At 62.6% G+C, this 57,177-nt stretch carries 50 protein-coding genes (2 of these 50 cut by a window edge); 28 read left to right on the top strand and 22 right to left on the bottom strand.

Annotation, left to right across the window (positions count from 1 at the left end; all coding sequences use genetic code 11):
* From BCY88_RS14535 to BCY88_RS14560, 6 genes are all read right to left on the bottom strand, one after another.
* A protein-coding gene (locus BCY88_RS14535; protein WP_120344909.1) for an ATP-binding protein crosses the window boundary here: on the bottom strand, positions 1-645 show its 5' portion. It extends 990 nt beyond the left edge of the window; only the first 645 of its 1,635 coding nucleotides appear in the window; it begins with the start codon at positions 643-645; its stop codon lies off the left edge, out of view.
* Between the two features lie 224 nt (positions 646-869).
* Complete coding sequence (locus BCY88_RS14540) at positions 870-1,574, bottom strand: energy transducer TonB (RefSeq protein ID WP_259461393.1); 705 nt, start codon at positions 1,572-1,574, stop codon at positions 870-872.
* A gap of 22 nt (positions 1,575-1,596) precedes the next feature.
* Positions 1,597-1,995, bottom strand: a complete 399-nt coding sequence (locus BCY88_RS14545; RefSeq protein WP_120344911.1) for an ExbD/TolR family protein — start codon at positions 1,993-1,995, stop codon at positions 1,597-1,599.
* Positions 1,992-2,651: a MotA/TolQ/ExbB proton channel family protein gene (locus BCY88_RS14550; RefSeq protein ID WP_120344912.1), complete on the bottom strand. Its 660-nt coding sequence runs from the start codon at positions 2,649-2,651 to the stop codon at positions 1,992-1,994. Before BCY88_RS14550 ends, BCY88_RS14545 begins: the two co-directional genes overlap by 4 nt.
* A gap of 45 nt (positions 2,652-2,696) precedes the next feature.
* Complete coding sequence (locus BCY88_RS14555) at positions 2,697-5,042, bottom strand: TonB-dependent receptor (RefSeq protein WP_120344913.1); 2,346 nt, start codon at positions 5,040-5,042, stop codon at positions 2,697-2,699.
* Positions 5,043-5,314: 272 nt separating this feature from the next.
* A complete protein-coding gene (locus BCY88_RS14560) occupies positions 5,315-6,232 on the bottom strand; it encodes an NAD(P)/FAD-dependent oxidoreductase (protein ID WP_120344914.1) in 918 nt (305 codons plus the stop codon).
* Positions 6,233-6,410: 178 nt separating this feature from the next.
* On the opposite strand from BCY88_RS14560, the gene BCY88_RS14565 reads away from it, so the two are divergent.
* Complete coding sequence (locus BCY88_RS14565) at positions 6,411-6,896, top strand: Rrf2 family transcriptional regulator (RefSeq protein WP_120344915.1); 486 nt, start codon at positions 6,411-6,413, stop codon at positions 6,894-6,896.
* Here BCY88_RS14565 and BCY88_RS14570 read toward each other — a convergent pair.
* Complete coding sequence (locus BCY88_RS14570; RefSeq protein ID WP_120344916.1) at positions 6,874-7,746, bottom strand: LysR family transcriptional regulator; 873 nt, start codon at positions 7,744-7,746, stop codon at positions 6,874-6,876. The genes BCY88_RS14565 and BCY88_RS14570 overlap by 23 nt on opposite strands.
* 200 nt (positions 7,747-7,946) lie before the next feature.
* On the opposite strand from BCY88_RS14570, the gene BCY88_RS14575 reads away from it, so the two are divergent.
* The 5 genes from BCY88_RS14575 (at position 7,947) to BCY88_RS14595 (ending at position 13,846) form a co-directional block, all read left to right on the top strand.
* Positions 7,947-8,912, top strand: coding sequence for a sugar ABC transporter substrate-binding protein (locus BCY88_RS14575; RefSeq protein WP_120344917.1), 966 nt, complete (start codon positions 7,947-7,949; stop codon positions 8,910-8,912).
* Positions 8,913-8,985: 73 nt separating this feature from the next.
* Positions 8,986-10,623 (top strand): sugar ABC transporter ATP-binding protein, encoded by a 1,638-nt coding sequence (locus tag BCY88_RS14580; protein ID WP_120345026.1) that lies wholly within the window; start codon positions 8,986-8,988, stop codon positions 10,621-10,623.
* 6 nt (positions 10,624-10,629) lie between these two features.
* Positions 10,630-11,631 carry an ABC transporter permease gene (locus BCY88_RS14585; protein WP_120344918.1) on the top strand — a complete coding sequence of 334 codons (1,002 nt, stop codon included), beginning with the start codon at positions 10,630-10,632 and terminating at the stop codon, positions 11,629-11,631.
* A gap of 45 nt (positions 11,632-11,676) precedes the next feature.
* Entirely contained in the window at positions 11,677-12,609 is a 933-nt protein-coding gene (gene rbsK / locus BCY88_RS14590) for a ribokinase (RefSeq protein ID WP_120344919.1), read from the top strand.
* Positions 12,610-12,769: 160 nt separating this feature from the next.
* Positions 12,770-13,846 carry a nucleoside hydrolase gene (locus BCY88_RS14595; RefSeq protein WP_259461394.1) on the top strand — a complete coding sequence of 359 codons (1,077 nt, stop codon included), beginning with the start codon at positions 12,770-12,772 and terminating at the stop codon, positions 13,844-13,846.
* Positions 13,847-13,897: 51 nt separating this feature from the next.
* Here the strand turns inward: BCY88_RS14595 and BCY88_RS14600 are convergent, their stop codons facing one another.
* Positions 13,898-14,809: a LysR family transcriptional regulator gene (locus tag BCY88_RS14600; protein WP_120344921.1), complete on the bottom strand. Its 912-nt coding sequence runs from the start codon at positions 14,807-14,809 to the stop codon at positions 13,898-13,900.
* Positions 14,810-14,927: 118 nt separating this feature from the next.
* Between BCY88_RS14600 and gltP the strand changes: the two genes are divergently transcribed.
* The 8 genes from gltP (at position 14,928) to BCY88_RS14640 (ending at position 23,260) form a co-directional block, all read left to right on the top strand.
* Positions 14,928-16,253 carry a glutamate/aspartate:proton symporter GltP gene (gene gltP, locus BCY88_RS14605; protein ID WP_120344922.1) on the top strand — a complete coding sequence of 442 codons (1,326 nt, stop codon included), beginning with the start codon at positions 14,928-14,930 and terminating at the stop codon, positions 16,251-16,253.
* Positions 16,254-16,305: 52 nt separating this feature from the next.
* A complete protein-coding gene (locus tag BCY88_RS14610; RefSeq protein ID WP_120344923.1) occupies positions 16,306-17,580 on the top strand; it encodes an aminotransferase class V-fold PLP-dependent enzyme in 1,275 nt (424 codons plus the stop codon).
* A 299-nt stretch (positions 17,581-17,879) separates the two neighbouring features.
* Positions 17,880-18,083, top strand: a complete 204-nt coding sequence (locus BCY88_RS14615; RefSeq protein WP_120344924.1) for a hypothetical protein — start codon at positions 17,880-17,882, stop codon at positions 18,081-18,083.
* A 255-nt stretch (positions 18,084-18,338) separates the two neighbouring features.
* Entirely contained in the window at positions 18,339-18,812 is a 474-nt protein-coding gene (locus tag BCY88_RS14620; protein WP_120344925.1) for a VOC family protein, read from the top strand.
* Positions 18,813-19,170: 358 nt separating this feature from the next.
* The gene (locus tag BCY88_RS14625; RefSeq protein ID WP_120344926.1) at positions 19,171-20,415 is read left to right on the top strand and encodes a Crp/Fnr family transcriptional regulator; all 1,245 of its coding nucleotides are present in this window, start codon (positions 19,171-19,173) and stop codon (positions 20,413-20,415) included.
* A 71-nt stretch (positions 20,416-20,486) separates the two neighbouring features.
* Positions 20,487-21,260, top strand: coding sequence for a flagellar motor protein (locus tag BCY88_RS14630; protein ID WP_120344927.1), 774 nt, complete (start codon positions 20,487-20,489; stop codon positions 21,258-21,260).
* An 84-nt stretch (positions 21,261-21,344) separates the two neighbouring features.
* The gene (locus tag BCY88_RS14635) at positions 21,345-22,082 is read left to right on the top strand and encodes an OmpA family protein (protein ID WP_120344928.1); all 738 of its coding nucleotides are present in this window, start codon (positions 21,345-21,347) and stop codon (positions 22,080-22,082) included.
* A 221-nt stretch (positions 22,083-22,303) separates the two neighbouring features.
* Positions 22,304-23,260 (top strand): sterol desaturase family protein, encoded by a 957-nt coding sequence (locus BCY88_RS14640; protein ID WP_259461395.1) that lies wholly within the window; start codon positions 22,304-22,306, stop codon positions 23,258-23,260.
* A gap of 167 nt (positions 23,261-23,427) precedes the next feature.
* Here the strand turns inward: BCY88_RS14640 and BCY88_RS14650 are convergent, their stop codons facing one another.
* From BCY88_RS14650 to BCY88_RS14665, 4 genes are all read right to left on the bottom strand, one after another.
* Entirely contained in the window at positions 23,428-23,889 is a 462-nt protein-coding gene (locus tag BCY88_RS14650; RefSeq protein ID WP_120344931.1) for a copper chaperone PCu(A)C, read from the bottom strand.
* An 88-nt stretch (positions 23,890-23,977) separates the two neighbouring features.
* Positions 23,978-25,510: a PepSY-associated TM helix domain-containing protein gene (locus BCY88_RS14655; protein WP_120344932.1), complete on the bottom strand. Its 1,533-nt coding sequence runs from the start codon at positions 25,508-25,510 to the stop codon at positions 23,978-23,980.
* Positions 25,511-25,639: 129 nt separating this feature from the next.
* Positions 25,640-27,997, bottom strand: a complete 2,358-nt coding sequence (locus BCY88_RS14660) for a TonB-dependent receptor (RefSeq protein WP_120344933.1) — start codon at positions 27,995-27,997, stop codon at positions 25,640-25,642.
* 83 nt (positions 27,998-28,080) lie between these two features.
* A complete protein-coding gene (locus tag BCY88_RS14665) occupies positions 28,081-28,482 on the bottom strand; it encodes a DUF2946 domain-containing protein (protein ID WP_120345027.1) in 402 nt (133 codons plus the stop codon).
* A gap of 288 nt (positions 28,483-28,770) precedes the next feature.
* On the opposite strand from BCY88_RS14665, the gene BCY88_RS14670 reads away from it, so the two are divergent.
* A complete protein-coding gene (locus BCY88_RS14670; RefSeq protein WP_120344934.1) occupies positions 28,771-30,963 on the top strand; it encodes a tetratricopeptide repeat protein in 2,193 nt (730 codons plus the stop codon).
* Here the strand turns inward: BCY88_RS14670 and BCY88_RS14675 are convergent.
* Complete coding sequence (locus BCY88_RS14675; protein WP_120344935.1) at positions 30,956-31,912, bottom strand: LysR family transcriptional regulator; 957 nt, start codon at positions 31,910-31,912, stop codon at positions 30,956-30,958. The genes BCY88_RS14670 and BCY88_RS14675 overlap by 8 nt on opposite strands.
* A gap of 104 nt (positions 31,913-32,016) precedes the next feature.
* Between BCY88_RS14675 and BCY88_RS14680 the strand changes: the two genes are divergently transcribed.
* The 9 genes from BCY88_RS14680 to BCY88_RS14720 all read left to right on the top strand — a co-directional run bounded on the left by BCY88_RS14680 (position 32,017) and on the right by BCY88_RS14720 (position 39,910).
* Positions 32,017-33,132 carry an aryl-sulfate sulfotransferase gene (locus BCY88_RS14680; RefSeq protein WP_120344936.1) on the top strand — a complete coding sequence of 372 codons (1,116 nt, stop codon included), beginning with the start codon at positions 32,017-32,019 and terminating at the stop codon, positions 33,130-33,132.
* Positions 33,133-33,162: 30 nt separating this feature from the next.
* Positions 33,163-34,491 (top strand): uracil-xanthine permease family protein, encoded by a 1,329-nt coding sequence (locus BCY88_RS14685; RefSeq protein ID WP_120344937.1) that lies wholly within the window; start codon positions 33,163-33,165, stop codon positions 34,489-34,491.
* A gap of 83 nt (positions 34,492-34,574) precedes the next feature.
* Positions 34,575-35,681: a porin gene (locus BCY88_RS14690; protein ID WP_120344938.1), complete on the top strand. Its 1,107-nt coding sequence runs from the start codon at positions 34,575-34,577 to the stop codon at positions 35,679-35,681.
* 595 nt (positions 35,682-36,276) lie between these two features.
* The gene (locus BCY88_RS14695; protein WP_120344939.1) at positions 36,277-36,474 is read left to right on the top strand and encodes a hypothetical protein; all 198 of its coding nucleotides are present in this window, start codon (positions 36,277-36,279) and stop codon (positions 36,472-36,474) included.
* Positions 36,475-36,574: 100 nt separating this feature from the next.
* The gene (gene phaP / locus BCY88_RS14700; protein WP_120344940.1) at positions 36,575-37,141 is read left to right on the top strand and encodes a TIGR01841 family phasin; all 567 of its coding nucleotides are present in this window, start codon (positions 36,575-36,577) and stop codon (positions 37,139-37,141) included.
* A gap of 140 nt (positions 37,142-37,281) precedes the next feature.
* Entirely contained in the window at positions 37,282-38,025 is a 744-nt protein-coding gene (gene phbB / locus BCY88_RS14705) for an acetoacetyl-CoA reductase (protein WP_120344941.1), read from the top strand.
* Between the two features lie 28 nt (positions 38,026-38,053).
* Positions 38,054-38,242 (top strand): hypothetical protein, encoded by a 189-nt coding sequence (locus tag BCY88_RS14710; RefSeq protein ID WP_183081367.1) that lies wholly within the window; start codon positions 38,054-38,056, stop codon positions 38,240-38,242.
* Between the two features lie 119 nt (positions 38,243-38,361).
* On the top strand, positions 38,362-38,916 hold the full coding sequence (locus tag BCY88_RS14715; RefSeq protein WP_120344943.1) for a carboxymuconolactone decarboxylase family protein: 555 nt from the start codon (positions 38,362-38,364) through the stop codon (positions 38,914-38,916).
* Between the two features lie 136 nt (positions 38,917-39,052).
* On the top strand, positions 39,053-39,910 hold the full coding sequence (locus tag BCY88_RS14720) for a helix-turn-helix domain-containing protein (RefSeq protein ID WP_120344944.1): 858 nt from the start codon (positions 39,053-39,055) through the stop codon (positions 39,908-39,910).
* 6 nt (positions 39,911-39,916) lie between these two features.
* On the opposite strand, the gene BCY88_RS14725 is transcribed toward BCY88_RS14720, so the two are convergent.
* The 4 genes from BCY88_RS14725 to BCY88_RS14740 form a co-directional block, all read right to left on the bottom strand.
* The gene (locus tag BCY88_RS14725; protein ID WP_120344945.1) at positions 39,917-41,110 is read right to left on the bottom strand and encodes a porin; all 1,194 of its coding nucleotides are present in this window, start codon (positions 41,108-41,110) and stop codon (positions 39,917-39,919) included.
* Between the two features lie 180 nt (positions 41,111-41,290).
* Positions 41,291-42,664 carry a c-type cytochrome gene (locus tag BCY88_RS14730; protein ID WP_120344946.1) on the bottom strand — a complete coding sequence of 458 codons (1,374 nt, stop codon included), beginning with the start codon at positions 42,662-42,664 and terminating at the stop codon, positions 41,291-41,293.
* Positions 42,661-44,439 carry a GMC family oxidoreductase gene (locus BCY88_RS14735; RefSeq protein WP_120344947.1) on the bottom strand — a complete coding sequence of 593 codons (1,779 nt, stop codon included), beginning with the start codon at positions 44,437-44,439 and terminating at the stop codon, positions 42,661-42,663. Before BCY88_RS14735 ends, BCY88_RS14730 begins: the two co-directional genes overlap by 4 nt.
* Positions 44,439-45,170, bottom strand: a complete 732-nt coding sequence (locus BCY88_RS14740; protein WP_120344948.1) for a gluconate 2-dehydrogenase subunit 3 family protein — start codon at positions 45,168-45,170, stop codon at positions 44,439-44,441. The genes BCY88_RS14735 and BCY88_RS14740 overlap by 1 nt, the downstream gene beginning before the upstream one ends.
* Positions 45,171-45,553: 383 nt before the next feature.
* Here BCY88_RS14740 and BCY88_RS14745 point away from each other — a divergent pair, with 383 nt between their 5' ends.
* A complete protein-coding gene (locus tag BCY88_RS14745; protein WP_120344949.1) occupies positions 45,554-46,459 on the top strand; it encodes a LysR family transcriptional regulator in 906 nt (301 codons plus the stop codon).
* Positions 46,460-46,468: 9 nt separating this feature from the next.
* On the opposite strand, the gene BCY88_RS14750 is transcribed toward BCY88_RS14745, so the two are convergent.
* The 5 genes from BCY88_RS14750 to BCY88_RS14770 form a co-directional block, all read right to left on the bottom strand.
* A complete protein-coding gene (locus tag BCY88_RS14750) occupies positions 46,469-47,317 on the bottom strand; it encodes a heme ABC transporter ATP-binding protein (RefSeq protein ID WP_120344950.1) in 849 nt (282 codons plus the stop codon).
* A gap of 40 nt (positions 47,318-47,357) precedes the next feature.
* A complete protein-coding gene (locus BCY88_RS14755; RefSeq protein WP_120344951.1) occupies positions 47,358-48,446 on the bottom strand; it encodes a FecCD family ABC transporter permease in 1,089 nt (362 codons plus the stop codon).
* Positions 48,446-49,378 (bottom strand): heme/hemin ABC transporter substrate-binding protein, encoded by a 933-nt coding sequence (locus tag BCY88_RS14760; RefSeq protein ID WP_183081369.1) that lies wholly within the window; start codon positions 49,376-49,378, stop codon positions 48,446-48,448. The genes BCY88_RS14755 and BCY88_RS14760 overlap by 1 nt, the downstream gene beginning before the upstream one ends.
* A 32-nt stretch (positions 49,379-49,410) precedes the next feature.
* Positions 49,411-50,487: a hemin-degrading factor gene (locus tag BCY88_RS14765; RefSeq protein WP_120344952.1), complete on the bottom strand. Its 1,077-nt coding sequence runs from the start codon at positions 50,485-50,487 to the stop codon at positions 49,411-49,413.
* 64 nt (positions 50,488-50,551) lie between these two features.
* Positions 50,552-52,831 carry a TonB-dependent hemoglobin/transferrin/lactoferrin family receptor gene (locus BCY88_RS14770; protein ID WP_120345029.1) on the bottom strand — a complete coding sequence of 760 codons (2,280 nt, stop codon included), beginning with the start codon at positions 52,829-52,831 and terminating at the stop codon, positions 50,552-50,554.
* A gap of 372 nt (positions 52,832-53,203) precedes the next feature.
* On the opposite strand from BCY88_RS14770, the gene BCY88_RS14775 reads away from it, so the two are divergent.
* From BCY88_RS14775 to BCY88_RS14785, 3 genes are all read left to right on the top strand, one after another.
* Complete coding sequence (locus BCY88_RS14775; protein ID WP_120344953.1) at positions 53,204-55,162, top strand: aconitase family protein; 1,959 nt, start codon at positions 53,204-53,206, stop codon at positions 55,160-55,162.
* A 135-nt stretch (positions 55,163-55,297) separates the two neighbouring features.
* Positions 55,298-56,761 (top strand): MFS transporter, encoded by a 1,464-nt coding sequence (locus BCY88_RS14780; RefSeq protein WP_120344954.1) that lies wholly within the window; start codon positions 55,298-55,300, stop codon positions 56,759-56,761.
* A 147-nt stretch (positions 56,762-56,908) separates the two neighbouring features.
* Positions 56,909-57,177 carry the 5' portion of a DUF1697 domain-containing protein gene (locus tag BCY88_RS14785; protein ID WP_120344955.1) on the top strand. It continues 250 nt past the right edge of the window, so only the first 269 of its 519 coding nucleotides appear in the window; it begins with the start codon at positions 56,909-56,911; its stop codon lies beyond the right edge, outside the window.

A 57,177-nucleotide genomic window follows, 5' to 3' on the forward strand; every position in this document is an offset into this window, starting at 1 on the left:
GCAAGCTGAGCGCGATTGGAAGTTCCCTCCGAACGCTGGGCCATACTCGTTGTGTATATCGAAGATGACCAAGCGAGGTCGAGCATAGGAGCGGAGTACCGCTTGTGCTAACGCTGCGACGGTGTAGCTTTTGCCGGAGCCTGTTGTCCCGAGTACAGCTGCATGGCGGCCAAAAAACTTGTCTAAATCGAACCTGGCAACACCGCTACCGGTCCCTACTCGATGACCTGCCGGGAAAAGCCTCGCCGCTGACTTGCTATCAAGAGCGGAGTTGAGTAGCTCATCAAACACATCTCCTGAAATGAAGTAGGCTGCCGAGGAGACTGGTGGCAGATGATCAACGCCACGTCTAAAACCGTTATTGATTGTACCGACTACTGTCAATGCCACCTTCTTCACTTCTGTGGTGATCTTATGGCCGCGATTATCTGGATCGGTGCGGTCCACAAGCTCTTGCCACGCTCTTGTAACAACGCAAAGCACATCCCCATGATCACCACCGCAATTTATGAATGAACCGACTGTAATGTGCGTATCAGTGTCTCCAGACACGCGAACTTTCAATTTCGAGGCCTCGACGACTATCGCTGCGCCGTCCACAGATTCAACCAATCCAATTTTTAGCTCTTCGTCGCGAACTGACATTTCGTTTTCCCCGGTTTACTGGAATTTCTATTTTATTTAAATTCACTAATTTATTAGACAAAAGTCTAAAGAAACTCTCGAAACACCGTGCGGCTAATAGAGTGCGATTGACGCACGAACTACTGTAGCGCAATTTGTGTGAAAAAGAGAGGTTCCGACAGAAAGCTCGCGTGACGTAGCATTCACGCTGGCTATGCTGATTGAATACGGACGCTTTGAACGTATCAGCTCACGTTGAAATGCACACGGATATCCTGCCGGCTTTCGACCGGACGGCCTGCCTGCATCGCCGGAAAAAAACGCCATTTACGGAGCGTTTCAAGGAGTATCTGATTCAGCCGCGGACTGGGCGTCGGTTTGACGAGTTCTACATCGACCGATCCATCGACATGGATTGCGAAGCGGGCCGTTGCGACGGTTTGATAGGCCTGCTCGCGCAAATCGTCCGGAAGCTCCGGCAACGGTTGTGAAATAGAATGCGCCGCGGCGTCGCCGGAGGATTTGGCGGACGGCGTAGTGTTTTCGTCCGGCGACGCAGCCGTGTGCGCGGATGGCTCGGCGGACGGTTTCGACTCCTGCACTGCGGGCGCCGAGGGAGCTGGCGCCACGCTCTGCACCGGTCGCGCATCCGGTTTCGGTGGCACAGATGGCGGCGTGCGCGATTGCGTTGAGACGTGCGTGCGCGGATCGGTGGCTTGTCGTGGCGTTGCCGGTGCGAGTGGTGCGTGCGCCGCCGGAGCCGCGGAAGGCGTCTCAACCGGAGCTTTCGGCGGATCGAGTTCCATCATCCGCATCTCGATTGGCTTATCAGCTGCACGTGCGGACGGCGACGGACTCAACCAGTGCCCCAGTTGAACCAGAAATACGAACCATACGATCAGCGCGACCAGCACCGCCAGCGCGAAACGTACTGGCGGAGAATCGTCCACGGCAGCTGCAAAACGCATCCGGCTATTCACGATGCACGGCGATCAGAAACCGCGCGGCGCCGGCGCGGCGTGCGGCCAGCATCGCCTGAACCACCACGCCGTGGCCGGCTGCGTCGTCAGCGGCAATCACGACATTGCCGTTCGGCTGCAGCAGACGTTTTACCGTCGGCTCGATTTGATCGAGGTGAACTGGCTGATGGTTCACAAATATCGCATTGCTGCTGTCCACCGAAATCGTAAGCGGTTCATGGGCCGCCATCTGCTGGGCGCGGCCGGCCGGGAGATTGACCTTGACGGCGTCGAGCCGTTGCATGGCGAGCGAGGCGAGCATGAAGGTCGCCAGCAGAAAGAACATCACATCGATCATCGGAATGATTTCGATGCGACCGCGCCTCGCCGCGCGCGAGCGCTTGAACTTCAAGGCAGCGCTCCCGCGGGCGTATCGGCAAGACGGATTTCGCTAAGCCGTGCATTGGCGAACGACTCGAGTTCATCCATGAGCCGTTCGAGCCGGCGGGAGAAATAGTTGAACGCAAAGAGCGCGAACAAGGCGACCACCAGGCCGGTCGCGGTCGCCACCAGCGACTGTGCCACGCCGCCGGTCACGCCACCCGGATCGACGAGACCGTCGCCGCCGAACAGCTGGAACGAATGCATCATGCCGACGATGGTGCCCAGCAGTCCGAGCAGAGGCGCCGCTGTCACGATGGTCTCCAGCACCCAGAAACCCTTGCTCATGTCGCGTTCGATCTGCGAGGCAACCGATTGTGCCTTTGCCTCGCGCAGCCACAGCGGCACGGAAGGATCCGGCACCCACGGCGCGTTCATCCGTCTGAACGCATTCTGACTGGATGCATCCTTCAATCTGCCGGCCCAATCAAGCGCCGATCCGGACGCGACCATTGTGTGCGTGATTTCGTGCGCGTCGTGCAGCGTACCTGGCAAACGGCCAAAGCGCAGAAACACATAAGCCCGCTCGAGGGTAATCGCGACCGCCAGAATGGCGAGTACCGTCAGCGGATAAATGACCCATCCGCCGACGCGTACCGCCGCCAGAACGCTTGCCCAATCTTGCATGTTCTACCTCTTTAGCTCTTCGTCGCTCTTTGTAGCCTGACGGAATCAGAAATTTTTGGTGATGCCGGCATAGACCGCGAAGTGCGGGCCATATTGCGGTGCACCGACGCCGATACCCGATCCATCGCGCAACTCGTAGACGCGGTTGAACGCGTTGATCACAAGCAGGCGTGCATCGAATTTCCCGATCAGAGGCTGGTTAAAGTGCTGTATCACGCCGAGATTGACTTGCGCGTAGAGCGGCAGCTTGTCGGTGTTCGCAAAACCGCTGCGCAATCCGCTTCCCACCAGTCCATCGAAGGTGAAGGTCGTTTTGCCGAAATCGTAGGTTCCGCCGAACGATGCGGTAATGCGCTGGTCGTGATCCAGATAGACCCAGTGATTGTTGATATAGGCGAGTTCCGCCGGGTCGAAATTGAACTGCGCCGAATCGATCTGGGTTCCCTGTGCGCGGCTCCACGCGAGATTCACGTAGGCCGAAACATTGTCCTGCTTGTAGTTGGCCGTGAATTCGACCCCATACACGCGACCCTGCCGGTAGTTGAACGGCGTGAAGATCAGGGCGGAACCGAACTGCCCTTCGTCGAGCAGGTTGGTGGACTTCTTGTAGTAAGCGTCGAGCCCGACCGTCACGTTCGACCCGAGGCGCTGGGTCACGCCGAGATCGAAATAATGGCTGCGTTCGGGTTGAACCTGGCCGTTCTGGCTCGATGGACTCTGGTTGGTCGTGCCATTGAACCGGCTGATGGTCGAGCCGGACACCAGTTCGAACGCAGGCGGGGTGAAATAGCGCGCGTAGCCGGCATGGAGCGTCGTGGCCGGTGTGAGCGCATAGACGAGACCGACGCGCGGGCTTAGCTGGCTTGCGCTGACGTACTCATCCATCTTGTCGTAGCGAAGACCGTAGTTCAGCGTGAGCTTGTCGGTGAGTTTCCACTCGTCCTGCACGTAGGCGCTGTACAGATAACCGGTTTTGCTGCTGGAGTCCTGAATATTGAAGGGTTGATCGGAGAGCTGGTTGCCGCTGCTGTCCGTCGCGAACACGTTGACGCTGTCGTCGAACACCGCGTGTTCCTGCTGGACGAAGAGACCTGCCCGCACCGTATGCTTGTCGTTCAGCCGCCAGGTCGTGTCCACCTGCGCGCCGTTGGCCGAATTGCTGTGAAAATCCTGCGATGCCACGCCATTGAAGAGCAGATCGCCGACCGGATCAGGGTTGAATTGGGTTCGCGTGTAGCGCGTAAAGAGGGCGACCTGATAGTCGAGGGCGCCGCCATTGGTGCCCTGCAGCGCCACCACGGCGAAGTTGTTCAGTTCCGATTGCGTTTCGTTCAACTGGCTTGAGTTGAACGTGTTGTTGCCGTTGAGCGTGAAGTTGGTCGGCAAGCCGGGCGTATTGGGAATCTCGAACTGGTTGCTCGTCGTGCCGAACATCACGCTCACGCGTGTGAGCGGGTTGATGATGTAGGACATGTAGCCGAACGCGTTGCCCTGGCGGGTGTGGTCGTGAATCGCGTTGGCGCTGGAGGTGGGATTTTCGATCCCGAGGTTGTTCATGCCGACCGAGCCGCTGAAGTAGTAGCTGAACGGCCCCTGGCTGCCGAATACATCCGCGCTGGTCTTGATGGTCTGATGGCTGCCGCCGAACACGTCGATCGATCCACCGTTGCCTGCATCGCCCGACTTCGTGCGGATGTCCACCACGCCTGCGGTCCGGTAGCCGTACTGCGCCGGCAATGCACCGGTGAGCAGGTTGACCTGGTCGATGATGCGGGTGTCGAGCGACTGGCCGAAGCCGCTGATCGGCTCGGGAATGATGATGCCGTTGATGCGGTATTGCAGGTTCGCGTGGTCTCCGCGCACGTGCAACTGGCCATATGAGTCGCTTGCCACTCCGGGCGCCTGCAGCAGCACCTGGTTTAGCGGCGTGTCTTGCCCTGCGGGCAGAGCATTGATATCGGCCTGGCTGAAACGGTACACGCTGCTGCCGGTTTCCGGCAGCAGTCCGTTGCGGGCCCGATCCAGACGCTTGGCGTTCACCTGAACGTCGAGCGTCTCGCTTTGAGCGAGTTTGACGCTTACCGCACTTTGCTCGCCCGCAGTCGTGGTCGCGATGCTGCTGCCGCTGGCGAATCCCGGCGCCGTGACGACAATCGCATAGGTACCCGGGCTCACGTGCGCAATCGCGAAATGACCGTCGGCGTCCGTTTTTGCTTCGCTAATAGCGGCTCCGCTTGCATTCTGAACGCTGACGGTGGCGTTCCGGACGGGCTTGCCCGCTGTGTCGGTGACGGCGCCCGTCACGGAGGTTTCGTTGGGCGCGGCATGGACATGAGCCGAGATAGCGAACAGCAGCAAGGCTGCGTGAGAGACGCGCGTGCGGTTTTTCATCTTTCTTATTTAGGGTTGGTCACTGGGTGAATGCGTTTCCGTCTTGCCGACGTTCTTCCTGGCTGTCGTTCGTCGCGAGGAATGTTATATCATTACATTGGTAAACAAAAATGACAACCCGATGGAGGGCGCGGCGAGTGATTCGGAGGAGGGAGGAGGCGTGTTTGACGCGCGAGCGGCGGCCCGGGTCCGGGCCGCCTTGATGGGTGCTGCAGGTTTTGTGGGTTTTGCGGATCGCGCTGGTTTTGCGCCGGGTCGTGCCGTGACGGTGCCTACTTGCGCTGTGCCAGCGCGGGCACCAGCGAGTGATGCGCGCCGACGCCGGCTGCCACGCCGGCCGCCGAAGCAAAGGTCGCGTTGGTCATCATATTTGACGCGTCACCGGCGGCATAGACGCCTTCGACGGTCGTCTGCTTCCAGTCATCGACTCTGATGACGGGGCCGAGCGGAGCCTCATCGAATGCACACCCGAGTTGCTCCGCGAGCGGGCTGCTCATGTGCGTCCTGGGCGCGACGAACAAGGCGTCGATCGCGACAACGCGTCCATCGGCGAGTCTGAGCGCCTCGAGCTGCGGCGCCGGACCGAGCAGTTCGATGACCGGCGAGCGCTCGATGCGAACGTTGCGCGCGGCCAGATGGGCGAGTTGCTCCGCGTCGGGCTCGAACGTGTCCTGGGTGAAATACGTTGTCGGACCCCAGTCGGGAATGAGAAGCGCCTGATGGGCGGATAGCGGATGATTGGCCAGTACGCCGAGACGGCGATCCTGCACCTCGTACCCATGGCAATAAGGGCAGTGCAACACCGTCGCCCCCCACCGTTCCTGCAAGCCCGGTATGGCGGGCAGTTCGTCCCGCACGCCCGTCGCGAGAATGAGCCGGGAAGCAGATTCGGTCTGGCCGTCCGAAAGCGTGACGCAGAAGGTGTTCTCGTGCCGCCGGGCGGTGAGCGCCTCGCCTTTGACCCATTGAACCGTTGGATAAGCCGCGAGCTGGGAAGCGGCTTCGCGAATGATCTCCGCAGGCGGCTTGCCATCCTGGCCGAAGAAGCCGTGCGCGTGCGAGGTAAATCGATTGCGCGGCAATCCTGCGTCGATCACGAGAACTTTTCTTCTGGCGCGCGCAAGCTGCATGGCGGCCGACAAACCCGCGAAACTCCCGCCCACGACAATCACATCATGCTGGGTATGCATTTTCTTTCTCCTGTCCTGTATTGCGCCGGCGCCGACGCTGAAGAGTCACGGCCAAGCTGACGCCAGCCGTTTCATGGAACATCATAAGTTGCATGATAGGGCGATGCTATACTTAACGCAACTTCGAATGTTGCGTGAGTGGCTTCGTCCGCCACGCTTCCTGAACATGAGGCGATGAATGAGAACGGATAGCCGCCTGTCGCGGATGCTGCATGCCTTGATCCATATGGACCGGCATGACGGTCCGCTGACGTCTGAAGCGATCGCGCAGATGCTGCGCACGAACCCCGTCGTGGTGCGGCGAATGTTGGCCGGGCTACGAGATCAGGGTTATGTGCAGTCCGAGAAAGGGCACGGGGGCGGTTGGGTCGTGTCGAAAAATCTGGACGAACTCACGTTACTGGACGTTTATCGGGCAGTCGGCGAGCCGCCGATTTTCTCCGAACTCCTGACGGAAGATCACGCGGAATGCCTGGTTGAGCAAGCCGTCAATGCCCGTCTGTCAGAAACGGTGCGAGAAGCTGAAGCTGCGTTGCTGGCGCAGTTTGGCGAAATTTCGGTCGGGATGCTCGCGCGTGATTTCGACGCACGGTTTGCGCGCAGCCAGTCGCCGGATTCGACGCGCCGGCCCACGCGCCGCGCTAACGAAAAATCTCGGCGATGAGGTTGGCCACGGTCCGGATGCGCTCGCTATCGCGCAGGGCGGGATGCAGCACCATCCACACGTCCTGGTCGAGCGCCTTGATGTGCTTTTCGACACAGACGAGGTCGCTCGTGGTGTCGCCCGCGAGTTGAGCCAGCACGCCGAGCCCGGAGCCGCCCAGCACACCGTCGAACACACCCATGCCGTAGCTGCTGCGAAGCGAGGGCGCGGGCGCGCCAGGCAGGGTTTTCAGCCATTGGGTGGCGGGATGATCGGGCTGCCGGTCGTCATAGCCGACGAACGAGAGCTTGTCCCATTCCTTTCTCGCGATCGCCGCCTTGTGGCGCAGATAGTAGTCGCGCGAACCGTAAAGCCCGAAGCGGATCCTGCCGATGCGCCGCACATACAGATCGCCCTCGTCGGGGCATTCTGACCAGAGCGCGATGTCCGCTTCGCGACGCGCAAGGCTATACGGCCGTCGTGAAGTCAGCACTTCGATGGCGAGGCCGGGCAGCCGGTCCTGGAACGAGCCGAGCAGCTTAAGCAAAATGTAAGACGGCCATTCGACAGCGTTGATCCGCACCGTGCCGTGCGCCGCCGCACCGCCGGTCACGTCCGCTGCGCGTTCGATCTGGTGGGCGAGGTCTTCCATCTGCTCGGCCCAGGCCAGCACCCGCGCGCCGAAGGCCGTCACCGTGCAGCCCGACGGCACCCGGTCGATAAGCGGCTCGCCGAGCCGCCGCTCAAGCTCGGTCAGGCGGCGCGACAGGGTCGGCGCGCTCAGATCGCATGCCGCCGCGGCGGCGCGCATGGTTCCGCCGCGCGCGATCTCCACCAGAATCCGCAGGTCGTCCCAGTCTACGTGTTCCATTTTTGAAACGCTCGATTTTAAAATTGGCCATAGCATAACGTGGATCGCGAGGATAGCATTGGACCTGGCCGTACTCGTCCCAGCATCTGGCAAGGAAACCCGAGGTTTCGCCGGCAGCTGCGGCAAGTGTGGCGAACCTGTCCATCACGCGACTCAACGGCTATCAGTACGTAGACCGAACGAGCAAAAAGGAGACATTAATGATTCGTCATTTCCAACTGGCGCGCCGTCGCGCCATCGTAGCCAGTGCGGCTTTCCTCGCCGCATCGATTCTGCCGATGCCCGCAGCGTTCGCCCAGGCCGCTCACAAGCCGAAAGTCGCGCTGGTGATGAAGTCGTTGGCGAACGAGTTTTTCCTGACCATGGAAACCGGCGCGAAAAACTATCAGAAACAGAACCCCACGAAATTCGATCTCATCACGAACGGCATCAAGGACGAGACCGATACGGCTAACCAGATTCGCATCGTCGAGCAGATGATCGTCTCGAAGGTCGACGCACTCGTGATCGCACCGGCCGATTCCAAGGCGCTGGTGCCGGTTCTCAAGAAAGCGGTCGACGCGGGCATTATCGTGGTCAACATCGATAACCAGCTGGATCCGGGCGTGCTCAAATCGAAGGACCTGAACATTCCGTTCGTCGGCCCGGATAACGCGAAGGGCGCGCAGAAGGTAGGCGATTATCTGGCCAAGCACCTCAAGTCGGGCGACAACGTCGCCATTATTGAAGGCGTCTCGACCACCACCAACGCGCAGCAACGCACGGCCGGCTTCAAGCAGGCCATGGCGACGGGCGGCATGAAGGTCGTCTCGCTGCAATCGGGTGAGTGGGAAATCGACAAGGGTAACGCCGTGGCGAGCCAGATTCTGAATGCCAACCCGGACGTCAAGGCGCTGCTGTGCGGCAATGACAACATGGCAATCGGCGCGGTCTCGGCCGTGCGCGCGGCAGGCAAGGCAGGCAAGGTGCAGGTGGTGGGCTACGACGACATCGACGCAATCAAGCCGATGCTCGCCGACGGCCGCGTCCTTGCCACCGCCAATCAGTACGCCGCCAAGCAGGCCGTGTTCGGTATCGACACGGCGCTCAAGGCGCTCGCCGAACACAAGAAGCAGTCGGAATTGTCGGGCGTCGTCGAAACGCCTGTCGATCTGGTCACCAAATAAGACTGGCAAAACGCGTGGCCCGTATCGCATGACGGGCTGCGCTGCCTGATCTTTGTCCAGCTTTATCGATCTGATGTCTACTCCCATCCTATCCGTCCCCGATGTCCCGCCCGTGTTGAGCGTGCGAGGCATCGGCAAGACCTATGCCGGTCCGGTGCTGGCCGATATCTCGCTGGAGCTTTACGCGGGCGAGGTGCTGGCGCTGACCGGCGAGAACGGCGCGGGCAAGAGCACCTTGTCCAAGATCGTCGGCGGTCTCGTCACGCCGACCACCGGCTCGATGACGCTGGGCGGCGCGGCTTACACGCCGGCCAGCCGCAAGGACGCCGAGGCGCTCGGCGTGCGCATGGTCATGCAGGAGTTGAACCTGCTGCCGACTCTCTCGGTGGCGGAGAATCTGTTCCTGAACCGTTTGCCGCAGCGCGGCATATTCGGCCGGATCGACCGCGCGAAGCTGCGCGAGGACGCCCGGCACGCCATGGCGCAAGTCGGGCTCGACGCGATCCACCCCGATACCCTGGTGGGTACGCTGGGCATCGGGCATCAACAGATGGTCGAGATCGCGCGCAACCTCATCGGCGATTGCCGCGTGCTGATTCTCGACGAACCCACCGCGATGCTGACTGCTCGCGAGGTGGACCTGCTGTTCGAGCAGGTCGAGCGGCTCAAGGCGCGCGGCGTGGCGCTGGTGTATATCTCGCACCGGCTGGAAGAGTTGCGGCGGATCGCGCGGCGTGCCGCGGTACTGCGCGACGGGCGGCTGGTACACGTCGACGAAATGGCCAATCTGTCGGCCGATCGTCTGGTCACGCTGATGGTTGGGCGCGATATCGGCGAGCGGATCGATCTTGGCGAACGGCGCATTGGCGGCGTGGCGTTCAAGGTCGCGGGCATGACTCGCGAGCCGGCCGTGCGCGATGTGTCCTTCGAAGTGAAGGCGGGCGAGATTTTCGGCGTCAGCGGTTTGATCGGCGCGGGGCGCACGGAATTGATGCGGCTCATTTACGGCGCCGATCGCGCGGATGCCGGCACGGTGTCGATCGCGCATGGCGGCGGCCCGCTCGAACCCGTGAAAGTCTCGTCGCCGGCGGACGCCGTGAAGAACGGCATCGCACTGATTACCGAGGATCGCAAAGGCGAGGGCCTTCTGCTCACGCAGCCCATTGCCGCCAATATCTCGCTCGGCCATCTGCGCGCGGTGTCGAAGAACGGGGTGGTGGACGGCCGTCGCGAGGCGGCGCTCGCGCGCAAACAGATCGACGCGATGAGCATCCGCAGCACGGGACCCGCGCAACCGGTGTCCGAGCTCTCCGGCGGCAACCAGCAGAAGGTGGTGATCGGGCGCTGGCTCGCGCGCGATTGCAGGGTCTTGCTGTTCGACGAGCCCACCCGCGGCATCGACGTGGGCGCCAAGTTCGATATCTATGCGCTGATGGGTGCGCTTGCGCGGGAAGGCCGCGCGTTGGTGGTGGTGTCGAGCGATCTGCGTGAGTTGATGTCGATTTGCGACCGGATCGCGGTCATGTCGGCAGGGCGCATCACCGGCCTGTTCGAGCGCGGCAACTGGACCCAGGACGCGCTGCTTGCCGCGGCGTTCGCGGGCTACACGAATCGCGACGCCTTGCTGCACGATCCAATCGAACCCGACGCAGCGGCGCCCGGCAAGCCAACATCCGGCACCCCGGCACCGTACGAAAAATCTGTGGAGTAGAGAAGCATGACCGCACCAACCAGCCTGCCTACGTTGCAGAACGAACCGCCCAAAGACGCGAAGCCGATCGGCACGCGCCTTGGTTTTTCGAACTACCTCGGCCTGCTCGGCGCGTTGCTCGGGATGATCGTCCTGTTCTCGCTGCTGAGCTCGCACTTTCTGAGCTACGACACCTTCAGCACGATCGCGAATCAGATTCCCGATCTGGTGGTGATGTCGGTCGGCATGACCTTTGTGCTGATCATCGCCGGGATCGACCTGTCGGTCGGCTCCGTGCTGGCGCTCGGCGCGGCGCTCACGAGCGTCGCGGCCTTGCAGTGGCACTGGCCGGCCTTGCCCGCGGCCTTGCTCGGCATGGCGGGCGCGGCCTTGACCGGTTGCGTGACCGGTGCGATTACCGTGGCCTGGCGGATTCCGTCGTTTATCGTGTCGCTGGGCGTGCTCGAGGCGGCGCGCGGTCTCGCGTATCAGCTGACCAACTCCCGCACGGCCTATATCGGCGATGCGTTCGATTTCCTCTCCAACCCGATTGCGTTCGGCATTTCTCCCGCGTTCCTGATTGCGATCGTGGTGATGGCCGTCGCGCAGTGGGTGCTGACCCGCACGGTATTCGGCCGCTATCTGGTGGGCATCGGCACCAACGAGGAAGCGGTACGTCTCGCGGGCGTCAATCCGCGGCCCTACAAGGTTGCCGTATTCGCACTGATGGGCCTGCTGGCCGGTCTCGCATCCCTGTTCCAGATTTCGCGGCTCGAGGCGGCCGACCCGAATGCCGGTTCGGGGATCGAGCTGCAGGTGATCGCGGCCGTGGTGATCGGCGGAACGAGTTTGATGGGCGGGCGCGGCTCGGTGATCAGCACGTTCTTTGGCGTGCTGATCATTTCTGTGCTGGCTGCGGGTCTGGCCCAGATCGGCGCGACCGAGCCGACCAAGCGCATTATCACGGGGGCTGTCATTGTGGTGGCCGTCGTGCTGGATACCTATAGAAGCCGGCGCCGCGCCGCATAATTGACCATTGGCGACCACGCATGGCGGGTCAGCAGGAGAGTGAAAGTGTCGAAAGAAGTGAAGCAGGGCCGCGTACTCGTGGTGGGCAGCATCAATACCGACCTGGTCGCCCGTGCGCCGCATTTGCCGCGGCCCGGCGAGACGATCGGCGGACATGAGTTCTCGCAGGTCGCCGGCGGCAAGGGCGGCAACCAGGCCGTGGCGGCCGCGCGAATCGGCGCGCGCGTAGCCATGATTGGGCGCGTGGGCAAAGACGCGAACGGCGCGCAGCGGGTGCAGGATCTGGAGGCCGAGGGTATCGACTGCGCGGGGATCGAAGTCGACCCGGCACAGCCCACCGGCGTGGCGATGGTCACGGTGTCGGACGACGGGCAGAACACCATTGTGGTGGTCGCGGGCAGTAACGGCGAGCTCACGCCTGAGAACGTCACGCGGCATGAAGCGGCGATCAAGGCCAGCGACGTCGTGGTGTGCCAGCTGGAAACGCCCTGGGATTCCGTCCACGCCACACTCGCGCTAGCCCGGCGGCTGGGGAAGATCACCGTGCTGAACCCGGCGCCGGCAACCGGGCCGCTCCCCGCGGAATGGCTGCCGCTCATCGACTATCTCGTGCCGAACGAGGTCGAAGCGGGGATACTCGCCGGCCTGCCGGTCGAATCGCAAAGCGGTGCCCGAAGGGCAGCGCTGGAATTGCAACGCGGCGGCGCCCGCCACGTGATCGTCACGCTCGGCTCGCAAGGCGCTTATCTGTTGCCGGAAGGCGGCGAGGGCACGCATTTTCCGGCGCCGCAGGTGCGGGCGGTCGATACGACAGCGGCCGGCGACACCTTTATCGGCGTCTTTGCCGCGCAACTCGCCGCGCGGCAGCCGCTGGAAGGCGCGATCAGCCTCGCGCAACGCGCGGCTTCGATTTCCGTCACGCGCGCCGGTGCGCAGCCGTCGATCCCGACTCGCGCGGAGGTCGACAGCGCGGTGTGAAGTGGATGCCTGTTGTGACAGCAAGCAGTTCGACCGGCAACTCTGGGTAGCTCGACGTTGAATGACCGACACCATCTCCGGATGGTGTTCCTTTGGTTTAATCGCGATCTCTACTGGAATAAATGGACGAAACATGAAATCACAATATATAGGCATCCTTATGATTGTGCTGGTCCTTGCCGGATGTGGCGGCAACGTGACGGCCACCGATCCGCTCGCCAACGCGCCGAAGGTCATCATCGATTCGGATTTCAATACGATGGGCGACGACGGCCAGTTGTTCGCCATGACCACGCAGTTGATGGGGCAGGGCAAGGTCAACCTGCTCGGGCTGACGGTCGTGACCGGCAACGACTGGCTGCTTCAGGAAGAAGCGGACGCGTTGAAGGCCGTGGAGCGCATGGGCGTACAGAACGTGGTGGGGGTCTACGGCGGAGCGGACTATCCTTTGCAATACGACGTGGCGAGCATTCGTGCGCAGCAGGCCGCCAATCCTCAAGGCTATTTCGGCGCGTGGATGCGGCCTGAACCGACCCAGCAGTCGCAGCTTGTAGCGCCGCCTGATGGCTTTGCAGTGTCGACGAAACTGCAGGCGCAAAGCGCCGCGGATTTCATGATCCAGACCATCAAGCGCTATCCGAATCAGGTCACCATTCTCGAAGTGGGGCCGCCCACCAACCTCGCCACGGCCATCATGAAGGCGCCGGAGATCGTGCCGCTGATCAAACAGATCGTCTACATGGGCGGCGCGATGGCGGTGCCGGGCAATGCGAACGCCGTGGGTGAACTGAACTGGTGGTTCGATCCGCTTGCCGTACGCACGGTGCTTCAAACGACGATTCCGCAGGCCGTCATTCCGCTCGACGTCACGGATACAGTGCCGCTCACCCAGAGCATTTTCGATCAGATCGTCAACAACCCGAACAAGCAGACGGCGGTCACCCGGGCGTATGGCATCGTCAATGCGGGTTCGTTCGGCGACAACACCCATCTGTTCGACACGCTGACGATTGCCTATTTCATGGACCCGACTTATGCCACGCAAACGAAAAGCGCCTACCTGGATATCGACACTGCGAGCGGCGAGGATCAGGGGCACGTGACGGTCTACCCTGACCAACCTGCGCCGGGCGCCTCACCGAACAAGATCACCTATGTCACGCAGTTCGACAACAACCGGTTCTTCAGCCTCTACGTCGACCTGCTGACGCGCCCCGTGCCGATCACGTTGCCTTGAGGCGCCGTGCCCCACGCATGGCTCGCGCATGACTCAGGGCCGCGGTCTCATTCAGACCCGGCCCGGATCGAGCAGGTTTGAACTGAAATCGCAGCACTGCGCGGCGAGCCGCGCGATGTCGGTATTGAGGGAACGTGGCTGCTCTGCCCGATGCATCGCGACGTATGAGACAGGCGGTAGCGCCGGGCGCGTCTGAATCATACCGAGCGCGCCGCGCGTGACCATGTGGTTCAGGCACGCTTTGGGCAGATAGCTGACGCCGAGACCCGACAGCGTCAGCCCGATCTGCGCGATCAGGCTATTGCTCGCGAGAATTCTTTGCATGCTGACGCCGTGCTCCTGCAGAAAACGGCTGTAAATAAAGCCTGTTCCCGACAGCCCGCCCTGCAGGATCAGCGGAAACTGCGCAATCTCGGCGAGCGCAATGGCCGTCTTCTTCGGCGCCAGTGCCGGCGCGCACATCCACGCGTTATCCACTTCACCGACCTTCGTCATCGCGAAGGGTTCGGTGCTGTGGATCTGCGGAACGACGATGATATCGATCGTGTCGTCCGCGAGCCGCTCGCGCAGCGTCGCGTTCAAATCCACCTCGGCTTCGACGACGATCTTCGGATATTCGGCCTGTATCGCGCCGATCAACCGGGGCAGCCAGGTGAGTGCGGTGAGTTCGGTTACCCCGATGCGGACCTGGCGCACCAAGGCCTCCTTCGAGCTGATCCGCTCGACAATCTGATCGCGCCGTTCGAGCAATTCTTTCGCGTAGGCGAAGAATTCGGCACCTTTGGGCGTTAGCCGCGCGCTGCGGTGCGCGCGGTCGAATACGGTCAGGTCGAAGGCGCGCTCGAGCTCCTGGATCCGCTTCGAAACGGCCGACTGCGTGGTGTTGAGCCGGCTCGACGCCGCTTCGAACGAGCCGAGCTGGACGATCCAGTAAAGCGCCTCCATCTGCTTGAACGTCAGCATCGCGCCGCCCTTTTCATGAAATAAAGCGATAGTTTCTCATATAAAAAAATCGCTTTTTTTACTTATTTCGGCTGCTTAAGGTTCCTCCATCGCACCCCGCCCCCAATCTGGAGAGAGCATGGATACCGTCGTCGAAAGCCCACCCGCCAATCACATTGAACGCAAGCCGCGTGTCGGCCTCGCGTGGCAGATCCTGATCGGCCTTGTCATCGGCGTCGCCACGGGGCTTGTGCTGAACCACTTTCCGCAGCTGCGGGACGCGACCGTTTCCGGGCTGTTGCAGCCCGCCGGCGATATCTTCATCAAGCTGATCAAGATGATCGTTGTGCCGATCGTTTTCACGAGCATGGTGGTCGGGATCGCCGGCGTGGGAGACGGCAAATCGTTCGGACGTATCGGCCTGAAGACGCTGGTCTACTTCGAGGTGATCACGACGATCGCGATCCTGATCGGGTTGATTCTGGGCAACGTGTTGCAGCCGGGCGTCGGCACCGACATGTCGCAACTCGGCCATGCCGACATTTCCCGCTATCAGCAGGTCACGCAGCAGGTGCAGGGTCATCACGGACTCATGACCCTCGTGCTCGGCGTGATCCCGGACAACATCATTGCCTCGATGGCGAAAGGCGACCTGCTGCCGGTAATCTTCTTCTCGGTCCTGTTCGGCCTCGGCCTGCAGTCGGTCCCGGAAGAATTCCGCAAGCCGGTGATCGCCATGCTCAAGGGCGTTGCGGAGGCGATGTTCAAGGTGACGAACATGGTGATGCATTACGCGCCCATCGGCGTGTGCGCGCTGATCGCGGTGACCGTCGCAAGCTTCGGGTTCGGGTCGCTGCTGCCGCTGCTCAAGCTGGTGGCCGTCACGTATCTTGCGATTGTCCTGTTCGTGCTTGTTGTGCTCGGTATTACGGCGCGGCTGTTCGGCTTTCGCATCTTCACGCTGCTGCGCGTCATCAAGGACGAATTGATCATCGCGTTCTCGACCTGCAGTTCCGCAACGGTGCTGCCCCAGCTCATGAAGAAGATGGAAGACTACGGCGTGCCGAAGAGCATCACGACGTTCGTCGTGCCGACCGGCTACACGTTCAATCTCGACGGGGCGTCGATCTATCTCGGCATCGGCACGCTGTTCGTCGCGCAGCTATATGGCATTCATCTTGGCTGGCAGGAGCAGCTGGTCCTCGTGCTGACGATGGTCGTGACCTCGAAGGGCGCGGCCGGCGTGCCGGGCTTCATGTTCGTGATTCTGCTCGCGACGCTTGCAAGCGCGGGGCTGCCGCTCGAGGGGCTCGCTTTCATCGCGGGGGTGGATCGCGTCATGGACATGGGACGTACGGCACTTAACGTGGTGGGCAACGCGCTCGCGCCGCTCGTCATCGCCAGGTGGGAAGGTCAGTACGACGAGCAGAAGGGCCGCGCGTATCTCGCGTCGCTCGACGCCTGAGCGGACCCGGCTCGCAACACAAACATTCAGCAGAACGATCAGGAGTATTCAGATGAGCAGTAACCAGGGCGAGTTTTTTTCCACGTCGTTGATGGAGGAGATCAAAGCGCGGTTTCATCATGTCGACCATGACATCGACGGCAGCGAGCGGCTCTTCTTTGACAACGCGGGCGGTTCGCTGCGCCTCAAGGCGGCCGTCGACGCATTCGCGCGAGTCGATGCGCTGCCCGATTGCCCGGAGCGCATTCACGCGCGCGCACGTCATCTTCAGGACATCCAGGCGCGTGGCGAAGAGGATATCCGCACCATCTTCAACGCGGCGGACGGCAGCATTTACACGTCGTTGACGGCCTCGGGCGCGATGTTCGATATGGTGCGCGCGATCATGGAGAACGTGCCGGGCACCAACGCCGTCACGACGATCCTCGAACATCCGTCGTCGTTCGACGCAATGACCTACTACGCACAACGCACGGGCAAGTCGTTGCGTGTCGCGCCCAGCAATCCGCAGACGGGCGGCGTGGACGTGGAGGCGATTCTGGCGTTGATCGACGCGGACACGGCGCTTCTCAGTGTCATGGCGGCGTCGAATATTTCCGGCGCGAAATTCGACATCGCGGCGCTGGTCGAGCGCGCGAGGCAGAAGAAGCCCGGACTTTTCATCGTCGTGGATGCGGTGCAGCACGCGCCGCACGGCCTTATCGATTTGCAGAAGACACCTGTGGACGGCATCAACTTCGCACCCTATAAGTTCTTTGGCTGCCGTGGCTCCGGCATCTCCTGGCTGTCGCCACGTGCCGCCGTTCTACCGCATCATCGCCTCGACGCAAAGCGGGAAGAGGTGTGGCAACTCGGCAGCCCGGCGCCCGCGCAGTTCGCGGTGGTGACTGAAATCGTCGAGTACGTGACGTGGATTGGCGGTCGTTCCGGTGCCGCCGATACGCCCCGCGAGCGCTTCGAGGAAGGGATGAAACGCATCGAGTTGCACGAGCGCGCGCTGCTCGCAGCCATGCTCGACGGCCACGGCGGACGGCGTGGTCTGCGGCGGCTCGACGGCGTGGAGGTGTTCTGGGATCACGCCGATCTGACGCAGCGCGACCTGATCCTCGGTATCGGCTTCACGAATCTGAGCCCCACCGACGCCGTGCGCGAATACGAAAAACGTGGCGTGATCGTCTACGAACGGATTGCGTCGAGCCTGTATTCAGGCCGGATGCTGAAGTCGTTCGATCTGGCCGGCGCGGTGCGGATTTCTCCGCTGCACTGTCATGCGCCCAGTGATATCGAGCGCTTTCTTTCGATCACCGAAGCACTGACGACACTGTAAGGCGTGGCGCCGGGCGCTTAAGTGGATCCATAAAACTGCATGACAGCAGGGCCGGCGGCACCCCTGATCCGCCGGTCCCACCGTCCGCACGCAGACCCCAATTACGCGGCACGCGAACAATGTTGCGCCACTTTACTCACACGCGTCGCCCAGCGCCCGTGCCCCAAGGCGTGGCAACGGATTACCGCTGACGCTTGCGGCGCTGCAGGTAATCCACCGAAACACAACCGTAGCCGAACTGTAGTGTCACGTGTCTAGGATGTCCCCATCGCCCATGTATCGATCAATGGAGGTGCCGGATGCTTAGCCATCACGAACTCGCGACACTCATGCTGCTTGGCGACACGGACAAGCGGTTGGACACTATCGATCCAGACGTGCTGGCTTTACGCCGTTATGAGCTCGTTGAAATACGGCAGCGCGATCCGCAAGGATCGACGCTGCAACTCACCCGCCAGGGCCGTGCACTGCTGGAACGGTTGCGCATGGGCGCAGGGGGCTGAGCGAAGACGGAGCATCGCGCGCGAATGCCGGAGAACACCGGCGCGGCAGAATATGCAAGTATCCTCAGCGGGGCAGTTCGACGAAAACCGGCAGCAGGTAGCATGGGCTGCGGATCGACCGGGGTCACATGGCATCGTGCGGGCAAAAGTGAAATCTTTTTGCCGCAGTGTCGATTCCGATGGTCTTGCTTCGTCGTCTCAGTGGTGGCACGCGGTTTGCCTCCGCATTTCGCCCATACTGACAGGAGACTTGCCATGACGATTCAAAAGATCACGCCTTTTCTCTGGTACTCCACGCAAGCTGAGGAGGCCGCAGCTTTCTATGCGAGTATTTTTCCGGACTCGCGCGTCACCCGGGTCACGGCGGTGCCGAGCGCCGGCTCCACGAAGGTTGTCGAGTTTGTTCTTTTTGGGCAACCCTTCATCGCGATGAGCGCATCGGGACCGGACTCGTTCAACCATGCGATCTCGCTCATGGTCAACTGTGACGATCAGGCGGAACTCGATCGCTATTGGAACGCGCTTCTCGAGGGTGGCGGTGCGCCCGAGGCGTGTGGCTGGCTGAAAGACCGCTTCGGCGTCTCGTGGCAGATCACGCCGACCGAGCAGATCAGGATGATGGCCGACCCCGATCCGGAAAAGGCCAGACGCGTGGCCGAGGCCATGATGAAAATGGTGAAGCTCGACGTCGCGGCGCTGAAAGCCGCCTATCTGGGCACGGCGAATTAACCGACGGCCCTGCAGCAGTATTCACTTTCCGTGTTACCCGGCGGCGCGAAGCGCGAGGGCTGCCGGGCGCGTTGCAAGTGCGCTTTGGCGCGGTGAAGTGGAATCCGGTTTTGCAACGACGGGATTGAAAGCAGCGAAAGCAGCGAAAGCAACGAGGGCAGTGAAGGCAAGGTGTAATCAAGGCGGATGGTTCGCCAAACGTTTGCGCCGTTGTGGCTATTGGTCTGACGATTGATCGGGTTAAAGATTTGCGTTTTGCATGTCGTTATCCAGTCAAATAAGTCAGGACCATCGTGCATACCCGCGCCGTATGAAGACACGGGATACACGAGGCAATAGTTCTTCGGGGGAACGAAACTTGAATCACCAACGATCGCCATGGTTGCGCGCAGCGGCCCCAGGTGAAGTCATCTATGCAGAAGGCTTCGCAGGCGACGCCGTCATCTACGTGATCGCAGACGGCAAAGTCGAAATTTCCACGCAATGCGATGAAAAGAAGGTCATCCTGGCCACGCTAGGCAAGGGCGAATTTTTTGGCGAGGCGTCGTTGTTGCCTGCCGAACCACGCGCGCATACCGCGAGAGCCATCAGCTTCTGTCAATTGACGGTGATCGCGGCCGGTGTCGTGGAAGAAGAGCTCGAACGCGTGTCGCCGCTCTTGCGCCATATCGTGCGCACCATGATTCGACGCGTGAAGAAAAAGGACGATGTCCTTGCCACCAATACGCATGCCGATTTTCTGCCAGGCGTGCTCTCGTACGCGCATGTGCTCTCGCTGATGGCGGGAATCGACAACACGGATCGCGCCGACGGACGCGCGCGCCGCGCGCAAGGAGAAGAGTGCTCGGTGCCTTTGCCTGAAGTCATCAAGAAGTGCCATGCGATTGCCGGTCATTCGCGTCCGCACGTGATGGCAATGCTCAAGCGCATGGAGAAACTCAACCTCGTGACGCTCGAACCGGGCCGCTCAGATCGCCTGAGCACGCTGTCGGCCCGCTATTCGGCGCAAGACGGCGCAGCCGGGCGGCAGCTCGTGACCTTCGATCCCGTGCGGATCACGGAACGGGCCCAGCAGGTGGCGGACCACGATCTCGATGTCTCGATCAATAGCGAACTGGAACTGATCGAGCTGGCCGATCTTGAAGCCCTGATCGGCGTCGAGAAGAATCTGATTCTCAACAAGCTCTCGCACGGGGAAATTGCTGAAGACGTTTTCGCGTTTCGCAAGAGCCGGGTATTGAACTACGTCGAGGAAAAGGGCATCACGTATTTTTCCAGACGCAGTCCCCGTGGCACGAGCGAGCTCAAGTCGCTGACCGATCTGGAGTTTGTCGACCAGCGAACCCTGTTCGAAGCGGTGAGCGCCTTCGACACCTATGACCTTGCGAAATTGCTCGCCGCGGTGACCGGCGAGCCGGTCTCCGATCGCCTGTTCTCGGTGATGACCGAGGCACGCAAGAAGGAGGTGTCATGGGTGATGCGTCGTGAGATCAAGATCGATCCGCTCGAGATTGCCGAGATCGAGGAGCGGTTCATCGAGACCGTGCGCACGATCAAATCGTCGGCCGCTACGGCGGCGCCGCTTTCCAACGTGGATGCCTGACACCCGCTGCTCGCACAGCGGGCCGCTTGCAGGTCCGCACCGATGATTGGGGCAGCCGTTCGAGAGGAAGTATGGATCTTTTGACGTTATTTGGCGCGCTGTTTGGCGTGGGCGCCATCGTGGCCGGATTTTCGCTCGAGGGCGGGCACTTCACCTCGCTGTTTCAACTGGAGGCGTTTGTCATCGTATTGGGCGGTACGTTCGGCGCAGTGATGATCCAGAACACGTGGGCCAGATTCCATGACGGCATCAAGCAGTTGCGGCTCGCCTTTGTGAAAGCAAGGCAGGTCGATCGGGAAAGTCTGTCGGTCCTGCTGGAGTGGGGCGATCAGGCGAAGCTGAACGGCATGCTCGTGTTCGAGTCGAGCGCGGTGATCGAGGCGGGTGGCATCAACCCGTTTGCCAGGCGCGGGCTGGAGTTGCTGGCCAATGGGGTGTCGACTGCCGTGCTCGAAGACGCCTTGCAACGGGAACTGGATGCCTATGAGCGCAATCACATGGCGGCCGCGCGAATATGGCAGCAGGCGGGTGGCTATGCGCCGACGTTCGGCATTCTGGGGGCGGTGCTCGGGCTGATTCAGGTCACCGGCCACATGCTCGAACCCGCGCAACTCGGGCAAGGGATTGCCGTCGCATTTGTGGCCACGCTGTACGGGCTCGCATTGGCGAATCTGGTGTTTTTGCCGTTGTACGGAAAGATCCGGGCGCAGGTGGATAGCGAACTGCGCTTCAGGCGTTTATACCTCGACGGCCTGCTCGCGATTTCGCGCAAGGAGTCGCCCCATACGATCGAAACCCGGCTGGCGGGTGACATTCGGGAAAGGTCGGCGGAGTTGCTGGGCTGATCGAACCCGAAGCCGGTCTCGATCGGCTGACGGCAGCGCGTCAGGCGCTCATTCAAATGCAATTCGGAAACAGACGTATCGAGCATGAGCACCTCTCTGGGCAACAAACGCCTCGCGGCGGACAAAACCGGCTATCGGCGCAACGCCCACGACACCCACGACGCCCATGATGGTGACGGCGAAGGTGAGGCGCAGTCCGGGCGCTGGCTGATTTCCTATGCGGATCTGGTCACCACGCTGATGGTGTTGTTTCTTGCGCTGTATGCGTTGCAGCTGGCCAAAAGCCGCGAGCTCGAAATAAAGATGCTGGAGCGTCACGAGGTAAAAACGGGAAACACGGCTGCCGGCAGCGCCTTGGCTCCTGCTGTCGTGCCAGGCGCGCGCGATGCGGCAAGACAGCAACTGCTTGCCTCGCTGGCGCCGCTCCAGGACAACCGGCAAATTACGATCTCGAATGCCGCACAGGGCGTGGAAATCGCCATCAACGCGAAGGTGCTTTTCAACTCGGGGGACGCGCATCTGTTGCCGCAATCTTTCGGCGTGCTGGCGCAGATTGCCGGGGCGCTGCGCGAGCGCTCGAACAACAACATCCTTGTCGAGGGCCACACCGATAGTGTGCCGATCTCGACCGCGAAGTATGAATCCAACTGGGAGCTGTCGTCGGCACGGGCCGGCGCCGTGGTTCGGTTTTTTGCGGACAGGGGAATCGAACCGCACAGAATGGCCGCAATCGGCAGGGCGGACAATTTCCCGCTGATCATCGGCGACGACGTGGCCGCGCGAGCCGCAAATCGCCGCGTCACCATCCTCGTGGAATATTGAGTCGCAAGGCGGGTGAGCGCATATGAAGCAAAGCGCCTGCGTCGATTGACCCGTGTTCCTCCCGGTGATCTGGCCGCCTGACGGCACTTGCGCGCCGCGGAACAGGCTGCGAAGATCGCGTTAGAATCGCTCATTCTTCTGATGTTTTTTCATTGTCCTGACGCCTTGCGCCGCGGTGTGTCCCTTCGGCGATTCAGGCAGCAGGCCAACTGTTCCCGATCATGGCAGCCCGATCGGGTGGCCGGGCGATCGAGCGCACCACACCGTATTTTCCGGGGAGTTACATGTTTGCGTCGAGCTCATTTGCCGGATTGCTGGGCCATGCGGGCCACTGGCTGCAAGGTTACGCGCTCGTTCTGCTGATGATGACCGTGGGCACGGTGCTGGAGCGGCGCTGGCCGGCCGAGTTGTTGCAATCGCGCGCAGGCAAGCGCTTCAACATCGTCTACGCGGCGCTGTATTCGGCGCTCGGGGAGGCGATGCGGCCGCTGATGGCGGTAGCCAGCATCACGATCGTCAATGCGCTCGGCGGCGGCTGGGTCGTGCTGGCCTCGCGCGGGTGGGGCGCGGTGGCTTCCATCGTGCTCGTGCTATTGACGATCGATCTGCTGGAATATGCGTTTCACCGCTTGCAGCATGCGTGGCCCGTGCTATGGAAGCTGCATTCGCTGCACCATAGTGCCGCCGAGTTCAATATCACGGTGACCTTCCGGCATCACTGGTTCGAACTGCTCATCAAGGGTTGCCTGCTTTATCCGCTGGTGGGCGTGATGTTCAAGGTCGAGACATGGATCGTCGGCGTGACCTCGCTCATTTTCATGCTGGGCAATTACTTCGCGCATATGAACTTGCGCATTGACCTGGGCCGCTTCACGACGTGGGTCAACAATCCGCAATATCACCGCCTGCATCACTCGAACCGTGCCGAGCACTTCGACCACAACTTCACGCAACTGCTGCCGCTGTGGGATCACCTGTTCGGCACGCGATGGGTGCCGGCGAAGCATGAATGGCCGGCCACCGGGTTGGACGACGGCGCACAGCCGCGTTCGCTGTTCGGCGCGCTGAGCTGGCCGCTGCGCGCGCATACCGGGCCTGTCCTAGGCGAGCCTCGCGTTGCGCACCGCTTTGCCGCCCAGCAGGCAGACGACCATCGTGGCCACGACGAGCACGCATAGCGCAAGGCGCAAGCCGACCAGGCCCGCGCCAGTCCGATCAACGGCAGGCCGACCGCTGCCGAAACGCGGCGCCGGCTGTCCAGCGAGCGGCATCGCCACGATGGCCCCCAGCGCAAAGGCGAACAGCCTCGCAGCCATTCGATGCGCCTTGGGCGGCTCTGGCGCGGTTAGTGCGCCATCGTGCCGGCGCTCTTCACCGTGCATGCCGCGGCGACTTTCTCGCCGTCGCTGAACGAGAACGTCAGCGGGATCGTCGTGCCGATCTTGAGCGGCTGTTTCGGGTGCTCCAGCATCACGTGATAGTTGCCCGGCGCAAAGACGAGCGAGCCGTGCGCGGGCACCGCCACCTGATCGACCATCGCCATCGACGACGTGCTGCCCTGGCTTTGCGTCTGATGCAGCATGGCCATGCCGAAGGCGTCAGCACTGACGCCGACGAGATTGACCGGTTGGTCGCCCGAATTGCTTGCCTTGAAATAGCCGCCCGAGGGCAGATCGCCCGGCAGCGCGCGGATCCAGCAGTCCGATATGCTCGCCGCTGTGGGACCGTTTGCCGTGGCGCCCGCGAAGGCCTGAATGGATGACCCGCACAGGAAAGCGGCGAGTAGGAGTTGGCGTGATGTCTTCATGATGTGCTCCTTGGTTTTGACTGCAGGAATGAAGCGTTAAGTGGAGTACCTAAGTGGAGTGCCTAAGTTGAGTACCTGAGCGGCTCACCTAAGCGGTTTGCCGCATGGCGCGGCCAAAAATCGTGCGATCGGCGAGCCACACCGCAAGCAGCGTGACGCCCATCAAAGGGAAGACGATGCCAAGCAGAACGAGGCCGGTTTTCCAGCCACGCATCGGCGGCGCGGCCCGCTCGCGCGAGGGCGCGCCGAGCGAGCGCTGCGGGCGCCGTTTCCACCACATCACGCAGCCGGTCACGGCCATTCCCGCGAGTCCAAGCGAAATCGCGGCGCAGAGAATCTGATTGGCCGTGCCGAAGTAGCGGCCCATGTGCAACGACGTGCCGTACGACACGGCTTTCGACACCGCGCCGTAATCGCCATAGCGGATGTCCTTCAGCACCGCGCCGCTGTATTGGTCGATGTACAGCGTGCGCTCGTCTTTCGGATCGGCGGGAAAGTACGAGACGGTGTAGACGCCCGTTGCCGAGGTGGGCAGCACGATGTCGTAGCCGCTCGGCACACCGAGCGATGCAACGAGCGCAACGATGCGTCCGAGGGGCAGTGCCTGCGCTGCGTGCGGATCGGCCGATTGCGGCACCGGGGTGTTGCCGACGGCCCATGGTGTGAGCGGCAACGGCAGATCGTCCATCACCATGCCGGGCATTGAATCCATGTTCGCTTCGTGGGCGCCGTGTTCGTCGTGTTCATGGGTCGATGTGGCGGCAAGATGGGCCGCATGCGCGGATTGCGTGCCGCTGCGGGGATCCGCCGCGCCGGTCTGGTCGCCGCCGCGCATGCCCGGCAGTGTGGAGCGCAACGGCAGGCCACCACCCCACGCTCCCGGCGGCGCGCCAAGATTGGCGGCGCTCGCGAGCGCCTTGAACTGCTTGCCCCATGAGCCCGTCCACGGCAGACCGCTCAGCACGAATACGAGCGCGCCGAGCGCGAGCCAGATGCCCATTACGGCGTGCAGGTTCTTCCACAGCGCGCGGCCTTTTAGCGAGAAACGTGGCAGCAGTGCCGCGCGCGCAGTGGTTTTCTCGCGCGGCCACCAGAGTGCGATGCCGGTGCCGATCATCACCAGCGTCCAGCACGCGGCCAACTCCATCAGCAATTCGCCGGGCTTGCCGAGCAGCAGCTTGCGATGAAGCATGCGGTCCACCTGCATGAAGCGATGCTCGACGCTCAGCGTGCCCAACACTTCGCCGCTGTACGGGTTCAGATAGACACTCTGCTTTTCGCCGTCGGCGAGACGGAAGATGAATTCGGTGCTGCGGTCAGGCGCATTCGCGATGGGGGCCGTCACCGCGCGGGCGTCGGCCGGCATCGCCGCGCGCGCTCTCGCAAGCAGAACCTCTTCCGTGAGCCTCGGCGTGGCTTGCGGTTCGACGATCAGGCGGTGCGGATAAAGCAGCGGCTCGATTTGCGGCTGGAAGCAATACAGCGTGCCGGTGATCGCGAGCACCACCAGAAAGGGCATCACAAAGAGGCCCGCGTAAAAGTGCCAGCGCCAGAGCGTCCGGTAGCCGGCGTTCGCAGCGCCGCTCGACGAGGTGGTGCGTTGAGCAAGGGTGGTGGACATTCAATCCTCCTGAACAGATATTGGGGTGATCGGTTTGCGCAGCGACGCATGCGCCGGTTTGCCACTCGCGAGTGGATCGACCCGGGCGAGTGCAGATGCAGGTGCAAGTGGCACAGGCACATCGCGTCTTCACATGCGCAGCTTCCCTTCGACATAGAACGTACGGCCCGGATAGGGGTGGTAGACGAAGTAGCGCGCGTCGAACAGGTTGTCGACGCCAATGCCGATTTCACTCAGTTTGGTCGGCTTGAAGGTGAACTTCGCGTCCGCCACCGTGTACGAACTGGTGCCGCCGAATACATTGGGATTCGTGTCGGTATTGGTGAGCGTGTTGTATTCACGGCCGGAGTAGCGCGCGGCGAGCGTGAGCGCCGAGCGTTCGTCGATGTGATAGGTCGCGGCGAGATTGGCGCGCCACAACGGAATCCGGTAGAAGTACTTGCCGACGCTCGCCGGGTTCTGCGCGTTCGCGATGATCTTCGACTGCGTGTACGCCACGCTCGCCAGCAGATCGAGACCGCGAATGAATACATCCTGTCCCGCGTAGCTTGTTTCGACGCCACGCGAGCGCACCTTGCCGATGTTCTGGAAGTTCGTCACGTTGGGAATCACGGTCGTATCGGTCTGGCTGAAGATCGTGTTCTTCACGTCGTCCTGAAACAGCGAGAAGCGGAATATGCCGTTCCAGTGCGCCCATTCGGCGGTCAGCTCTTTCGAGAGATCGTCTTCCGGCTTCAGGTTTGGATTGTTGTTGACGATCGAGGAGCCGTTGATTTGCCCCTGGAACATCTCACCCACGGTCGGAAACCGATAGGCGCGGCCAATCGAAGCGCGCAAGGTCAGATCGTCGGTGACGTCGAACGACAATGAGGCTTTCGGCGAGAAGTGGTGCTGGCTCGCGTCGCTGTATCGAATGGCTGTGCCGGGCAGCGCTTGCGAACCGCCGTAGGCTTGCCAGTCTTCGTACCGCACGCCGTAGACCAGTTTCCAGCGCGGCAGAAAGCGCCACGCATCCTGCGCGTACAGTGCCTGAGTCTGCGTCTTGCCGGCGAACGCATTGGCAAACGAGGTGGCTGCGCCGTCGCGCCAGTTCAGCGTGTTGTAGCTTTCGTTATCGAGGAAGTAGTTGTCGTAGTGATAGCCGAAGCTCAATGCGTGGTTGGTCCACCCTGCTTGCGGCGTGACGGGTGTGTAAGTGGTGCGCAGGTCGAGCGTTTTCCAGCCGGTGCCGTCGCCGAAAGTCACGGTGCCTGGGCCATTGCCCGGCGCACCTGAACTCGCGGTGCGCGCCACGCTATTGCCCACGTCGTAGTACGAAGCGATTGCTTCGCCGTTCCAGCCGGTGGCGTTGCGCGTCTTCAGCGTGAGTCCATATAGCCAGTTTTCGCTGTGGCCGAGGCTCGGCGCGAAGGCGGCCGCCGGAATTGTGTACTCGTAGCCGCCGATCGCGACCTTGCCGCTGTATACGGGGTTGCCGTTCGCGTCGCGCAGGAAGCTCGATGTCGCGCTGTTGTAGGTCTGATGCCAGTAGCCGAGCGTGAAGGCGGCTTGCAGTGTCGGCGTGAAGTCGTACTGCATCTTCAGCTTGAACTGGTCCTGCACCGTATGTTCGATCCCTTCGCCGTTCACGCCGAGCACCGCGGTCGGCGTATTGGTCTGGTTGTTGTAGAAGGTTGCGCCGGTCACTGGCGTATCGCCGGCTTTCGCGGGCGTGCTGGACCTGGCGAGCGTGGCGAATTGCAGCGGCTGGCTGGTGTTCTCCAGGTGATTCACGCCCAGAAAATACGAGAACTTGCCGATCCGGTCGCCGATCGAGGCGCTCGCCTCGCTGCCGTTGAAATTCTGATTCACGCCGAACAGGCTGAAATGCTGGGTGAAGGCTTTGACATCCGCGTCGGCTTCGAACTGTTTCGGCATGCGGGTGCTGATAAGTACGGTGGCGCCTAGCGAATTGCCCGGATAGAGCGCGGAAAACGGCCCGTAGAGCACGTCGACCTGCTGGATTTCGTCGGGAAACACCATCGACCAGCGCGGTGGAAACGAATAACTGTTGCCGAGCAGATTGCTGAGCAGCAGACCGTCCGCGTAGACGAGACCGCGTGCGCTCTGCGTGTTGCTGGTGCCGCGCACGGCGATGATCGAATTCAGATCGCCGATAAAACGCTTGCGCACGGCGAGGTTCGGCATGTACTTCAGCACGTCTTCGGTATTGACGACGTTCCAGTTGTCGAACTGTTCGCGCGTCACGGTTTCGACCGAGGCCGGCAGATTAGGGTCGACGGCGCGCGGGGCGGCGACAGCATGGGCGGTGACGCTGACGGCGGGCAGCGTGGTGGCGTCGGCGGGCGCGGTCTGGGCGTGCGCCGGAGCGGCGATGAATACCGGTGCGAACGCCGGAATCAGGGCCGGAAAATACGACAGCGGCCGATGAACGGACGGAATGCGACGGGCGCAAAAGGGCAGCCTTCGCAGGGCGAAGTTGAACATGAACGTTTCCTTGATGCATTGAACGGACGATCGCGCGCGCCCTTAACGGGTGCTGCGAAATGCGCGATCAGGAACAGCAGCGATCAGGAAACGACGGGCGGATCTCGTGGGCGTCCGGACGGGAACGCACCAAGCGGTGTGAAGCGGGTGGAGAGGGCGGGCGGCGCGGTGCCGGCGAGCGCAAGCGCGGCCGGCGGTTCGACGGCCGCGACGCTTGGCATGGCGACGTGGTGTTCGAGCAGGTGGCAGTAGCCGCAGGCGCCGAAGGCGTCGTCGTGGCTGAGATGGACCGGCGCCGGGCTGGTTTGCGTGGACGGGCTCGCCAGGCTCTGATTGTGCGGCTGGAGCGCCGAACAGAGCGCGGCGAAGGGTTCGTTCGCGCGGTTCGATACCAGCACCTGACTCACGACCGGCGCGAACACGACGAGCCACATGGCGATCAGGCCAAGCCATGCGGTCATGCGGTTGCGGGAGTGTGGAGTCATGATGGCGAACGTAAAGACGCGGGCGATTCTAGCATTGCCACGCATTCTTTTCTCGAGTGATTCCGCTTATTGCATGGGATATAGCGTGGGATTAGAAGCCCGAAACCCACTCATTTCCAGGCGTTGCCGTCCGGCCGCTTGCCGTAAGCTGTGTGCTTCAGGTTGCGCTTTCCAGCGCCAATGCGCGGATGCGCGCCATGCTGAAGCGGGCGCGGATAGGGCATGAATAAAGCATGAAAACGCGCGATTGACCCGGCCTGAACGCAGCCGATCCCACTACGACGACTCATGGCATCAACGCAGACATCCACGCAGACGCGCGCATCTTCGGCATCTTCGATCACCGGCGTCAATCAGCAGGCGGCGTCGCTCTGTTCGGCCGGGGAATTCGCCGCGGCTTTGGCGCTGGTGATGCCGCTCCTCGAACCGCATGCCGACTTAACGGAACAGGAAGACGCGCGGGCCGACGCGTTGAATATTGCCGGGGCCTGCTCGTATGGATTGGGCAATCTGCCGGAGGCGGAAAACTATTGGCGCCAATGTCTGCGCGCGAAGCCCGGCTATGCCGAGGTGTACAGCAGTCTCGGCATGCTGCTCAAATCGCTCGGGCGGCTTTCGGCGGCCAAGGCGGTTTATCGGCAACTGGTCGCCCTGCGGCCCGGCCAGGCCGACGCGCACAACAATCTCGGCACGGTGCTCTACGGGATGGGCCACAAGGCCGAGGCCGAGGCGTCGTATCGCCAGGCGGTCGCGATCCATCCCGGCTATGCCCAGGCGCACTACAACCACGCCATCGTATTGCACGAACTGCACCGCCTGCCGGAAGCCGAAGCGGCCTACCGTCAGGCTCTGGTCGGGCTGCCCGCGCATGCCGAGGCGTACAACAACCTGGGTAACGTACTGATGGACCTCGGGCGTGTCGACGACGCGGACACCGCGTACCGGCAGGCGCTGACCATCAAGCCCCAGTATCCGGAGGCGCTCAACAACCTCGGCGGCGCGTTGAAGGCGGCGTTGCGCCTGCCCGAGGCCGAACTGGCTTGCCGGCTCGCGCTGGCTATTCGCCAGGATTACCCGGAGGCCTACCTCAACCTCGGTGCGGTGCTGGCGGACCTCTGGCGTCTGCCTGAGGCTGAAGCCGCATACCGGCAGGCCATCGCGCATCGCCCGGACTATGCGCAGGCGTACTACAACCTCGGCCTCGCGCTGTCCAACCTGGAGCGCCTGCCTGAAGCCGAAGCGGCTTACCGGGAGGCGATTCGCTGTCAGCCCGGCATCGTCCATGCGCATAACAACCTGGGCTGCGTGCTGCGCCTGCTCGACCGCTTGCCCGAAGCCATCGAGGCTTTCACGCATGCGCTCGCGCTGCGTCCTGATATGGCTGAGGCGCACTACAACGTCGGGGCCGCGCTGGCGCAACTCAAGCGGCTGCCCGAGGCCGAGGCTGCATACCTTCGGGCGCTGGCTTTACGCCCCGATTACGGCGACGCCAGATTCGGTCTCGCCGTGCTGCTGCTCGGCATGGGCCGCTTCGAGGAGGGCTGGCGCTTGTATGAGTGCCGCTACGATCAGCCGGGTTTCGTGCATCACAAGACGCGTTCCATGCTGGGCTGTCCGCAGTGGCAAGGTGAGACGCTTTCCGGCAAATCCTTGCTGGTCTGGCAGGAAGACGGGCTGGGCGATATGGTGCAGTTCAGCCGCTATTTCGCCTTACTCAAGGCACAAGGGCCCGTCCATATCGCGTTTGCCTGTATGCCTGCCTTGCATCGATTGATGGCTTCGGTGGACGGCATCGATGCGGTGCTCGATCACGACACGGCATTCGCCCGCGTGGCGGCATCCCGCTACGACTGCTGGACGAGCCTGTTGAGTGCGCCGCTGCACTTGCGCACCACTGTCGATACGATTCCGCGCCCGGTTCGCCTCACGGCCGAGCCGTCGCTCGTCGAAAAGTGGCGGCCGATGCTCGAGACCCTGCCGGCCGGCCGCAAAATCGGGCTGGTCTGGAAGGGCAATGCGAAACACCACAACGACGAGAACCGCTCGATCCCGACACTCGCCACGCTCGCGCCGCTCTGGAGCGTGCCGGGCGTGAGCTTCGTGAGCTTGCAGAAAGGCCAGGGCGAGGATGAGGCGCACAACCCGCCTGCCGGTCAGCCGCTGCTGGCGCTCGGTTCGGCCGTGAGCGATTTCGCGGACACTGCGGCGATCGTCGAGCAACTCGATCTGGTGATTTGCGTGGATACGTCGATGGCGCATCTGGCCGCGTCGCTCGGCAAACCGTGCTGGGTGATGCTGCCGGAAAAGGACATCGACTGGCGCTGGATGCACGAACGCAGCGATTCGCCCTGGTATCCGCACACGCTGCGGCTGTTTCGCCGGGCCGCAGGGGAGGGCTGGCCGGTGACGGTCGAGCGCGTGAGACAGGCCTGTATGGAACAATTTCCCGTCTTGGCAAATACATCCGGACTCCTCACTTGACCCGCTGCGCACGCTTGCGCCCCGATTGCGGCGAAGCATGAAACTGACTCTCGGTCGTTTCGATCGCCTGGCCGAGGAACTGCAGGAACATGCTCATCGCGACGGTCGTGGTCAGGTCCGAGCGTTGATAAAGGCAGCTGAACGACTTCGCGCCGGCATCGGCTAGCGCAGTCCACGCGAGCTTGCGCTGCGCTACATCCTCCGCGACGTTCTCCCCGATCAGGAAGCCGATGCCGACACCGTCAGCAATCAGCCGGCGCACCATCGAAACCGAACTCGTTTCCACGAGCGGCCGCGCCTTGCGTTGCTCACGGTGATCGATCTGATCCACCATGGCGCGCAATTCCGTGTCGGGTGTCATGAGAATGAGCGGGTAGTCGAGACAGTCGCGCAAACGAGGCCGTTTGCCGAGCTTCGTGAGCGGATGCCCCGGCGGCGTGACGAGCCCAAGGTGCTGCGAGAAAGCGCGCACCTCCACGACGCCTGGCGGCGGCTTGCGGCGCAGGCCATAGCCGATGTCGGCCTCGCCGGTCTCCACCCACTTGAGGATGCTCTCGCCGTTGCCGGAGCGCACGCTGTACGTCACGCCCGGATAGCTCTGCATGGCCGCCTGAATGGCTTCGGGCACCAGCCGCTCGGCCGTGGATGGCGACACCGCCAGGTTGATGTGCCCGCGCCGCAGCGAGCGCAAATCTTCCACCTGAGTCATCGCATTATCGAAATCGCGCTGACCGCGCCGCACCGCAGCAATGATGATCTCGCCGGCCGTGGTGAGTTGCATGCCGCGCGGCAACCGGTCGAACAGCGGCGAGCCGACCTGCTCTTCCAGGTTGAGGATTTGCTGGTGTACGGCAGCCGCGGTCAGGTGCAGTGAGTCGGCCGCTTTGCGGATCGAACCACGTCTGACCACTTCGTCGAAACAACGGAATGTCTGCGATATTGGACGCATAAATCAACCGTATAGTTTTTCCATACGGGCCGTAAAGAATAATCAGGTTTTATTGACGGAACGGATAGCCTAGATTTCGCTTCATCATCTTAACGGAGCGAACCGTGACCACAACAGTCGATCAAATTACCCAGCGGCGCCGCGGCGTCGGCCTCATTGCTCACGACCCCAGGGTTTCATTCGGCGGGTATACGCTGATTGCCCCGCAAACGGCGGGTGGCCACGTCTATCTCATCGATATCGACGGCACGGTCGTACACGAATGGAAGATGCCGGTGCGGGCCGGCCGCCACGCCGTGATTCTCCCCAACGGCAATCTCGGCTACAACGGCAACCATGCGAAATCGGAAAACCGTTACGCACCGTGGTCGATGTGGCACGGCGGCGATTTCTCCGAAGTAACGCCTGACGGTGAGGTGGTCTGGCACTACGAAGATCCCGCGCATCATCACGACGCACAGTGGCTCGCCAACGGCAATCTGCTGTACGCCGCGTGCGCATCCGTGCCGGCAGGGTTTGCCGAGCGCGTGCCGGGCGGCACCGCGCACGGCCCCGACGAAGTCATGTACGCTGACGTGATCCGCGAAGTGAATCGCGCGGGCGAACTGGTGTGGGAATGGAAGGCGTGGGAGCACCTGAAGCCCGAAGACTTTCCGATCGCGCCCGGTTTTGGCCGCTATCACTGGCCGCTCGTGAACGGGCTCGGCGTGAATGCGAAGGGCGAGGTGCTGATGAGCCTGCGCACCACGTCGGGCATCATCGCCGTCGAGCGCGAGACCGGCAGCGTCACGCTGCACATTCCACCGAGCGTGGTGTCGCATCAGCATGCCCCCGTGGCGCTCGCCAACGGCAACATTCTCACCTTCGACAACGGCAACTTCCGAGCCGGCGCGCACGTGGCTTTTTCGCGCGTGCTCGAGATCGATCCGAAGAACAACGAAGTTGTGTGGTCGTATGCCGACGACATGGTGAATGCGTTTTACAGCGCTTTCATGGGCAACGCGCAGCGGCTCGCGAACGGCAACACGCACATTACGGAGTCGGCGACGGGCCGCCTCTTCGAAGTGACGCCCGCGGGCGAGGTGGTGTGGGAATACGTGATTCCCTGGTTCGGCGAGTACCCGGACGACGCAGCGCGCAAAACCGGCCCCGGCCAGTTGAACAGCGTGTTCCAGACCTTCCGCTACAGCCGCGAGCAGTTGCCGTGGCTGCGTGCCTGAACGCCGCGTTTTCGATCCCCCGGGGGTAACGTGAATCCAGACCCAGCCACTCATAGCGTCGATGCGCGCTTGCCCGCGTGGCAACTCGTGCTGTTCGGCCTGCAACATGTCCTGTCGATGGCGGCCTCGCCCGTCACCGCGGTTTTTCTGGTGTCGCGGATGTTGTCGCTCTCCCCGGGCATGACCGTGCAACTGATCGGCGCGACCTTCTTTGCCTGCGGCGCCGGCACGCTGCTGCAATCGCTCGGGGCGGGGCCGGTCGGTTCGCGGTTGCCCTTCGTGATGGTGCCGGGCGGCGCGCCCGCCATGCTGTTTGCGGTCATCGCCACGCAAACGGACTTGCGCACTGCCGCGGGAGCGGCGATTCTCACCAGCCTGTTCTACTGGCTCGTGCTGCCGGTATTCGCACGCTGCCTGCGGTTTTTCCCGCGAGTAGTAGTGGGCACGATGCTGCTGCTGGTCTCGGTGAGTCTCATCAAGATCTACGCCGGCATCATTGTTGGCCAGCCGGGAACGCCTGACTTCGCGCGGCCGCAGTCCCTGGGTCTCGCGCTGCTCACGATCGTGGCAACGCTGGCCGTCGCGCGCCTGTTCAAGGGCACGGTGGGGCGGCTCGCCGTGCTGATCGGCCTCGCGATCGGCACGTGTGCGGGCTGGGCAATCGGACTGATGCCCGCCGGCAGCATGTGGGCCGGTCCGCTTTTTACCCTGCCGGCTTTGCTGCCCTTCGGCATGCCACGCTTCGACGTGCTTGCCGCGCTGCCGATGCTGATTTTCAGTGTGATTTCGATGGCCGAGGCGACCGGGCAGACAGTGGCCGTCGGCGAGATCACCGGCAGGAAGATCGACATGCGCCGCGACGTGCCGAGGACGATTCGCGGCGACGCCGTGGCGTCGCTGCTCGGCTCGCTGCTGGGCACCTCGCTCATCATTACGAGCGCGGAGAATATCGGCGTCGTGCAAACCACCGGCGTGCGCTCGCGCTACGTGACCGCGACAGCCGGTGCGATGCTGATGGTCATTGCGCTGTTCGCGCCGCTCGGGCGCTTCGCTTACGCGATCCCCGCGCCGGTGGTAGGCGGCACGGCGCTGATCGTATTCGCGATGATCGGCGTGATGGGCGTCAATCTGCTCGGCAAGGTCGATCTGCATGCACGCGGCAATCAGTACACGCTCGCCGCCGCGCTCGTGGTGGGCCTGCTGCCGATCCTGGTTCCCAACGTGTATGCATCCTTTCCCGGCTATTCGCAGATCGTACTGGGCAACGGCATGGCGGCGGGAACACTCACCGCGATCGTCGTCAATCTGGTGTTCGGCACGTGGCGCGTGAGGCCTGTGGAGAAGGTCCCGGCAATCTGATTTCCGGTTTCAGTTTCTGCTTCAGTTTTTGGCTGTAACACCAGTCCTCGCAGTTCTTCCTCAAACGCTTCAATCCTTTCTCCATGAAAACCAATTTCGCTTTCCGCGCGGCGGACGTCGCGTGCATGGCTGCGCTCGTCGTTTCCACTGCGGCCAACGCTCAAAGCAGTGTCACGCTGTATGGAAGTCTCGACGCCGGTCTCGGCTATGTGAGCAACCTGCACGGCGCCCATGCGTATCTCGCCGAGCAGGGCACCTTCCAGGCCGACCGGTTCGGTTTTCAGGGCGTCGAAGATATCGGTGCCGGGCGTTCTGTGGTGTTCAGGCTCGAAAGCGGTTTCGTCACGACAACCGGCGCATCGGCCAGCAGCAGCACCTTCTTCAATCGTCAGGCCTACGTAGGAATATCCGATCCGACGTTGGGCACGGTGACGCTCGGCCGCCAGACCGACTGGAATTTCGATTGGCTCGGCTCGGTGTCGACGGGTCAACTGCTCGGCGACTTCTCCGCGTTTCACCCCGGCAATCTCGATGGCCTCGGAAGCACCTTGCCGGTACAACTGTCGAGCACGGTGAAATGGAAAAGCGCGAATTACAGCGGGCTGAGTTTCGGCGCGCTCTACGGATTTCCCGGCGCGTCGGCGAGCAACACCAATGGGCGGACCATCAGTTTCGGCGCCAACTATATGAATGGGCCGCTCAAACTGGTGGCGGTGTATTCCGAATACCGCGACCGTTTGCTGCCGCTTTCCAATGGACTGGGCCTGACGTCGTTTGAAGGGCAGACACTCGCGCCCGGCGCTACCTTCAACGCGAAGCAGGTGCGTGACATGGGGCTCGGCGGTTCGTACCGCTTTGAACGCGTGACACTGCATGCGCTTGCCACGGACGTGCGGATTCAGTCTGACGGCGGCAACGAGCACTTTCGCACGATCGACGGCGGCGTCAACGTGCGCTTGACGCCAGCAGAGGAAATCGAGGCGGGAGCGTGGAGCGCGACACTCGCCGGGCGCCGCTGGACGCAATTCACTGTCGCAAACGTGTACTCGCTCTCGAAAGCGACGCAGGTCTACGCGGACCTGATGTTCGAAACCGCCGGCGGCGGGGCCGTGGCGAATACGCTTGGAATCGGAGCGGCTTCGGGTGGCAGGCAGACGGTGTTTCTAAGCGGGATACATCATTTGTTCTGATTTGAGCGTGGAGCGGCGCCAATCTGCGCCGCCGGCCCCGGCGCGATCAGTGATATTCCTGGTTGTGGTGTTCGAGCCGATAAATAAGCAGGCAGACTTTGTTGCCGATTGAAATATAGAGTATTGCGAAAACTCATTCGCGCTGTAATAAATAGTTCGCAATGTCCGGGTATATGGATTGCCTGGATTAAAGTGGTGGTGCGTGAATATGGTGTTCACGTATAAATACAAGTCCAGTGAAATCGAAATGAATCGATATTGTTAGTAAGCCATCTTTTCAAACGTTACAGGCTTGGATGAATTCGCCTGTAAGGCATGCTGGACGGTTGGTTTAAGGGATTGTGCCGAGGATGGCGGAGGCCGAAAAATACAAAGGTATTAAGCAGACAAAACAGAATTAAACAGACAAAACAGCTGTTTTGATAAAACGCACTCCGCATATTGCATTTGAAAATTTAACGGTTATGATGGCGTCTCCGTGAGGCGGTTTCTCGAACGACTGCTCTACGGAGACGGCAGAAATATTTGCCGGGCATACAGGCCGGAGGGGGTAATTAATGCTTCCCGTGCAGATAGACTAAATCGAGGAGACGATATGCTGAGTCCCCATGAATTTGCTACCTTAATGCTCATCAAGAACGCGCCGGATCAGATCGAACTGGGCCGCGCCGAGCTCGACGCCCTGTTCGAGCGGCAGCTCATTTCACTGGAAAACCTCGCATCGGGACGTTCGCGTCCTCAGATCACAAGCGAAGGCGATTCCATTCTTAAGGCGGTTGCCAGGATGCGCTAGGCATCGGCGGCACCTGCTTCGATTCATCCACCATCGCGATCCGCGGTAATCCGTCCGCGCGGGGCTTCGCGTGCCTGATCAAAATTTGAGGAATTCAACCATGACTCTATTGAGTCCCGAGCAGAACGCCGCTGTACAGGCCAACGTCGACACATTCTTCGGCGTGGCCGGAAAGATTTTTGAAGGCGTCGAAAAACTGGCTGCTCTGAACCTGCAGGCCGTCAGGGCCACGCTGGCCGAGACGCAGGAGAGCATCGCGAAGGTGTCTGGAGCGGAGCCGCAGCAATGGTTCGCGCTGCAAGCAGAATCCGCCAGACCCGGCGCGGAAAAATCGCTGTCATACGGCCGCCAGGTGTTCGAGATCGCATCGGCTACGCAGGCTGAAGTCACGCAACTCGTAGAGGCGTACTACGAGCGGTACAACAATCGCGTGCAGTCACTCGTGGAGGAAGCGGCCAAGCGTACTCCGTCTGGTTCGGAAGCCGCGATCGCTGCGTGGAAGTCCGCAATTGCCTCGACCACGACCCTGTTCGAAACGCTGCAGAAAACGGGACAACAGGCCGTGACGATGGCGCAGAGCAATCTTGAGGCAGTCACCGCCACCGCGACGAACAGCGGGCGCAGCGACGCAGGGCCGGCTCCCGCCGCTGCGAGCGCAAAGCGCTAAACCTCACGCGGGCGGCAATGCCCGCGTTGAATGCTTGTGTAATATATGAAGGATTCCTGATGGATGGGGAATCTCGTTGATCGACTGAAATTCGTGTTGCTTCAGAGCAGCGCGGCGCCAGCTTTTACGAGGACGATGCAATGGCAAAGCAGATCGCGGTGGTGACGGGTGGAACGGGTGGAATTGGTGAAGCGATCAGCATCAAGCTGCATGACGCCGGGTATGCGGTCGTGGTTACCTGCTCGCCGGGCAACGCCGGTGCGAACGAGTGGCTCGCCCGGATGGAAGCGCAGGGGCGGCAATTTCTCGCCTACACGGTCGACGTCGCCGACTATGACTCATGTGAAAGATGCATGGCGCAAATCAGAGCCGAGGTCGGACCGGTCGACATTCTGATCAACAACGCCGGCATCACGCGGGACGCCAGCTTCAAAAAGCTCGACAAGGTTAATTGGGACGCGGTGATCCGGACCAACCTCGATTCGGTGTTCAACATGACGAAGCCTGTGTGCGACAGCATGGTCGAGCGCGGCTGGGGGCGCATCGTCAACGTGTCGTCGATTATCGGCTCCAAGGGCGGGTTCGGCCAGACCAACTACGCAGCGGCGAAGGCCGGCATGCATGGCTTCACCAAATCGCTGGCGCTCGAGGTGGCGAAGAAAGGCGTCACCGTCAACACAGTCTCGCCGGGCTATATCGCGACGAAGATGGTGATGGCAGTGCCCGAGGAGATCCGCGAGACGAAGATCATTCCGCAGATTCCGGTTGGCCGGCTCGGACAACCCGATGAAGTCGCCGCACTGGTGTTGTACCTGTGCTCGCGCGAAGCGGGTTTCGTAACCGGCGCCAACATTGCAATCAATGGGGGACAGCACCTGCAGTGAAGCTGGTCGTTCCGCCATGGAGGTTGCGATGAGTGAAGCAGTGGGAATCGTGATGGGTTCATTCGTGCTGGCGATAGCACCCGTGCTGGTCGCCGCTCATTATTACCGGGAGCAGATGCATCGAAAGCGGCTCCGGCAACTGGATCATTTTCACTACTGGGCGCATTGGAGCAAGGCGCGGCCCGATCGCGCCGATCGACACTCGCGCCGCAGGTGAGGGCGTGCCGGCGGCTCGAACCTATTACATCCCAGGTAATTGGCGAGCCGCACGCACGCGCCTAATCTTCGGTCATCGCGCAACTCATCCCGAGCGGCGCATACGATCGAGGACATATCATGTCGACGTTCCAGATTCATACGATTGATTCAGCACCTGAACAATCCCGGCCGGTGCTGCGGCAACTCCAGCAGAACTTTGGCCTGATCCCCAACATTGCGGGAGCCATGGCTGAATCGCCGGTGCTGATCGGCGGCTTCATCGGCATCTTCCAGAAAGTCCATTCCGGCACTTTTACGGAAGCGCAGATCCAGACCCTGTTGCTGACTAACGCGGTGACGAACGCATGCTCCTGGGCCGTTGCATTTCACACGGCTCTGGCATTGAAAGAGGGGCTGTCGCCCGCCGACGTCGAAGCGATTCGCCACGGCCGCGCGCCTGCCGATCACGAGCATGCGGCGCTCTCGGCCTTGACGAAAACCGCGATCGAGAAGCGCGGACACCTGAGCGACCATGACGTGAACCAGTTTATCGAGGCGGGTTTTCGCAAGGACCAGGTGCTCGAGGTTCTCACCGTGCTAGCCGCTTCCACGATCACGAACTACGCCGGCAACATCACGAAGCCTGCGCTTGAAGCGCCTTTCCAGGAGTACGCCTGGACCGCCCAGGTCTGATCTCGCAGAGCCGCCCGGTAACAGGGAGTATGCTGACCGGCGCGGCTCGACTGACCGGTGGCGCCGGACATTCACGGATGCTCGGGCGCCACCGCTCACCCAACCTGATCTGTACCGACTTGCGGAAAATAGACCGATGAATCCCGCGAATCCCGAAAGGAAGACGCCGCCGAATGAACTCGGCGCGTTATTGCGTCACTGGAGAGACATGCGCGGCGTCAGCCAGCTGGACCTGTCGTTCAACGCGGGTGTCTCACAGCGGCACATCAGTTTTGTCGAAAGCGGCCGCAGCGCGCCGAGCCGCCAGATGCTGCTCGATCTCGCCCAGGCGCTCGATATTCCTCTGCGTGAACGCAACACGCTGCTGCTGGCAGCGGGCTATGCGCCGATGTATGCCGACGGCGCGTGGAACGCGCAGGAAATGCAGAGCGTCACCAAGGCGCTCGGGCGCATGTTGCAGCAGCATGAACCGTTTCCCGCGCTCGTCATGGATCGCTACTGGAATGTGCTGATGACCAACGAATCGGCGCCGCGCTTCTTCAATTGCTTCATCGATATGGCCGCGCGCAAGGGGCCGCGCAACATGTTGCATCTGATTTTCGATCCGCATGGCATGCGCCCGTTCGTGGCCGACTGGCAAGCTGTGGCCAATAGTCTGATTCAGCGTGTCTACCGGGAGTCGGTCGGCCGTGTGGTCGACGATCAGACACATGAGTTGCTTGCCGCGTTGCGTGCCTATCCGGACGTCCAGACGGACCTGAACGCTTCTTCGAAGGCCGTGGGAACCGGGTCGACTGCCGCGGCCATGCCGGTGATTCCCATCGGCTTCGTCAAGGACGGCAAGGTCCTGAACTACTTTTCAATGGTCGCCACCGTGGGCACGCCTCAAAGCGTCGCCGCGCAGGAACTGCGTATCGAATGCATGTTCCCCGCGGACGACGAAACGGAAGAGCGGCATCTCGAGATGATCGGCGCGCTCCCGCAACAGCACTGAGCTTGATCAGAACCGGTGCCGCAAGCCGATGCTGACGATCGCTTGCGACTGCGCGTCCGACGAGTGGCCGTTGCCCTTGTCGCTGACCGATGCGGTGGCCGCGACCGGATTGCCGAGCGCGTCCAGCGTGACGCCGGACGCGTGTTGATAGCCGCCCATCAGATAAACCGTGGAGCGCTTCGACATGTTGTACTGCGCGCCGAGCGTGACGTTGTGATACTGCGCGCGTTCGTCCACCCCTTGCACCTCGCCGCCACGCGTGTAGCTATAGCCCGCGAAAAGCTGCACCGCCGGGCGGATCGTCCACTGCCCGAATACGCCCGCGACATTGAAGGTCGCATGCCCGTTGAACAATGAATCGGCACCCGAACGGTACTGCACGTTGCTGTAGTTCAGGCCGACGATGGCAGGGCCGAAATTGTACGTCGCACCCGCGGCGATGATCTGCTGCGATTGCGCGCTCGCGTACCCTTCGTTGATCGAGGAGTTGAACAGGCCGTCGTCCGTGCCGCTCCATTTGCCGTAGGTCGAATCTTTCGTCCCGGTCTTGCTGTTGTCCGAACGCTCGTAGCCGACACCTACGTGCAGCGGGCCGTTGCCGTACCCCGCGCCCACGCTCCACGTATTCTGCTGCTTCAGGCTTCCCGGTTGACCGCCGAAGCCGTACAACGCGCCGAACGTAAATCCCGAGTAATTCGCGCTCGTGTACTTGACCGAATTGTTGACGCGCGCGGTCTGATCGAGATCGTCGATGTCGCCCGGATGCGCGCCGTAGCCGCCGACCATCGCGACCGGCGCAACCGGCGCGACGAAGTCGTTCAGCGAGGTGTACTGGCGCCCGAGCGTGACCGTGCCGTATTGCTGGCTGCCAATGCCGACGAACGCCTGACGGCCGAACAGCCCACCGTTCTGGCCGGTCTTGCCGTTGGTGATGTCGAAGCCGTCCTCGAGCAGGAACAGGGCATTCCAGCCAGCGCCCAGATCTTCCTGGCCCTTGATGCCGAAGCGGCTGCCGGACAGGTTGCCGCTCGTCGCCGCGACGTTCGAGTGTCCCGTGTAAGCACCCGTGGTGCCGGCGCGTTCGTTGCTGCGATACGTGATGCCCGCATCCACGATGCCGTACAGCATGACGGAACTCTGCGCGGCCGCAATGCCGGCGAAGGACAACAGCAGGGGTGCAGCAATCAGTTGCTTTTTCATCGTTTTATAGTCTGGTTGGATCGTCTATTTCAGGTCGCCTGCGTGGCGATCTCTCTTTTTTCCGCACGCACGCAATCCGCTCCCGAACCACGGAGCGGATTGCGTGTAGCGGGGGAAACGGCTTGGGCGATCCTGGCTGCGCGTGCTGATCGCCAACGCGCAGCGAGGGCTCGTGCGATGTCAATGACTTAGTGCGGCACCTGGCGGCATCTCGGGCGCTCGCACCGTGACGGTCTTGCGAACCTTGGCGACCTCCGCCGCGCTGACCGTCGAACCGGTATTGCCCCAGCTGTTGCGCACGAAGTTCGTGACGTCGGCGACTTCCTGATCGTTCAGACGCCAACCGAAGGCCGGCATCGTGAACGAGGACGGGGCGCTCTTCGTGCCTTCGAGCGTGTTGCCGGTCAGCAGCACGTGAATCAGCGAGGTCGCGTCCTTGCCCTGTACCACTGGATTGCCGCCCAATGCCGGGAACACGCGCGTGTAGCCGCGGCCGTCGCTGCGGTGGCAGGCGGTGCAGTTGTCGCGATAGACGACGGCGCCGGGTGCCGTGGCGTCGCCGGTACGCAGCGCGTGGGCCGCCGTATCGTTGTACACGTATGGCGTTTCCTGCGGATCGGTTGACGGCAGTGTCTTCAGGTAGCGCGCGATGGCGGTCAGGTCGGCGTCGCTCATGTGCTGCATGCTGTGCTGAACGACGTCGGTCATGCCGCCGAATGCCGCGCTGTGCTGCGTGCGTCCCGTTTTGAGGAACTGCACGAGATCGGCTTCGCTCCACGAGCCGATGCCGGTGCGTGGATTGCCGCGCAGGCTCGACGGGACCCAGCCGTCAATCGCCGCACCGCCTGCGAGAAACGTGGTGCCGTCCAGATCGCTCAATGCGCGTTCCTGCATCGTTACGGCGCGCGGTGTGTGGCAGGCGCCGCAGTGGCCAAGGCCCTGCACGAGGTACGCACCGCGCGCGACCACCGGATCGCCATAGTGCTGCGCGTCGAACGTGACGGGCTCCGGCGCGAACAGATAACGCCAGATGCCGAGCGGCCAGCGCATCGACAGCGGCCAGACGATATCGACCGCACGGTTCGCCTGGTTCACCGGCGCAACGCCTTGCGTGAAGTACGCATACAGCGCATGCATGTCGTCCTGGCTCAGGCGCGCATAAGACGGGTACGGCATCGCCGGATACAGCGTGTCGCCGTTCGGCCGCACGCCGACACGCACCGCGCGATCGAACTGCGCGAAGGTCCACGAGCCGATGCCGGTATCGCGATCGGGCGTGATGTTGGTCGAGTAGATCGCGCCAATCGGCGTGTCGAACTTCAGGCCGCCCGCGAATGGTTTGCCCGATTGCGCCGTATGGCAGGCAATGCAATCGCCGGCCCGAGCGAGGTATTCGCCGTGCGCGATCAGGGCCGCATCGGCCTGCGGTTGAGCGGGTGTTTGAGCCGCCGCGTGCGCGGCGAGCGGCGCACACAGGGTTGTAGCAGCGCAGAAAGACGCCACGCCCGCGCGTTTGAATGCCTGTCCCAGGCGTTGGATATCGATCTTCTTCATACGCTCACCAGCGGCCCGGGGTTCTTCAGATACTGCTCGCGGATCGCGCGCGCCGACCAGTAGGCGAGCGCGGCGACGAGGCCGGTCGGGTTGTAGCCGATGCCTTGCGGGAACGCGGAGGCGCCCATTACGAACACGTTGTGCACGTCCCAGCTTTGCAGATAGCGGTTCAGCACGCTCGTCTTCGGATCGGTGCCCATGATCGCGCCACCGACGAGGTGAGTGGTCTGATAGCGGCGCGAATCGAAGTGCGCGCCGAATTCGCGCGTATAGACGCCGATGGATTTCGGCCCCATCTGCTGTGCGATCTTGTGCATCTGCCCGGTCACGTATTGCGCCATCTTGATGTCGTTGTCCTTCCAGTCGAAGGTCATGCGCAGCAGCGGCTGGCCGTACGAATCGCGATAGGTCGGATCGAGATCGAGGAACACGTCGCGGTACGACATATTGGAGCCGTGCGCATCCATCGAAATCGTGTGCGCGTAGTGATCCTTTACCGATTTCTTCCAGTCCACGCCCCAGTTCGGCGTGCCGGCCGGTGTCGCGATGCCGCTGATCGGTTTGGTGCCCGCCTGGTTCACCCACAACGGCGAGCCGCCCACAAAGCCGAGCGGGCCGTGATCGAAGTTGTCGGCATTGAAGTCGTCGACGGCGACGCCATTGCCGCCCGCGCCGATGAACGGATTGGTGAAGGTGTCCTTATCGAAGAACGCGGTGATCGTCGAGAGGTTCTGATACGCGAAATTGCGGCCGACCACGCCTTCGCCCGAGATCGGGTCATACGGCTTGCCGATACCCGACAGCAGAAGCAGGTGGACGTTGTGATACTGGAACGCCGCGACGATCACGAGATCGGCGGGCTGAAAGACTTCGTTGCCGGCGGGATCGACGTATGTCACACCCTTGGCGCGCTTTTTCGTATCGTCGAGTTCGACGCGCAGCACGTGGCAACGCGAGCGCAATTCGAAGTTCGGCGATTGCTTCAAGGCAGGCAGGATGTTCAGATTCGGCGACGCCTTCGAGTACATGTAGCACGCGTAGCCGCTGCAGAATCCGCAGAAGTTGCACGGCCCCATCTGCACGCCATATGGGTTCGTGTACGGCCCCGACGTATTCGCCGAAGGCAGGCGGTACGGGTGCAGTCCGAGTTCGCGCGCAGCCTTGCCGAAGCGCTCGGCCGAGTAGGTGTTCAACTGCGCGGGAAGCGGGAAGTTGTCGCTGCGCGGCGCATCGAATACGTTGCCGTCGCCGACCACCTTGCCGTTGACCTTATAAGCCTGGCCCGAGGTGCCGAACACTTTCTCGGCAAAGTCGAAATGCGGTTCGAGTTCCTCGTAGCTGACGCCGTAATCCTGGATCGTCATGCCTTCGGGAATGAAGCGCTTGCCGTAGCGTTCTTCGTAGTGGCTCTTCAGACGCAGTTCTTCCGGGGTGATGCGGAAATGCACGCCCGACCAATGCAAGCCCGCGCCGCCGACGCCTTCGCCCGGCAGGAACGCGGCAAGCTGCCGGTAAGGCAGGGCCGTTTCGCCGACGTTATGACGGATCGAGACGGTGGTCTTCGAAAGATCGAGGAACAGCTTCTTGCGGACGTTGTAGGTGAGCTCGTCGATCGTGTTCGGATACGCGCCGTCCGGATAGGTGTCGCGATACTCGCCGCGTTCGAGCGCGACCACTTTGAGTCCGGCCTCGGTGAGTTCCTTGGCGAGGATCGCACCGGTCCAGCCGAAGCCGATGATTACCGCGTCGGCGTGGGGTTTGGTTTGCGTGGTCATCAGGTGCGCTTTCCTTCGATCGACACGGGGCCATACGGATAGGCCTGGCCGTTCTGGTTGACGAAGTCCATGAAATCGGCGCGCGCGCCGGGAAAGCCGATCATCTTCCAGCCGCCCATGTCGCGATTGCCGCCGTGGATCGGGTCGCAGAAGTAGCCTTCGCGGGTGTTTTGCAGCAGTTGCCCGAAGAAGACCATAGCCGGGACGTCCGCCAGATCGATCTTTCCTGTTTCGAGCGCGGCGAGCACGGTGTCGCGGGTCGGCGCGTCGAGGGCGTCGAACGGATGCGAGTAGGTCTTCGTGCAGTAGGCATTCACCGCGGCGATGCCGAGCCGGTACAGATCGCGCGGCACGAGCTTCAGCTGGTAGCCGAGTTCCGGCGCGCCTTGCTGGAACGGACCCTGCATGTACCAGAGCGCGCCGTGCGCGTACGGCGTGTCCATCTGCCGGTCGATGAATTCCGGCACACCGGCTTCGACCGCTCCTGGGCCTTCGCTGTCTGCGGGGATCAGACGGTCGACCGCGGCATGGACGAAGGCCCATTCCTTCGCGTCGAAGAAGTGGGGCTTGTAGTCAGCGCCGGAAGCCTGGCCCGTGGCGGCAGCGCCGCTCGCGCCCTGGGCGCTCGTGTCGGCCTGCTTGACTTCGCAGCCGGCGAGGGTTCCGGCGGGAACCAGCGCGATGGCCGTGCGTAAGAAGCCGCGGCGGGAGGTGAGAGGAGATTGAGCCATATTGTTCTTTGTCACGAAAAGGGAGCGCGCCAGCGGGCTCCGGGGCAGTCGTCGGATTGCGGCGTCATGGTAAATGGAACCGGTTCCAAAGTGTTTCTACTTTTTTACAATAAGCTGTTTCCTGAAGTGATTAAATGCCGCCTTCCGGGAAAAATCGCTTTTAAATCATAGGTGTTTTTCAGCCCCTGTGGCCCGTGGGCGGGCGGCGGGGCGCATCCTGAAACTGACGCGAAAAAGCGACGTTTCAGGATGCTCGCCGCGCGGGACACCTTTGCGGCAAGGGGCCCGGCGCCGCTCGCCGGCACGCCGGGTCCCGATGGGCGGCGTTTTGGTGAATCAGGCAAGGCACGTCACAATCGAGAGATTCCCCGCCAGGCGACACCATGGAAAACCTCCTGAAGAAACTCGACCTCACCTCGCTGCGCCTGTTCGTCGCCGTCTGCCAGGAGCAGAACATCGCGCGCGCGGCGGAGCGCGAGTTCATCGCGTCGTCCGCCGTGAGCCGGCGCATTGCCGAGATCGAGGCGCTGATCGGCTTGCCGGTGATTCAGCGGCTGTCGCGCGGCATTACGGTGACGCCGGTTGGCGAGACCGTGCTGCGCTATGCGCTGGCAATCATCGGCAACATCGAACAGATGAGCGCCGAGTTGTCGCGTTTTTCATCGGGGGCGAAGGGGCGGGTCCGCGTGGTGGCGAATCTCTCGTCGATCGTGCAGTTTTTGCCCGAAGACGTGGCGGCATTCGGACGCGTGTTTCCGGAGGTGTCGATCGAACTGGAAGAGGAGAACAGCGCGGACGTGCTGCGTATAGTCGGCGAACACGGCGCGGACTTCGGCATCTGCAATTCGGTGGCGGGCAGTGAAGCGTTCGAGCAGGTGCCGTATCGGGAGGATCGGCTGGCGGTGCTGGTGCCGGCGGGTCATCGGCTCGCCGACGTGCCGCGCGTGGCGTTCGAGGCCTTGCTCGACGACAGCTTCGTCGGCCTGCGCAGCGAGAGCGCGCTGACCCAGTTGCTCGCGCAGCAGGCGGTGGCGAGTGCGGGGCGGCAGCTCGACGTGAAGATTCGCGTCAGCAGTCTCGACGCGTTGTGCCGGATGGTCCACGCGGGCCTTGGCATTGCGATCGTGCCCGAGCAGGTGGCGCTGCTTTATGTGAATGCGCTCGACGTGCGGCTGCTGTCCTTGAGCGATGCCTGGGCGGTACGGCGTCTCATCATGATCTTCAAGTCGCGCGATCAGTTGAGCGCGAGCGCGGCGGCGCTGGTGGGGTTCCTCGGCGGTGGAGCATAACGCCGGCGCTCAGGCCGGCACCGCGACCGGTGCCGAGCCGTCCCCTGCGTCCAGCATTCGCACGGCGAAACCAAAGCATCGTTCGATCAGCGCCGGTTGCATGATGTCGTGCGGCGCGCCTTGCGCGATGATCGTGCCGTCTGCCAGCAAGGCGATCGCGTCCGCATAGCGGGCGGCGAGATTTGGATCGTGCACGATCGCGAGCGCGCCAATGTGCCAGCGGCGCGTCAATGCCTTCACGGTTTCGAGCAAACGATGCTGATGCGCAAGATCGAGCGCGGCGGTCGGCTCGTCGAGCAATAAATAGCGTGGCGCTTCATCTGGCAGGTCGCCTGTTTGACCGGTTTTGCCTGCCATGCCGGAGCGCGGCCAGATTTGCGCGAGCACGCGGGCAAACTGGACACGGGCAAGTTCACCGCCGGACAGCGTCGTGATTTCCCGGCCTGCCAGTGGCCCGGCGCCTGCAAGCAGCAGTGCCTCGGCGACGATGCCGCGATCCTCGCGCGACACCGCGCCGTTTGCTGCGTGCGGATAACGGCCGAGCAGCACGATTTCCTCGACGGTGAAAGGAAACACCGGGTTCGACGCTTGCGGCAGCACGGCGCGCAGCCGCGCCAGGTGCTTCGGCGGGATGTCGGCCAGCACCGCGCCGTTGAGCGTGGTCGAACCGCTCTGCTGCGCGGCGCCGCCTGAACCATGACCATGAAACTCGCCCGCCAGCGCTTTCAGCAGGGTGCTTTTCCCGGCGCCGTTGCAGCCGAGCAGCGTGGTCAAACGTCCGGGTTCGATCGTCAGCGAAAGGTCGCGCAGGATGGACCGGTTGCCGCGGGTGATGCAAAGGTGGCTGGTGATGAGCATCGCATGCTCTCCGTCATGAGGTCTGGGGCGTCTGAGTGGGTCACAGACCGAGTTGACTGCGGCTGCGCCACAACAACGCGAGAAAGAAGGGCGCGCCGATGAGCGCGGTCAGAATGCCGAGCGGCACTTCGGCGGGCGCGGCGACGGTGCGCGCGGCCAGATCCGCGAGCACGGTCAGCGTCGCGCCGAGCAGCATGGCGCCGGGCATCACCACGCGTTGGTCGGGACCGCAAGCGAGCCGCACGCAATGGGGCGCCACGAGGCCGATGAAACCGATGACCCCGGTACACGACACCAGCGCGCCCACCCCCAATGCCGACGCCACCAGCACGGTGCGCTTGACTGCCTGGGCCGGTACGCCGAGATGCTGCGCTTCGGCCTCGCCGAGTTGCAGCGCGTTCAGCGCGTGGCCGTTGCGCGCGATCAGCGCGGCGCCGATCAGCACGAACGGCGCGACCGCGGCGAGTACGCGCCATTGCGCGCCGCCCAGGCTGCCCAGGCTCCAGAAGGTGAGCGAGCGCAGTTGTGCGTCGTCGGCGAGATAGGTGAGCAGGCCAATCGCCGCGCCCGCCAGCGCGTTGATCGCGATGCCGGCGAGCAGCAGCAGCGGCAGCGCGAGTCTGCCGCGTGCGGCGGCGAGCCGGTACACCAGCGTCGCCACGAGCAGCGCGCCGATGAACGCGGCAAGCGGCAGCCAGCCGAGGCTCACGGCGCCGATCACAGGGCCGAGCACGATCAGTGTCGTCGCGCCGAGCGCCGCGCCGCTGGAGATGCCGATCAATCCGGGATCGGCCAGTGGATTGCGAAACAGCGCTTGCAACGCACTGCCTGTCGAACCGAAGCCCGCGCCGACCAGCAAGGCCAGCAGCACGCGTGGCAGACGAATCTCGAGCAGCACCGCGCGGGCCTGCTGAAGCGACGCGTCGCTCGCCAGTTCGGCGGGGCTCGCGAGCAAGGCGGACCACACGAGTGCTGGGCTGATTCGATAAGCGCCGACGCAGATCGCCGCGAGCGTCGCCAGCCCGGTCGCGATGCCGAGCGCGCCCAGCATCAGGCGGGCGGCATGCCGCCGCCGTTCGGCGAGCGTGCGCGGCGGGACGGGTGCGAGTCCCGCGATATCCGTATCCATCAAGCCTCCAGGAGCCGCTGGTTCAGCGTGGTCACGGCATCCGGCAGACGGGGGCCGAAGCCGAGCAGGAACAGCGCGTCGAGCGCGACGACGCATTTGTTTTGTCCCGCGGGCGTGGCGGCGAATCCCGGACTTGCCAGCATGGCCGCCGCGCCGCCCACCGCGCTCAGGCCTTCGTCGGTCGTCAGAATGAGATCGGGTGCGGCGCTGACCAGCGCTTCCGCCGAGAGCGGCCGGTAACCGTTGAAGCCCTGCATCGCGTTGCGCGCGCCGGCATAGGCGAGCATTGCGTCGGCGGCGGTGTGCTGACCGGCGACCATCGCCGCATTGCCGGTGTGATTCAGCACGAACAGCACGCGTAGCGCTTGCTTGCGCCCGCTCAACGGCGACCTGGCAACCGTGTCGCGGGCGCGCTGCCACGCGTCGTCGAAACGGGCGCGTAGCGCGTCGCCCTGTGTGTTCACGTCGAGTGCCTTGGCGATGCCCGTGATCTTGTCGCGCACGCTGTTTGCATCGTGCTGCTCGGCGAACGACACGACAGCGACGCCCGCCTGTTTGACTTGTGCGAGAACGTTAGGCGGTCCCGCTTCGGCGGAGGCCAGGATCAGATCGGGCCGCAGCGACAGCAAACCTTCCGCCGACAGCGCACGCTGATAACCGACCTTCGGCAACGCGCGCGCGGCGGCGGGATAACTGCAGGTCGTATCCGCGCCGACCAGCAGGTTGCCCGCGCTGTCAGGCGTACCTTCAGCACCCAGCGCGTAGACGATCTCGGCGAGCGCGCCGCCGACCACGATCACGCGCCGCTGCGGCTTGCCGAACGCTGGCGGCTGCAGCGCGCCGAGCAATAACGCGCCGCCGCCGAACATGAGGCGGCGCCGTTGCCTGCTGATGCGACCGCCGCCGACGTTGCCGCTCGATTCTTTGCGCATTGTTCCGCCCAATTTGCCGCTCATTTCGCGCGTCACGCTGCCGCTCCGTTCTCGAGCGGTGCGATGCCGGCGATCAGTTCGCGCCAGCCCGCGAGTTCAGGGGTGCCGGGTTTGCGCGCGCCGAACAGCATGGCGATGTTTTCGCCGTTCGCGTCGAACAGTTCGAGCGAGGTGACGATGCCGTCGCTGGTCGGTTTGCGCACGACCCACGCGCTTGCAATCAGATCGCCGCGCAGATGCAGATTGAAGCCCGGGTCGAGCACATTGACCCATGGTCCCATCAGACGGATGTTTTTGACGGGGCCGGTATGGATCTGGATCATGCCGCGATTGCCGACGAACACCATGATCGGCAGCGCGCCTTCGGCGGCGCGTTCGAGCAGACCCTGCAGCGCGTCGTTGGCGACCGGATACGCATAGCGGCGTTCGGCGAGCCGCAGCGCCTGGGTGCGCGCAAGGCCAAACTTGCGCAGGAGGCCGAAGAACTGATGGGTGTCGGTCATCGCGTGCCACGCGGCCTGAAACGCGGGGACGTCGATATCGCTGTCCAGATTCTGCGCGGGCGGCACGATAGGGTCTCCCGTCTCGAGGCCCGGGGTCTGGTCGCGCATTTGCCAACGTTCCACAAATGCGTCGAAGGCGGCGTGATTGCTGTGCTCGCGTAAGAACACCTTATGCACGGCATGGCCTTGCGTATCAAAGAATTGCAGGCTCTTCTGCACGCCGTGCGCGGTCTCCTCGCGCACCGCGAAACCCGAGGCCCACGCGTGATAGAACACGCGCAGATCGATCGCGCTGCCGAGCACGAGACCGACCGTGCCGTCGTGGCTCATATCCTCGTAGGAACCGTCCTTTTCATGGACGGCGGCTTCGTTGCGCGTGAGCGCCATCACCGCACCCAGTTGCGGCATCTGTTCGAACAATTCGACGAAGCGCGCCTCGAGCCGTACCACGTGCTCGCCGACGAACGCGGCGAGCGCCTCGCCTTCGCTAATGCCGAGCGCGTGCGCGGCCTCGCGATTGCGCAACTTCTGCGCGCTCTTCAGATTGAGAAAATCATGACGCAACTGATGCAATGAAGCAGCGTCGTTGAAAGCGGAATTCAGCATGATGGAGACCTCGCAATGCCGGATGGCGGGTTGAAAGAGGAGAAAGCGGTACGCGTGCGCAGCATCAGAAATCCATCTTCATGCTGACCGACACATTGCGGCCGGGCGCCGTATAGGCGTCCTTGATGGGCGACGAATCGGCAATGCCGCGCACGTCCGACCAGTTCCAGTACTTGCGGTCGAACAGATTGAACACGCCGAGATAGGCGACCACATGTTTGTTGAAGCGGTAGCCGCCGCGCAGATCGACCACGAACGACGAAGCCGGCGCGAAACAGGTTTGCGAGGCGCAACTCTTCGGCGTGATGTCGCTCGATTTCTTCGCCGCCTGGAACAGCAGGTCGGCTTGCGCGAACCAGCGCTCGCCCGGTTCATAGCGAATACCGAACACCGCCGAGAACGGGTTGACCGAATCCAGCGGCTGGCTCGCGGAATTGCCGCTGTCCACGCTGCCTTTGGTGAAGGCCATCGCGGTCTTGAGCGAGAAGCCGTGCGGCAGCGCCCATTCCGCGCGGCCTTCCAGGCCGTGAATGTAGGCCTTGGAAAAGTTGACGTACTGAAACACCAGCGGGTCGTTGGGGCGTCCGGTGCCGCCCACGGTTTGCTGCGAGATGAAGTCGCGATAGCGGCCGGCGAAGATCGCTGCACTGTAGCGCAGCGGACCGAGCCCGGTGCCGAGCTTGCCGCGCAAACCGGCTTCGATGGTGTCGCTGGTTTCCGGCTTCAGGTTTGGATTGCCGATCGAGGTGTAGCCATAGAGCGGATTGGCAAAGCTGTTGTTCACCTGGTCCGGCGCCGGCGCACGGAAACCATGCGCATATTGTGCGTACGGAATCAGCGCGGGCGACACTTCGTACAGCACCGCCAGCCGCGGCGACAACGCGTTGTCGCTCGACGAAACCGGCTTGCCCAGATACTGCGGATCGCCGGTCTTCGCGCTCAGCTTGTAGGTGTCAAAGCGCAAGCCCGGCGTGACGGTCAACGCGCCGTAGCTGATCTGATCCTGAATGAACGCACCGAGCAAGCGGTAGTCGGTATCGGGGAACGGTTTGTTCGGGAACGCGGCTTCGCCTACGCCCGGCACGGTGCCGTCGCGCAGTGCGGTCACACGATCGAGACTGCCGTCGCCGCCATACAGCAGCTTGTGCGAAAGAATCCCGGTCTGGAAGTTGCTCTCCGCAAATGCCGATCCGCCGAAGACACGCTCGCCATAGTGACTCAAACGGGTACGTGACGCGGAAGAGCCACGCGTCTCATACGAATTCTGATCCTGCCAGGCATCCTGGTAGTACACCTGAACATGTGCGGTCTGGAAATAGCGGGCAGCGTTGTTATTGAAGTCGTAGTCGACGCTATAGCGGTTGCGCTCCAGCTTGTCATTGCCGGTCAGGGCGAGCGTGGTGGGCGGATTGATGGCCGACAGCACGTTCGTATCGATCCGCTCGCGCACGGTTTCGGCGGTGAATTTGAAGGTGTCGTGCGCGGTCGGCTTGACGACGAGCTTGCCGAGCAGCGTTTCGGAATAGGTGTCCTGCGGATTCGCCGTAGTGCGCTTCGTACTGCTGGAGTTGTTGCTCCCCTGGTTGTCCACTTCATGGCCGCGCCGGCCGTCGGCAATCAGCATGCCCTGGATCATGTCGTTGCCGCCGGCTGCCTGCACCGTCGCACCGAAACTGCGATCGGTGGAGTCGTAGCCTGGGCGCAGCGAAAAATAGGTGCGCTTGTTGTAGATGTCGAGCAGATCCTGCGGATCCTTGGTCAGAAAGTTCACCGCGCCGGTCAAGCCGTCGCTGCCATACAGCGCGGAGGCCGGGCCGCGCAGAATCTCGATGCGCTTGAGCGTGCCGAGATCGGCGTAGTCGCCACGACCCGCTTCAAGCGGGCCGAAAGTGAACGAATAGGGCAGACGGATGCCGTCTTCCATCAGCAGGATGCGATTGCCTTCGAGGCCGCGGATATTGATGCTCGAATCGTTGTCGCGGCCACCGCCCATGGCGGCCGAGGAAGGCCGGTAGGGCGTGCGGCGCACCGTGACGCCGGGCTCGTAGCGCAGAGCGTCCTTGATGTTGTCGGCTTGCTGTTCTTCGAGGTCCTCGTCCGTGATGACCGACACCGACGCGGCCGTGCGGCTCTGGGCCGAGGCGGTGCGCGTGGCGGTGACGGTGACCGGGTCTAGCGATCGCGCGGATGCCAGATGCACCGGCTGGGTCGATTGGATCGATTGGATCGATGGTGGGGCCTGCGTCGCCAGTGGCGCGGCGCTGTCCTGAGGTTGCGCGATATCTGCTGCGTGAGCCGGCTGCGCGGCCCATAAACCGACGACGCCAAAAACGCCGGACAGCATGGCGCACAGCGGACGTCGCGCTGTATTGAGGTGATGCACGTGTGGTTCTCCCGATCAAACAAGCCCGTAGCTGGCTGGGTGACGAGAGGCACCTGGCTGGCAGTTCGCAACGATGTGCGGACTGTGTATGTGAAATGGATAAATGGAGGTAACGAAAGCCTTACAAATTTATTGTAAATGAGAATCAATGTCAATTGAGTGCGCGTAAATTTCTGCCAGGTGTTGTTTGAAGGAGGGGTGGATGAGTGTTGTCCGGCGTGAGCGGTTGGACGCGGATCATCGCCAAACGAGAGGTCTGCGTTGCCCGACCAGCACTTCGGCATCGTCAGCGCGCGCCGTATAGTGGGTCTGGTGAGCGCAAGGAGAATGCTGATGAGCGATACGATTCGTCTGGACGGCCGCGTGCTGTACCTGTCCCAGGACCCCGCGGTGATCGAGGCGCAACTGGCCGGCGAGAACTTCACGCGCGCGAGTGCCGGCCCGCTGCGCGACAACGTCTCGACTGACGAAATCACACCGGTCACCGTCATGCTCACCTATGACGAACGCCTTGGCCAGTATCCGTACGTGGGCTTCCAGGCGGGTGAGCGCCTGCCAATTGGCCGCAATGCCGTCAGGAACGGTGGTTTTCAGGTGACGGTGGCGGGCAAGCGTTACGGCAAGGGGTCATCGCGCGAATCGAGTCCGTTGGCGGAGTTGTCGGCGGGCATCCGCCTGATCGTTGCCGAGAGTTTCGAGCGCATCTATCAGCAGAATTGCGACAACATCGGTATCCTGACTACCTCCGATTTCTCGGTGCTCGATCGTCTGATCGCGGGAGAGGCGGTGCCGATCGACGAGTTTCTCAAAGGCCGCGACGCGCTTACGCAGCAGATCATTCGCAGCGGTGGCCTGCTCGCGTACAGCAAGTTTGCCCACTGGCCCGCGCCGCGTGCGAAGAACATGGCGAATGCCGCTCATGCGGCGAGCGCCACGGAGCCGAAGACGTTGGTCGAGAAGATCATCGAACGTCATCTTCATCCGGGAATTGACCGCGCGCAGCGTGGCGACGGCGTGTTCATTGCCGCCGACTGGCGCTTCAGTCACGACTATTTCACCGGCATGTGCGCACATCTGATGCATCGCGCGTTCGGTCGACCCGCGCCGCTGCATGAGCCGGATCACATCATCGCGTTTCAGGATCATCTGGTGCTCGCTTCGCAAAGCATTCCGCACGTGCGCGACGGATTACTGCCAGGCGTTGCCAATCTGATGGAAGGGCACACGTCTTTTTCGCGCGACTATCCGGTGCGCTCGCACGGCGCGCTCGATAACTCGCCAGGTTCCGAGGGCATCTGTCATGCGCTGATGGCCGAGCAGTACGCGTTGCCGGGGCAGGTCGCGTGCGGCACCGATTCGCACACGCCGCATTCGGGCGCGCTCGGCTGCCTCGCGTTCGGTGCGGGCGCAACGGAAATCGCCAATAGCTGGGTGACGGGCTACGTGCGCTGCAACGTGCCGGAGACGTTGCGCATCGAGATTAGCGGCGCGTTGCGCGAGGGTGTCACCGCGAAAGATGTGGTGCTGCATCTGCTGCAGATGGACGCGATCCGCTCGGGCGGCGCGATCGGCCTCGTGTTCGAATACGGCGGCGCGGCGGTGCGTGCGATGTCGATCGACGAACGCGCCACGCTCACCAATATGGTCGCGGAGCTGGGTGGTTTCACGGGCATCGTCGAGCCGGACGAACGCACGGTGGCGTTCCTGAAGGAACGGCGCGGTGTCGACTTCAGCCTTGAAAACTGGATGAAAAGCGATCCCGGCGCTACGTATCGCGACACGATCCGTATCGACGCTGCCGCCATCGAACCGATGCTCGCGCGGCCTGGCGATCCGGGCAATGGCCTGCCGGCGCCGCAATTGCAGCAGGACGTCGCGATCGATATCGCGTATGGCGGTTCGTGCACGGCCGGCAAGCGCGAAGACTTCGACTTCTATCACGAGGTATTGCGCTGGGGCGTGGAGCAGGGCATGCATGTGCCCGAGGGCACGCGCCTTTTTCTGCAATTCGGCACGATGGCGGTGCGAGCGTATTGCGAGCGCCAGGGTTATTTGCCGGTGTTCGAGCGCGCGGGCGTGACGCTCGTGATGCCCGGCTGCGGGTCGTGCGCGAATTGCGGACCAGGGCAATCGGCCGATGCAAGCGAGGTGACGATCAGCGCGATCAACCGCAATTTCCCTGGCCGTTCAGGCCCGGGCAATGTGTGGCTCGCGAGTCCGTACACCGTTGCAGCAAGTGCGTTGGCTGGAAAAATCACGACCTTCGAACAATTGAAGCGCACACGCGGCTAGAATGCTGGCCGGACCTTGCGGCCCGGCATCGTGGTGCGCGTGACGCGCAAGAGTACCCAAAGGCCGGCACAAGACCGGACCCGGCGAGCATCGTCGTGCTCGCCTGCATGACCGCACTACCAGGAGACAAACAACATGGCATCCCCCGATCACGCCGGATCCGTCGCGCGCAGCGCCGGCGGCGCGGTGTCTTCCTCAACGGCCGCGACCTCCGCGGCTTCCGTCACGCTCGACGCCGGCAGCATCTCCGCGCGCCTCGACCGGCTGCCCGCCACGCGTTCCGTCTGGAAGCTGGTGGTGCTGCTGAGCCTCGGCTTCTTCTTCGAACTGTACGACCTGCTGTACTCCGGCTACGTCGCGCCTGGTCTTGTCAAAAGCGGCCTGCTGACCTCGACCACGCACGGCCTGTTCGGCTCGACCGGCGTTGCCAGCTTCATCGCCGCGTTGTTCAGCGGGCTGTTCATCGGCACGATCGCGTGCGGCTTTCTGGCGGATCGCTACGGCCGCCGCGCCGTGTTCACCTATTCGCTGCTGTGGTACACGGCGGCCAACGTCGTGATGGCGTTTCAGGAAACGGCCACCGGTCTGAATTTCTGGCGCTTCGTTGCGGGGATCGGCATTGGTGTCGAGCTGGTGACGATCGGCACGTACATCTCCGAACTCGTGCCCAAGCAGATCCGGGGGCGCGCGTTTGCCTGCGAGCAGGCTGTGGGCTTTACGGCGGTGCCGGTGGTGGCGTTCCTGTCGTATCTGCTGGTGCCGCGCACGTTGCTGGGTCTCGATGGCTGGCGTTGGGTGGTGCTGATCGGCGCGCACGGTGCGCTGTTCGTGTGGTGGATTCGGCGCGCGTTGCCGGAGAGCCCGCGTTGGCTCGCACAGCAGGGGCGCCTCGCCGAAGCCGATCGCGTGATGAGCGAGCTCGAAGCGAAAGTACGCAGCGAGTACGGCCGTGAACTGCCGCCGCCCGCACCGCCGGTGCCGGTTGCGCCGCGCGGCAGCTTCCGCGATATGTGGGTGCCGCCGTACCGCAACCGCACGCTGATGATGACGATCTTCAACATCTTCCAGACGGTGGGCTTCTACGGCTTTGCGAACTGGGTGCCGACACTATTGATCAAGCAGGGCATTACGATCACCACGAGCCTGATGTACTCGAGCGTGATTGCGCTGGCCGCGCCGATCGGTCCGGTGATTGGCCTCTTTATCGGCGACCGCTTCGAACGCAAGACGGTGATCGTGGTGATGGCGGCCGTGAATATCGTGTGCGGTCTGTGGTTCAGCCAGGCGTCCGGCGCGGTATTGCTGGTGAGCCTCGGCGTATGTTTGACGCTCGCGGGCAACATCATTTCGTACAGCTTTCATGCGTACCAGACTGAGCTCTTTCCGACTAGCATCCGTGCGCGGGCGGTGGGTTTTGTTTATTCGTGGAGCCGGTTTTCCGCGATCTTTACGGCCTTTCTGATCGCCGAAGTGTTGAAGCAATTCGGCACCGTGGGGGTCTTCGTGTTTATCGCCGGTGCGATGCTGATCGTGATGCTGGCGATTGGGTTGATGGGACCGCGAACCAGAGGTATCGAACTGGAGAAAATCTCCCGGTAGCGTTCAGAAGCAGGTTGCTGCGGAGGACGAGGCGATCAGACCTGCGAAAACCTCAGGCGGAAAGACGGTCTCTCATCTGCTCAACCTTGCCGCGGCGCTGCTGTAGCAGAATGTGGAGTTCTGCACCGTGCCCGATACGAGGTTGTCATGCCCCGATACGTTGCTTTTCTCCGCGGCGTTAGCCCGATGAATGCCCGGATGCCCGAGCTCAAGCTCTGCTTCGAGGCGGCGGGCTTCTCCGACGTGAAAACCCTGCTCTCCAGCGGAAATGTCGTGTTCAATGCGCGCTCATCGTCACTGGCCGCCCTGGAGCGACGCGCCGAGAAAGCGATGCAAGCCGGACTGGGCCGCAGCTTCGGCACCTTTGTCCGGCCGAGCCGCTATCTCCAGGACCTCATCGACGCGGACCCCTTCGC

Origin of the sequence: Paraburkholderia fungorum, from assembly GCF_003610895.1 — a bacterium.
Lineage (GTDB): Bacteria > Pseudomonadota > Gammaproteobacteria > Burkholderiales > Burkholderiaceae > Paraburkholderia > Paraburkholderia fungorum_B.

What these genes read in the sequence shown, in the direction of transcription:
- BCY88_RS14740 (WP_120344948.1), bottom strand. Translation starts at nt 45,170, where the DNA reads ATGGCTCAATCTCCTCTCACCTCCCGCCGCGGCTTCTTACGCACGGCC.
- BCY88_RS14755 (WP_120344951.1), bottom strand. Translation starts at nt 48,446, where the DNA reads ATGGATACGGATATCGCGGGACTCGCACCCGTCCCGCCGCGCACGCTC.
- BCY88_RS14690 (WP_120344938.1), top strand. Translation starts at nt 34,575, where the DNA reads ATGAAAACCAATTTCGCTTTCCGCGCGGCGGACGTCGCGTGCATGGCT.
- BCY88_RS14600 (WP_120344921.1), bottom strand. Translation starts at nt 14,809, where the DNA reads ATGCTGACGTTCAAGCAGATGGAGGCGCTTTACTGGATCGTCCAGCTC.
- BCY88_RS14650 (WP_120344931.1), bottom strand. Translation starts at nt 23,889, where the DNA reads ATGAAGACATCACGCCAACTCCTACTCGCCGCTTTCCTGTGCGGGTCA.
- BCY88_RS14775 (WP_120344953.1), top strand. Translation starts at nt 53,204, where the DNA reads ATGAGCGATACGATTCGTCTGGACGGCCGCGTGCTGTACCTGTCCCAG.
- BCY88_RS14695 (WP_120344939.1), top strand. Translation starts at nt 36,277, where the DNA reads ATGCTGAGTCCCCATGAATTTGCTACCTTAATGCTCATCAAGAACGCG.
- BCY88_RS14555 (WP_120344913.1), bottom strand. Translation starts at nt 5,042, where the DNA reads ATGAAAAACCGCACGCGCGTCTCTCACGCAGCCTTGCTGCTGTTCGCT.
- BCY88_RS14720 (WP_120344944.1), top strand. Translation starts at nt 39,053, where the DNA reads ATGAATCCCGCGAATCCCGAAAGGAAGACGCCGCCGAATGAACTCGGC.
- BCY88_RS14580 (WP_120345026.1), top strand. Translation starts at nt 8,986, where the DNA reads ATGTCTACTCCCATCCTATCCGTCCCCGATGTCCCGCCCGTGTTGAGC.
- BCY88_RS14610 (WP_120344923.1), top strand. Translation starts at nt 16,306, where the DNA reads ATGAGCAGTAACCAGGGCGAGTTTTTTTCCACGTCGTTGATGGAGGAG.
- BCY88_RS14550 (WP_120344912.1), bottom strand. Translation starts at nt 2,651, where the DNA reads ATGCAAGATTGGGCAAGCGTTCTGGCGGCGGTACGCGTCGGCGGATGG.
- BCY88_RS14660 (WP_120344933.1), bottom strand. Translation starts at nt 27,997, where the DNA reads ATGTTCAACTTCGCCCTGCGAAGGCTGCCCTTTTGCGCCCGTCGCATT.
- BCY88_RS14635 (WP_120344928.1), top strand. Translation starts at nt 21,345, where the DNA reads ATGAGCACCTCTCTGGGCAACAAACGCCTCGCGGCGGACAAAACCGGC.
- BCY88_RS14565 (WP_120344915.1), top strand. Translation starts at nt 6,411, where the DNA reads ATGAGAACGGATAGCCGCCTGTCGCGGATGCTGCATGCCTTGATCCAT.
- BCY88_RS14715 (WP_120344943.1), top strand. Translation starts at nt 38,362, where the DNA reads ATGTCGACGTTCCAGATTCATACGATTGATTCAGCACCTGAACAATCC.
- BCY88_RS14765 (WP_120344952.1), bottom strand. Translation starts at nt 50,487, where the DNA reads ATGCTGAATTCCGCTTTCAACGACGCTGCTTCATTGCATCAGTTGCGT.
- BCY88_RS14780 (WP_120344954.1), top strand. Translation starts at nt 55,298, where the DNA reads ATGGCATCCCCCGATCACGCCGGATCCGTCGCGCGCAGCGCCGGCGGC.
- gltP (WP_120344922.1), top strand. Translation starts at nt 14,928, where the DNA reads ATGGATACCGTCGTCGAAAGCCCACCCGCCAATCACATTGAACGCAAG.
- BCY88_RS14640 (WP_259461395.1), top strand. Translation starts at nt 22,304, where the DNA reads ATGGCAGCCCGATCGGGTGGCCGGGCGATCGAGCGCACCACACCGTAT.
- phaP (WP_120344940.1), top strand. Translation starts at nt 36,575, where the DNA reads ATGACTCTATTGAGTCCCGAGCAGAACGCCGCTGTACAGGCCAACGTC.
- BCY88_RS14595 (WP_259461394.1), top strand. Translation starts at nt 12,770, where the DNA reads ATGATTGTGCTGGTCCTTGCCGGATGTGGCGGCAACGTGACGGCCACC.
- BCY88_RS14710 (WP_183081367.1), top strand. Translation starts at nt 38,054, where the DNA reads ATGAGTGAAGCAGTGGGAATCGTGATGGGTTCATTCGTGCTGGCGATA.
- BCY88_RS14670 (WP_120344934.1), top strand. Translation starts at nt 28,771, where the DNA reads ATGGCATCAACGCAGACATCCACGCAGACGCGCGCATCTTCGGCATCT.
- BCY88_RS14745 (WP_120344949.1), top strand. Translation starts at nt 45,554, where the DNA reads ATGGAAAACCTCCTGAAGAAACTCGACCTCACCTCGCTGCGCCTGTTC.
- BCY88_RS14620 (WP_120344925.1), top strand. Translation starts at nt 18,339, where the DNA reads ATGACGATTCAAAAGATCACGCCTTTTCTCTGGTACTCCACGCAAGCT.
- BCY88_RS14675 (WP_120344935.1), bottom strand. Translation starts at nt 31,912, where the DNA reads ATGCGTCCAATATCGCAGACATTCCGTTGTTTCGACGAAGTGGTCAGA.
- BCY88_RS14760 (WP_183081369.1), bottom strand. Translation starts at nt 49,378, where the DNA reads ATGCGCAAAGAATCGAGCGGCAACGTCGGCGGCGGTCGCATCAGCAGG.
- BCY88_RS14725 (WP_120344945.1), bottom strand. Translation starts at nt 41,110, where the DNA reads ATGAAAAAGCAACTGATTGCTGCACCCCTGCTGTTGTCCTTCGCCGGC.
- phbB (WP_120344941.1), top strand. Translation starts at nt 37,282, where the DNA reads ATGGCAAAGCAGATCGCGGTGGTGACGGGTGGAACGGGTGGAATTGGT.
- BCY88_RS14560 (WP_120344914.1), bottom strand. Translation starts at nt 6,232, where the DNA reads ATGCATACCCAGCATGATGTGATTGTCGTGGGCGGGAGTTTCGCGGGT.
- BCY88_RS14730 (WP_120344946.1), bottom strand. Translation starts at nt 42,664, where the DNA reads ATGAAGAAGATCGATATCCAACGCCTGGGACAGGCATTCAAACGCGCG.
- BCY88_RS14585 (WP_120344918.1), top strand. Translation starts at nt 10,630, where the DNA reads ATGACCGCACCAACCAGCCTGCCTACGTTGCAGAACGAACCGCCCAAA.
- BCY88_RS14750 (WP_120344950.1), bottom strand. Translation starts at nt 47,317, where the DNA reads ATGCTCATCACCAGCCACCTTTGCATCACCCGCGGCAACCGGTCCATC.
- BCY88_RS14575 (WP_120344917.1), top strand. Translation starts at nt 7,947, where the DNA reads ATGATTCGTCATTTCCAACTGGCGCGCCGTCGCGCCATCGTAGCCAGT.
- BCY88_RS14665 (WP_120345027.1), bottom strand. Translation starts at nt 28,482, where the DNA reads ATGACTCCACACTCCCGCAACCGCATGACCGCATGGCTTGGCCTGATC.
- BCY88_RS14615 (WP_120344924.1), top strand. Translation starts at nt 17,880, where the DNA reads ATGCTTAGCCATCACGAACTCGCGACACTCATGCTGCTTGGCGACACG.
- BCY88_RS14735 (WP_120344947.1), bottom strand. Translation starts at nt 44,439, where the DNA reads ATGACCACGCAAACCAAACCCCACGCCGACGCGGTAATCATCGGCTTC.
- BCY88_RS14655 (WP_120344932.1), bottom strand. Translation starts at nt 25,510, where the DNA reads ATGTCCACCACCCTTGCTCAACGCACCACCTCGTCGAGCGGCGCTGCG.
- BCY88_RS14570 (WP_120344916.1), bottom strand. Translation starts at nt 7,746, where the DNA reads ATGGAACACGTAGACTGGGACGACCTGCGGATTCTGGTGGAGATCGCG.
- BCY88_RS14630 (WP_120344927.1), top strand. Translation starts at nt 20,487, where the DNA reads ATGGATCTTTTGACGTTATTTGGCGCGCTGTTTGGCGTGGGCGCCATC.
- BCY88_RS14770 (WP_120345029.1), bottom strand. Translation starts at nt 52,831, where the DNA reads ATGCTGTCCGGCGTTTTTGGCGTCGTCGGTTTATGGGCCGCGCAGCCG.